General features: G+C 72.2%; 55 protein-coding genes and 4 pseudogenes (2 of these 59 running past the window's edge). 25 read left to right on the top strand and 34 right to left on the bottom strand.

Annotated elements, in window-relative coordinates; genetic code table 11:
- A protein-coding gene (locus RM609_RS24560) for a DUF6278 family protein (protein ID WP_311613709.1) crosses the window boundary here: on the bottom strand, positions 1–400 show its 5' portion. Its footprint begins 41 nt before the window's first position; only the first 400 of its 441 coding nucleotides appear in the window; its start codon is at positions 398–400; its stop codon lies beyond the left edge, outside the window.
- A 521-nt stretch (positions 401–921) separates the two neighbouring features.
- Here RM609_RS24560 and RM609_RS24555 point away from each other — a divergent pair.
- Entirely contained in the window at positions 922–2,661 is a 1,740-nt protein-coding gene (locus RM609_RS24555; RefSeq protein ID WP_311613752.1) for an SGNH/GDSL hydrolase family protein, read from the top strand.
- A gap of 67 nt (positions 2,662–2,728) precedes the next feature.
- Here the strand turns inward: RM609_RS24555 and RM609_RS24550 are convergent, their stop codons facing one another.
- From RM609_RS24550 to RM609_RS24485, 14 genes and pseudogenes are all read right to left on the bottom strand, one after another.
- Complete coding sequence (locus RM609_RS24550; RefSeq protein WP_311613708.1) at positions 2,729–3,508, bottom strand: exodeoxyribonuclease III; 780 nt, start codon at positions 3,506–3,508, stop codon at positions 2,729–2,731.
- A 56-nt stretch (positions 3,509–3,564) separates the two neighbouring features.
- A complete protein-coding gene (locus tag RM609_RS24545; protein WP_311613707.1) occupies positions 3,565–4,212 on the bottom strand; it encodes an MBL fold metallo-hydrolase in 648 nt (215 codons plus the stop codon).
- Between the two features lie 12 nt (positions 4,213–4,224).
- Positions 4,225–4,983: a carboxymuconolactone decarboxylase family protein gene (locus RM609_RS24540; protein WP_311613751.1), complete on the bottom strand. Its 759-nt coding sequence runs from the start codon at positions 4,981–4,983 to the stop codon at positions 4,225–4,227.
- 645 nt (positions 4,984–5,628) lie between these two features.
- A pseudogene (locus tag RM609_RS24535) lies at positions 5,629–6,579 on the bottom strand (alpha/beta fold hydrolase); the annotation flags it as partial.
- Positions 6,580–6,632: 53 nt separating this feature from the next.
- Entirely contained in the window at positions 6,633–7,193 is a 561-nt protein-coding gene (locus RM609_RS24530) for a hypothetical protein (protein ID WP_311613706.1), read from the bottom strand.
- 5 nt (positions 7,194–7,198) lie between these two features.
- Entirely contained in the window at positions 7,199–8,320 is a 1,122-nt protein-coding gene (locus RM609_RS24525) for an ROK family glucokinase (protein ID WP_311613705.1), read from the bottom strand.
- 194 nt (positions 8,321–8,514) lie between these two features.
- Complete coding sequence (locus RM609_RS24520) at positions 8,515–9,435, bottom strand: ATP-binding cassette domain-containing protein (protein WP_311613704.1); 921 nt, start codon at positions 9,433–9,435, stop codon at positions 8,515–8,517.
- Positions 9,402–10,442: an ABC transporter permease gene (locus tag RM609_RS24515; protein WP_311613703.1), complete on the bottom strand. Its 1,041-nt coding sequence runs from the start codon at positions 10,440–10,442 to the stop codon at positions 9,402–9,404. The genes RM609_RS24520 and RM609_RS24515 overlap by 34 nt, the downstream gene beginning before the upstream one ends.
- Positions 10,439–11,449, bottom strand: a complete 1,011-nt coding sequence (locus RM609_RS24510; RefSeq protein WP_498073172.1) for a sugar ABC transporter substrate-binding protein — start codon at positions 11,447–11,449, stop codon at positions 10,439–10,441. The genes RM609_RS24515 and RM609_RS24510 overlap by 4 nt, the downstream gene beginning before the upstream one ends.
- A 214-nt stretch (positions 11,450–11,663) precedes the next feature.
- Complete coding sequence (locus RM609_RS24505; RefSeq protein ID WP_311613701.1) at positions 11,664–12,410, bottom strand: GntR family transcriptional regulator; 747 nt, start codon at positions 12,408–12,410, stop codon at positions 11,664–11,666.
- A gap of 147 nt (positions 12,411–12,557) precedes the next feature.
- Positions 12,558–13,769 (bottom strand): cytochrome P450 family protein, encoded by a 1,212-nt coding sequence (locus RM609_RS24500; RefSeq protein WP_311613700.1) that lies wholly within the window; start codon positions 13,767–13,769, stop codon positions 12,558–12,560.
- Between the two features lie 153 nt (positions 13,770–13,922).
- Positions 13,923–14,519 (bottom strand): DUF4865 family protein, encoded by a 597-nt coding sequence (locus tag RM609_RS24495; protein ID WP_311613699.1) that lies wholly within the window; start codon positions 14,517–14,519, stop codon positions 13,923–13,925.
- 40 nt (positions 14,520–14,559) lie between these two features.
- Entirely contained in the window at positions 14,560–15,129 is a 570-nt protein-coding gene (locus RM609_RS24490) for a TetR/AcrR family transcriptional regulator (protein ID WP_311613698.1), read from the bottom strand.
- 113 nt (positions 15,130–15,242) lie between these two features.
- The gene (locus RM609_RS24485; protein WP_311613697.1) at positions 15,243–15,650 is read right to left on the bottom strand and encodes a guanyl-specific ribonuclease; all 408 of its coding nucleotides are present in this window, start codon (positions 15,648–15,650) and stop codon (positions 15,243–15,245) included.
- A gap of 194 nt (positions 15,651–15,844) precedes the next feature.
- On the opposite strand from RM609_RS24485, the gene RM609_RS24480 reads away from it, so the two are divergent.
- The 4 genes from RM609_RS24480 to RM609_RS24465 are packed head-to-tail and all read left to right on the top strand — an operon-like array spanning position 15,845 to position 17,880.
- Positions 15,845–16,492 carry a helix-turn-helix domain-containing protein gene (locus RM609_RS24480; RefSeq protein ID WP_311613696.1) on the top strand — a complete coding sequence of 216 codons (648 nt, stop codon included), beginning with the start codon at positions 15,845–15,847 and terminating at the stop codon, positions 16,490–16,492.
- Positions 16,489–16,662: a DUF6126 family protein gene (locus RM609_RS24475; protein ID WP_311613695.1), complete on the top strand. Its 174-nt coding sequence runs from the start codon at positions 16,489–16,491 to the stop codon at positions 16,660–16,662. The genes RM609_RS24480 and RM609_RS24475 overlap by 4 nt, the downstream gene beginning before the upstream one ends.
- A gap of 37 nt (positions 16,663–16,699) precedes the next feature.
- Positions 16,700–17,365, top strand: a complete 666-nt coding sequence (locus tag RM609_RS24470; protein ID WP_311613694.1) for a transcriptional regulator — start codon at positions 16,700–16,702, stop codon at positions 17,363–17,365.
- A complete protein-coding gene (locus RM609_RS24465; protein WP_311613693.1) occupies positions 17,359–17,880 on the top strand; it encodes a GNAT family N-acetyltransferase in 522 nt (173 codons plus the stop codon). The genes RM609_RS24470 and RM609_RS24465 overlap by 7 nt, the downstream gene beginning before the upstream one ends.
- Positions 17,881–17,926: 46 nt before the next feature.
- Here the strand turns inward: RM609_RS24465 and alc are convergent, their stop codons facing one another.
- The gene (alc, locus tag RM609_RS24460) at positions 17,927–19,045 is read right to left on the bottom strand and encodes an allantoicase (protein ID WP_311613692.1); all 1,119 of its coding nucleotides are present in this window, start codon (positions 19,043–19,045) and stop codon (positions 17,927–17,929) included.
- Positions 19,045–20,370 carry an allantoinase AllB gene (gene allB, locus RM609_RS24455; protein ID WP_311613691.1) on the bottom strand — a complete coding sequence of 442 codons (1,326 nt, stop codon included), beginning with the start codon at positions 20,368–20,370 and terminating at the stop codon, positions 19,045–19,047. The genes alc and allB overlap by 1 nt, the downstream gene beginning before the upstream one ends.
- A 183-nt stretch (positions 20,371–20,553) precedes the next feature.
- Here allB and RM609_RS24450 point away from each other — a divergent pair, with 183 nt between their 5' ends.
- Positions 20,554–21,342, top strand: a complete 789-nt coding sequence (locus RM609_RS24450; protein WP_311613690.1) for an IclR family transcriptional regulator — start codon at positions 20,554–20,556, stop codon at positions 21,340–21,342.
- A gap of 128 nt (positions 21,343–21,470) precedes the next feature.
- Here the strand turns inward: RM609_RS24450 and RM609_RS24445 are convergent, their stop codons facing one another.
- Positions 21,471–21,824: a DUF5955 family protein gene (locus tag RM609_RS24445; protein ID WP_311613689.1), complete on the bottom strand. Its 354-nt coding sequence runs from the start codon at positions 21,822–21,824 to the stop codon at positions 21,471–21,473.
- A 158-nt stretch (positions 21,825–21,982) separates the two neighbouring features.
- On the opposite strand from RM609_RS24445, the gene RM609_RS24440 reads away from it, so the two are divergent.
- Both RM609_RS24440 and aceB read left to right on the top strand, forming a co-directional pair.
- Positions 21,983–22,630, top strand: coding sequence for a nucleotidyltransferase family protein (locus RM609_RS24440; protein WP_311613688.1), 648 nt, complete (start codon positions 21,983–21,985; stop codon positions 22,628–22,630).
- Positions 22,631–22,742: 112 nt separating this feature from the next.
- A complete protein-coding gene (gene aceB / locus RM609_RS24435; RefSeq protein WP_311613687.1) occupies positions 22,743–24,344 on the top strand; it encodes a malate synthase A in 1,602 nt (533 codons plus the stop codon).
- Positions 24,345–24,372: 28 nt separating this feature from the next.
- On the opposite strand, the gene RM609_RS24430 is transcribed toward aceB, so the two are convergent.
- From RM609_RS24430 to RM609_RS24390, 9 genes are all read right to left on the bottom strand, one after another.
- Positions 24,373–25,899 carry a YfcC family protein gene (locus RM609_RS24430; protein WP_311613686.1) on the bottom strand — a complete coding sequence of 509 codons (1,527 nt, stop codon included), beginning with the start codon at positions 25,897–25,899 and terminating at the stop codon, positions 24,373–24,375.
- Positions 25,900–25,980: 81 nt separating this feature from the next.
- Positions 25,981–27,429, bottom strand: coding sequence for a nucleobase:cation symporter-2 family protein (locus RM609_RS24425; protein ID WP_438828520.1), 1,449 nt, complete (start codon positions 27,427–27,429; stop codon positions 25,981–25,983).
- A 136-nt stretch (positions 27,430–27,565) separates the two neighbouring features.
- On the bottom strand, positions 27,566–29,050 hold the full coding sequence (locus RM609_RS24420) for an 8-oxoguanine deaminase (RefSeq protein ID WP_311613685.1): 1,485 nt from the start codon (positions 29,048–29,050) through the stop codon (positions 27,566–27,568).
- Positions 29,051–29,088: 38 nt separating this feature from the next.
- Positions 29,089–29,964 (bottom strand): factor-independent urate hydroxylase, encoded by an 876-nt coding sequence (pucL, locus tag RM609_RS24415; RefSeq protein WP_311613684.1) that lies wholly within the window; start codon positions 29,962–29,964, stop codon positions 29,089–29,091.
- A 3-nt stretch (positions 29,965–29,967) separates the two neighbouring features.
- The gene (gene uraH, locus RM609_RS24410) at positions 29,968–30,324 is read right to left on the bottom strand and encodes a hydroxyisourate hydrolase (protein WP_311613683.1); all 357 of its coding nucleotides are present in this window, start codon (positions 30,322–30,324) and stop codon (positions 29,968–29,970) included.
- Positions 30,321–30,851, bottom strand: a complete 531-nt coding sequence (gene uraD / locus RM609_RS24405; protein ID WP_311613682.1) for a 2-oxo-4-hydroxy-4-carboxy-5-ureidoimidazoline decarboxylase — start codon at positions 30,849–30,851, stop codon at positions 30,321–30,323. Before uraD ends, uraH begins: the two co-directional genes overlap by 4 nt.
- 48 nt (positions 30,852–30,899) lie before the next feature.
- Positions 30,900–31,187 (bottom strand): hypothetical protein, encoded by a 288-nt coding sequence (locus tag RM609_RS24400; RefSeq protein ID WP_438828519.1) that lies wholly within the window; start codon positions 31,185–31,187, stop codon positions 30,900–30,902.
- 83 nt (positions 31,188–31,270) lie between these two features.
- Positions 31,271–31,627: a helix-turn-helix domain-containing protein gene (locus RM609_RS24395; protein ID WP_311613749.1), complete on the bottom strand. Its 357-nt coding sequence runs from the start codon at positions 31,625–31,627 to the stop codon at positions 31,271–31,273.
- A gap of 44 nt (positions 31,628–31,671) precedes the next feature.
- Complete coding sequence (locus RM609_RS24390) at positions 31,672–31,956, bottom strand: thiamine-binding protein (RefSeq protein WP_311613681.1); 285 nt, start codon at positions 31,954–31,956, stop codon at positions 31,672–31,674.
- Between the two features lie 96 nt (positions 31,957–32,052).
- Between RM609_RS24390 and RM609_RS24385 the strand changes: the two genes are divergently transcribed.
- The 4 genes from RM609_RS24385 to RM609_RS24370 all read left to right on the top strand — a co-directional run bounded on the left by RM609_RS24385 (position 32,053) and on the right by RM609_RS24370 (position 36,516).
- A complete protein-coding gene (locus RM609_RS24385) occupies positions 32,053–32,871 on the top strand; it encodes a TIM barrel protein (protein WP_311613680.1) in 819 nt (272 codons plus the stop codon).
- A gap of 82 nt (positions 32,872–32,953) precedes the next feature.
- A complete protein-coding gene (locus tag RM609_RS24380) occupies positions 32,954–33,844 on the top strand; it encodes a 2-hydroxy-3-oxopropionate reductase (RefSeq protein ID WP_311613679.1) in 891 nt (296 codons plus the stop codon).
- Positions 33,841–35,556: a glyoxylate carboligase gene (gene gcl / locus RM609_RS24375; RefSeq protein WP_311613678.1), complete on the top strand. Its 1,716-nt coding sequence runs from the start codon at positions 33,841–33,843 to the stop codon at positions 35,554–35,556. The genes RM609_RS24380 and gcl overlap by 4 nt, the downstream gene beginning before the upstream one ends.
- A gap of 171 nt (positions 35,557–35,727) precedes the next feature.
- Positions 35,728–36,516, top strand: coding sequence for a hypothetical protein (locus tag RM609_RS24370; RefSeq protein ID WP_311613677.1), 789 nt, complete (start codon positions 35,728–35,730; stop codon positions 36,514–36,516).
- A 211-nt stretch (positions 36,517–36,727) separates the two neighbouring features.
- Here the strand turns inward: RM609_RS24370 and RM609_RS24365 are convergent, their stop codons facing one another.
- Complete coding sequence (locus RM609_RS24365) at positions 36,728–38,374, bottom strand: AMP-binding protein (protein ID WP_311613676.1); 1,647 nt, start codon at positions 38,372–38,374, stop codon at positions 36,728–36,730.
- A complete protein-coding gene (locus RM609_RS24360; RefSeq protein WP_311613675.1) occupies positions 38,371–40,080 on the bottom strand; it encodes an AMP-binding protein in 1,710 nt (569 codons plus the stop codon). The genes RM609_RS24365 and RM609_RS24360 overlap by 4 nt, the downstream gene beginning before the upstream one ends.
- A gap of 469 nt (positions 40,081–40,549) precedes the next feature.
- Here RM609_RS24360 and RM609_RS24355 point away from each other — a divergent pair, with 469 nt between their 5' ends.
- Together RM609_RS24355 and lysA are read left to right on the top strand one after the other, a co-directional pair.
- On the top strand, positions 40,550–40,948 hold the full coding sequence (locus RM609_RS24355) for an SAV_915 family protein (RefSeq protein WP_438828518.1): 399 nt from the start codon (positions 40,550–40,552) through the stop codon (positions 40,946–40,948).
- A gap of 53 nt (positions 40,949–41,001) precedes the next feature.
- Complete coding sequence (lysA, locus tag RM609_RS24350) at positions 41,002–42,411, top strand: diaminopimelate decarboxylase (RefSeq protein WP_438828517.1); 1,410 nt, start codon at positions 41,002–41,004, stop codon at positions 42,409–42,411.
- A gap of 160 nt (positions 42,412–42,571) precedes the next feature.
- Here lysA and RM609_RS24345 read toward each other — a convergent pair whose 3' ends face one another.
- On the bottom strand, positions 42,572–43,063 hold the full coding sequence (locus RM609_RS24345; protein WP_311613674.1) for a DUF1453 domain-containing protein: 492 nt from the start codon (positions 43,061–43,063) through the stop codon (positions 42,572–42,574).
- Between the two features lie 79 nt (positions 43,064–43,142).
- On the opposite strand from RM609_RS24345, the gene RM609_RS24340 reads away from it, so the two are divergent.
- The 3 genes from RM609_RS24340 to RM609_RS24330 all read left to right on the top strand — a co-directional run bounded on the left by RM609_RS24340 (position 43,143) and on the right by RM609_RS24330 (position 45,685).
- On the top strand, positions 43,143–43,763 hold the full coding sequence (locus tag RM609_RS24340; protein ID WP_311613673.1) for a TetR/AcrR family transcriptional regulator: 621 nt from the start codon (positions 43,143–43,145) through the stop codon (positions 43,761–43,763).
- Positions 43,764–43,902: 139 nt separating this feature from the next.
- Positions 43,903–45,078 carry a magnesium and cobalt transport protein CorA gene (locus RM609_RS24335; protein ID WP_311613672.1) on the top strand — a complete coding sequence of 392 codons (1,176 nt, stop codon included), beginning with the start codon at positions 43,903–43,905 and terminating at the stop codon, positions 45,076–45,078.
- Between the two features lie 391 nt (positions 45,079–45,469).
- Positions 45,470–45,685, top strand: a complete 216-nt coding sequence (locus RM609_RS24330) for a DUF6243 family protein (RefSeq protein ID WP_311613671.1) — start codon at positions 45,470–45,472, stop codon at positions 45,683–45,685.
- Positions 45,686–46,083: 398 nt separating this feature from the next.
- Here RM609_RS24330 and RM609_RS24325 read toward each other — a convergent pair whose 3' ends face one another.
- Together RM609_RS24325 and RM609_RS24320 are read right to left on the bottom strand one after the other, a co-directional pair.
- A complete protein-coding gene (locus RM609_RS24325) occupies positions 46,084–46,479 on the bottom strand; it encodes a cupin (RefSeq protein WP_311613746.1) in 396 nt (131 codons plus the stop codon).
- Complete coding sequence (locus tag RM609_RS24320; RefSeq protein ID WP_311613670.1) at positions 46,479–47,927, bottom strand: MFS transporter; 1,449 nt, start codon at positions 47,925–47,927, stop codon at positions 46,479–46,481. The genes RM609_RS24325 and RM609_RS24320 overlap by 1 nt, the downstream gene beginning before the upstream one ends.
- A 58-nt stretch (positions 47,928–47,985) precedes the next feature.
- Between RM609_RS24320 and RM609_RS24315 the strand changes: the two genes are divergently transcribed.
- The 3 genes from RM609_RS24315 (at position 47,986) to RM609_RS24305 (ending at position 49,898) form a co-directional block, all read left to right on the top strand.
- A complete protein-coding gene (locus RM609_RS24315; RefSeq protein WP_311613669.1) occupies positions 47,986–48,654 on the top strand; it encodes a TetR/AcrR family transcriptional regulator in 669 nt (222 codons plus the stop codon).
- 331 nt (positions 48,655–48,985) lie between these two features.
- Positions 48,986–49,249, top strand: coding sequence for a hypothetical protein (locus RM609_RS24310; protein WP_311613668.1), 264 nt, complete (start codon positions 48,986–48,988; stop codon positions 49,247–49,249).
- A 304-nt stretch (positions 49,250–49,553) separates the two neighbouring features.
- A complete protein-coding gene (locus RM609_RS24305) occupies positions 49,554–49,898 on the top strand; it encodes a hypothetical protein (RefSeq protein WP_311613667.1) in 345 nt (114 codons plus the stop codon).
- A gap of 64 nt (positions 49,899–49,962) precedes the next feature.
- Here RM609_RS24305 and RM609_RS34625 read toward each other — a convergent pair.
- Positions 49,963–50,309, bottom strand: a pseudogene (locus RM609_RS34625) (IS1380 family transposase); the annotation flags it as partial.
- Between the two features lie 209 nt (positions 50,310–50,518).
- Between RM609_RS34625 and RM609_RS24300 the strand changes: the two are divergent.
- Positions 50,519–50,993: pseudogene (locus tag RM609_RS24300) on the top strand (SAM-dependent methyltransferase).
- Positions 50,994–51,054: 61 nt separating this feature from the next.
- Here the strand turns inward: RM609_RS24300 and RM609_RS24295 are convergent.
- Positions 51,055–51,365 (bottom strand): annotated as a pseudogene (locus tag RM609_RS24295) (IS630 family transposase); the annotation flags it as partial.
- Between the two features lie 626 nt (positions 51,366–51,991).
- On the opposite strand from RM609_RS24295, the gene RM609_RS24290 reads away from it, so the two are divergent.
- The 4 genes from RM609_RS24290 to RM609_RS24275 form a co-directional block, all read left to right on the top strand.
- On the top strand, positions 51,992–53,569 hold the full coding sequence (locus RM609_RS24290) for an AbfB domain-containing protein (RefSeq protein WP_311613666.1): 1,578 nt from the start codon (positions 51,992–51,994) through the stop codon (positions 53,567–53,569).
- 45 nt (positions 53,570–53,614) lie between these two features.
- Positions 53,615–54,166 (top strand): RICIN domain-containing protein, encoded by a 552-nt coding sequence (locus RM609_RS24285; protein WP_311613665.1) that lies wholly within the window; start codon positions 53,615–53,617, stop codon positions 54,164–54,166.
- Between the two features lie 38 nt (positions 54,167–54,204).
- Entirely contained in the window at positions 54,205–54,843 is a 639-nt protein-coding gene (locus RM609_RS24280) for an RICIN domain-containing protein (protein ID WP_311613664.1), read from the top strand.
- A 123-nt stretch (positions 54,844–54,966) separates the two neighbouring features.
- A protein-coding gene (locus RM609_RS24275) for a hypothetical protein (protein WP_311613663.1) crosses the window boundary here: on the top strand, positions 54,967–55,785 show its 5' portion. It continues 321 nt past the right edge of the window; 819 of the gene's 1,140 nt are visible here — the first part of the coding sequence; the start codon lies at positions 54,967–54,969; its stop codon lies off the right edge, out of view.

Here is a 55,785-nt window from a genome sequence, read left to right as displayed (position 1 = left end):
GCGCGCCGTCGGCCGCCCACGTCCGGCCCGCCTCCACCACGTCGATCTCCCGGCCGCTGGCCAGCCGCACCACCGGCTGACCGTCCTGCCGGAGCCACCAGCCGGCGCCCCGGACCGTACGGACGACGACCGTGCCCAGGTAGAGCCCCGCGTCGTTGCCGAGCCAGGGCAGCAGTTCGGGGTCGTCGCGCCAGCGCGGCTGGAGCTGGTCCAGCTCCTCCAGGGACGACGGCGCGTCGTCGAGCGCGACACCGGCCGACTCGGCGTGGGCGCGCAGCAGTTCGCACTCCGCCAGCAGCTCGGCCAGACCCTCCGGGTCCCTGTCCGCGACGTCGGGCGACACCGCACCGTGCGACAGACCGTGCCGCTTGCGCCAGCCGTCCAAGAAGGGAATGTTCATACCGCGCAGGATCTCACTCGCACGGATGGCCCCACCACAGGCACGCGGTGAACGACGTGGCCGGGTGGCCTCCTTGACGTTCCCCAGCCGTCTCCTTAGCTTCATCCCGCCACACTCAGAGCGGGGGAACGCTGGGAGGCATGACGCGCATGCTCCGGACATCGAAGCGCAGGGGGTCCGGCGGGACGCCCGGCGGGCCCCTTGACGGGACGCCCGGCGGGACGTTTAGCGGGACACGTCACAGACCGGTCGCCGCCGCCCGGCGGGCGGTCGCGACGGGGGTCGTCGCGGTGGCCACGGCCTGTGCCCTCGGGCTGGGCGCCCTCCCCGCGACGGCGGCCCCCGGCCCGGACCGCGCCGACACGGCGGCGGACGCCGACGGACCGGGCACCACCGGCCCCCACGCCACCCGGCCCGACGCCCTCACGCGGGACCCGGCATCAGACGCCACATCAGACGCCGCATCAGACCCCGCATCAGACCCCGCGCCGGACCCGGCACAGGACCCCGCCCCCGACCCCGTGCCCGACCGCTTCCTGACCGGCGAGGCCGCGCCGGACGGCGACCCGCTCCCCCTGGAGCGGCTCTTCGACAACCGGGGCGTCAGCGACGACACCCGCCCCGGCGCCGCGGACTTCGACGGCCGGGGCGACTCCTTCTCCGCCCAGGAACTCAGGGCTGCGGGCTGGACGCCCGGCCGGACGATCGCCGTCGACGGCGCCGCGCTGCGCTGGCCCGCCACGGCACCGGGCCGCCCCGACAACGTTCTGGCGGACGGTCAGTCCGTACGGCTGACCGGGCGCGGCGAGGCCCTGACGTTCCTGGTGGCGGGCGGTTCCCGCGCGGAATCGCGCGACGGCGCGGCCGGTACGGGCCTGGTCCGCTACCGCGACGGCTCCCGGAGCCCGTACCGGCTGCGTGCCCCGGACTGGCGCAACGGCCCGCTCCCCACCAAGCTCCTGGGCCTCCCCCACCGCAACACTCCCGATGGCCGGCGGGCCGGGACCATCCGGCTGTACGCGGTGGCCGTGCCCGTCGACCGGGGCCGCGAGGTCTCCTCCGTGGTCCTGCCGAGGGCCGGCCGCGAGGCCGGTCTGCACGTCTTCTCCCTCGCCCTGCGCAGTCCCTCGAACGGGTGGACCGGCAGCTGGGCGGCGTCCACGTCCGGGTACACGACGGTGGGCCCCTGGACGGACCGGACGCTCCGGCTGGTCGTGCACAGCAGCGCGGGCGGGCCGCGCACCCGGATCCGGCTGGAGAACACGTTCTCCCCCGCCCCGGTCCGGATCGGGCACGCCACGGTGGCGTTGCAGGGCAAGGGCGCGGCGGCGGCCGGGCGGCCGGTGCCGCTGACCTTCGGGGACCGGGCCGGGGCGGAGCTGCCCGCCGGGGCCCAGCAGTTCAGCGACCCGGTGGGCTTCCGGGTGCCGCCGGACACCAACCTCCTGGTGAGCATCCACCTGCCGGGGACCGTAAGGGCCCTGCCCGTGCACAGCTACACCAGCCAGACCTCCTACCTCAGCGCCGACGGCGCGGGCGACCGTACGGGCGAGCGGGGCGGGGAGGCGTACGGCACCGCGCTGTCGAACTGGCCCCTGCTGACCGGGGTGGACGTGGCCGGCGGCCCCGGCTCGGTGGTCGCCCTGGGCGACTCCATCACCGACGGCGAGCGCTCCACGCCGGGCGGGAACAGGCGCTGGCCGGACCTCCTGGCCCGGCGGCTGCGCGACCAGCGGGACGTGCCGCGCTTCGGTGTCCTGAACCACGGCATCTCCGGCAACCGCGTCGTGACCGACCGCTACCCGGGCACCGGGGCCAGCTCGGTGCTGAGCGGGGTGAGCGCGGAGCACCGGCTGGAGCGCGACGTGCTGGCGCAGACCGGCGCCCGTACCGTCGTGGTCTTCGAGGGCGTCAACGACATCCGGGCCGGGACCACGGCCGACGAGGTCATCGCCTCCCTGAAGAGGATCACGGCCACCGCCCACGAGCGGGGCATGCGCGTCGCGGTGGCCACCATCGCGCCGTGCGGCGGCTTCTTCGACTGCACGGCCGAGGCGGAGTCGTACCGCGTCGCCATCAACCGACACATCAGGGCCGGGCTGGGGCTCTACGACGCCGTCTTCGACTTCGACGCGGCGATCCGCGACCCCGACCGGCCCGACCGCATGCTGCCGCGCTTCGACGGCGGCGACCACCTCCACCCCAACGACGCGGGGATGAGGGCGTTCAGCGAGGCGATCGACCTACGGCGGCTGGTCTGACCCGAAGGCTGTCACCCGAACGGGTCGGGCCGGACCTCGGACGTCCGGACCTCGGACGTCCGGGACCTCAGACGTCCAGGTCGACGACGACCGGGGCGTGGTCCGAGGCGCCCTTGCCCTTGCGCTCCTCGCGGTCGACGTAGGCGTCCTTGACCGCGGCGGTGAAGGGCGCGTTGGCGTAGGCGAGGTCGATGCGCATGCCGCGGTTCTTCGGGAAGCAGAGCTGGCGGTAGTCCCAGTAGGTGTACGGGTGGTCGTACTTCAGGGGGCGGGGGACGACGTCCGACAGGCCCGCGTCGCGCAGGGCGGCGAGCGCGGCGCGCTCCGCGGGCGTCACGTGCGTGGCGCCCTCGAAGACGGCAGGGTCGTAGACGTCGTCGTCTGCCGGGGCGATGTTGAAGTCGCCGAGGACCGCGAACGGCCGCTCCCCCGTGGCGTCGGCCGCGACCGCGTCGCGCAGGGCCTCAAGCCAGCGGAGCTTGTACGCGTAGTGGTCGTGACCGACCTCTCGGCCGTTGGGCACGTAGACCGACCAGACGCGGACGCCGCCGCACGTCGCCGAGATCGCGCGGGGCTCCTGCGCGCCGTCGTACTCCGGCCCGCCGGGCAGGCCGGAGACCACTTCCTCCAGGCCGACGCGGGAGAGCAGGGCCACGCCGTTCCACCGGCCGTCGGCGTTGACCGCGGACTCGTAGCCCAGGGCGCGCAGCTCGTCGACGGGGAACTGCTCGGCGGAGCACTTGGTCTCCTGGATGCACAGCACGTCCGTGCCGCTGCTCTCCAGCCAGGCCAGGAGCCTCGGCAGTCGGGCGGTGATCGAGTTCACGTTCCAGGTGGCGATGCGCATGCCGCCACCCTAACGGCCGGGTGTGACAGCGGGGGTCCGCGCAGGTCAGAGGCGGGTCAGAGGCGGACGCTCTGGCCGGCGGCCAGCCGGGAGTGCTCCGCCCCGGCGACGCCGGGGCCGTCCGGGCCCAGCATCCGGTCGTACACCGGCCGGGCGAGGTCGGTGAGCAGCGCGTCGTGGATGTCGATGGCGCGGCGCGGCTTGACCTCGCGGATGTAGTCGATGACGTCGGCGACCCTGTTCCAGGGGGCCATGACGGGGACCATCAGCGTCTCGACGGGCTGCCCGGGGAGGGTCAGGGCGTCGCCGGGGTGGAAGAGCGCGCCGTCGACGAGGTAGCCGACGTTGGTGATCCTCGGGATGTCCGGGTGGATCACGGCGTGCAGCTGCCCGTGCACCTGGACGTCGAAGCCGGCGGCGCTGAACGTGTCGCCCTCCCCGACGGTGTGCACCCGGCCGGGGAAGGCCGCCGAGACCTGCTCCGCGACGCTGCGCAGCGTCCACAGCTCGGCGGCCGGGTCGGCGTCCAGGGCGGCGCGCAGCCGGCCCTCGTCGAAGTGGTCCGGGTGCTCGTGAGTGACGAGGATCGCGTCCGCCCCGACGGCGGCGTCCTCCTCGCTGAACCCTCCCGGGTCGATGACGAGGGTGCTGCCGTCGTCCTTCTCCAGCCGGATGGAGGCGTGGCCCTGCTTGGTCAGCTTCATGGCGCCATCTTGCTACGCGTCCGCTTCTTCGGCGACGACGCGGCGGGTGACCTCGAAGGCCTTGCCGACGGCGGGCAGGCCGCAGTAGAGGGATGCGTGCAGCAACGTTTCCTTTATCTCGTCGGGGCTCACGCCGCCGCGCAGGGCGGCGCGGGTGTGCGTGGCCAGCTCGTCGAGGTGCCCGCCGGCGGTCAGCGCGGTGAGCGTGACGAGGAACCGGGTCCGCCGGTCGAGCCCGGGCCGCGACCAGATGTCGCCCCAGGCGACGCGGGTGACGAGGTCCTCGTAGTCGGCGGAGAAGTCGCCCGGGTCGAGGTGCCGCGCGAGCGCGTCGCCCGCGCCGAGCACCTCGCGGCGCAGCCGCAGGCCGCGCACGTGCGGGTCGCCTCCGGCGGGGTCGTGGTGGGGGGCGGCGTCGGGGGCGGCGTCGCCGTGACCGTCGCCACGGCGGGACGCCTCCCACGCGCCGCTTCCGGCAGCGCGGCCCGCGCTCGACGCGGCGTCCGCGTACGGACTTCCGCTGTCGGGCGTAGGCCGGGCGCCGGCGGGGGTATCCCCCTCACCGGGGGCCCGACCGTCGGAGCGACCGACTCCGGCAGCGCGATCCACGTCCGGGCCGGCGGGCCGCTGCGGGTCGCCGCTACCGGCCGCGCGGGCCGCGTCACGGGCCGGACCACCGGCGCCACCGGAGCCACCGGCGCCGATGCGCACGGTGTCCGCGTACGGCGCGCCGCCGTCACCGGCCCGGCTGCCTCCGGCAGCGCGATCCATGATCCGGACGGTGTCGTTATACGGATTCCCGCTGTCGACCGCACGACCCACGCCACCCGGGGTATCCCCCTCACCGGGGGCCCCAACACCGGAGCGACCAACTCCGCCAGCGCGATCCGCACCGGGCCCACCGTCTGCGTACGGGCTTCCGCTGCCGCCCACGGCACCGATGCCACCCGAGGCGCCGATGCCGCCCGGGGCACCGGCGCCGGACCGGCCGCCTCCGACAGCACCGTCCCCGCCGGGCGCGCCGTCAGCGTACGGATTCACGCTGCCGAACGCGCCGGCTCCCGCCGGGACACCGGCGTCACCGGACCGGCCACCATCGGCAGCCCGGTCCACACCACGACCGCTGCCCGACACACCGACGTCGCCCGGGCCGCCCTCGCCGGAGCGATCGACTCCCGCAGCGCGATCCGCGCCAGGAACACCGTCCGCATACGGACTCCCGCTGCTCGACGCACCAACCGCCCCCGTCGGGGCACCGGCGTCACCGAACCGACCGCCTCCCACAGCGCGGTCCACACCGTGCCCGCTGCCCGACACACCGACGTCGCCCGGGCCGCCCTCGCCGGAGTGACCGCCTGCGACAGCATGATCCCCACTACGCCCGCCGTCCGCGTACGGATTCCCGCTGCCGGACGCGCCAGCCACCCCCGCAACGCCCTCCGCCCTGTACGGGTTCGCCCCCGGGGTCTCCGCCGGAGCGGGCTGGCCCGACACCGGCCCCGAGGCCGCCACCGGCACCGCCACCGGCCCCGGCACCGCCACCGGCCCCGAGGCCGGCCGGGCCCCCAGGCCCTGCGGGCCCTGAGCCCCCTGTGGTGTCGCGAGGTGACGAGCCAAAAGGTCCGTCACCGCCGTCGGCTGTTCGACCGGGGTGAGGTGGCGGGTCGTCGGGACGACGGCGAGGCGGGCGTCGCGGATGCCGGCTACGAGGACGCGGGCGTCGGCGGCCGGTGTCACCTGGTCCTCCGCGCCGACGATGACCAGCGCCGGCAGGTCGATCCGGCCCAGCTCGGCGCGGACGTCGAACGCGGCGAGCGCCTCGCAGGCCGCCTCGTAGCAGGCCAGGTCGGTCGTCCGGACCATCTGGACGGCCCAGTCGACGATCGCCGGCTGGGCGCTCGCGAACCCGGGGGTGAACCAGCGCTCGGGCGCCGTCCGGGCCACCGGTTCCAAGCCGCCCGCCCGGACGTCGGCGGCGCGCATCCCCCCGCGCGGCGCGGGCACGAAGTGCGCGGCGGAGCCGACGACGGCGAGCGAGAGGAGTCGTCGCGGGTGGCGCAGGGCGAGGTCGGTGCCGATGGCACCGGAGACACAGGCGCCCACGTACGCGAAGCGGTCGACGCCGAGCGTGTCGAGCGTCGCCAGCAGCCGGTCGGTGAGCTCGCCGACCGTCGCGGCGGGCTGGGCGGGGGCGCCGCCGTGTCCCGGCAGGTCGAAGCGGATGACGCGCCAGCGGCGGGTCAGTTCCGGTATCTGCCGGTCCCACATGTGCCAGGTCGTGCCCAGGGCCGGGCCGAGGACGAGTACCGGGCCGTCCTCGGGGCCGTCGGTCCGGTGCTGGAGGGAAAGGGTGTTCGTCTCGCTCACCCGGGCCACGCTATCCGCCGTTCCGGCCGATCAGGGCCCGGGGTGGCCGGTCGTCACGGAGTCGTCGTGGAGATCACATAAGCCCGGGGGCGGTTGGGGTTGTCCCAGTTGACGACGATCTCGAAGTTCGGCTTGGGCTTGTCGTGGGAGACGGACACGCCCCGCCAGTGGTGGTCGCCGGGGCCGAACTTCCAGCCGACGACGTCCGCCTCGTCCTTGTCGATGGTGATCCGGCCGGGCTGGAGCTCGGCGGAGGAGGTGCCGAGCTGCTCCAGCCAGTGGTCGAGCCGGTCGCCGGTGGTGGTGAACTGGAGGTACAGCGAGCTCGACTTCCACGAGTTGGTCTCGTAGTGGGCGACGTACGCGGCGCCCGGCGGCACCGTCATCCCGTAGATGCGGCGCTGCAGACGGGACGGCCAGCCGGACTCCAGGCCGGTCTGGGCCGCTTCCTCCCGCTTGGACTCGCTGCCGCCGCGGCTCTGCATCGCGGAGATGTAGAGGTATCCGGCGGGGATGGCGACGAGCAGGAAGACGATCAGGGGTTTGACCCAGCGGGGGGCGCGCCGGGGCGGGACCGGCGGCTCCTCGGGGCGGGTGAGCTGTTCGGGCTGCACTGCGGTCACCCCCGGCCGGCCCGTGCGTAGCGCTCGTAGCGCTCCACCCGGCGCCGGTTGGCGCGGCGGAAGCGGCGGGCGACGAGGCGGGCGAGGTCGGCGGCGCCGACCATGCCGGCCTCGGGGCCGAGCTGGGCCTTGACGATGCGGGCCTCGGGACGGTAGCCGCGGCCGGTGAGGTGGCGGCGGAAGGCGTCGCGGGCGGGGGCGATCAGCAGGTCGTCGGCGGCGCTGACGCCGCCGCCGATGACGAAGCAGGAGGGGTCGAGGGCGGCGGCGAGGTTGGCGATGCCGACGCCGAGCCACTGGCCGATGTCCTGGAGGAGCTCGACGCACATGGCGTCGCCGGAGCGGGCCAGCTCGGTGATCAGCGGGCCGGTGATCTCGCCGACGTTGCCGCCGACGCGGTCCATGATCCCGTACGCGACCGGGGACTCGGCGGCGGCGAGCTCGCGGGCCTCGCGGACGAGGGCGTTGCCGGAGCTGTACTGCTCCCAGCAGCCGCGGTTGCCGCAGGGGCAGCGGTGGCCGCCGGGGACGACCTGCATATGGCCGAATTCGCCGGCGACGCCGAACTTGCCTCGTTTGACCTGGCCGTCCTCGAGGATGGCGCCGCCGATGCCGGTACCGAGGGTGATCATGACGAGGTCGTCCTCGCCCCGGCCGGCGCCGAAGCGCCATTCGGCCCAGGCGGCGGTGTTGGCGTCGTTGTCGACCATGACGGGCACGGCGAGGCGGCCGGCGAGGCGGTCGCGCAGCGGTTCGTTGCGCCAGGACAGGTGGGGGGCGAAGAGGACGCGGTTGCGGTCGGCGTCGACCCAGCCGGCGGCGCCGATGCCCACGGCGTGGACGTCGTGGCGGTCGGAGAGGTCGAGCACGAGCTCGACGATGGTGTCCTCGACGACCTTGGGGCTCTTGGACTTGTCCGGGGTCTCGGTGCGGAGCTTCTCCAGGATGTTGCCGTCGGCGTCCACGACGCCCGCCATCACCTTGGTGCCGCCGATGTCGATGCCGACCGTGGGGACGCGGGGCGCGGTGAGGTGCGAGCGCCTCTCGCGCGTGCCGACCGTGCGGAGCACGGTCGCTGTGGCGGTGCCCCGGTGTACCCGCTCGCGGTACATGCTCATCGCGGTCGTAGCCCCTGCGGTGGTCTCGTGAGGCCGTGGGCCTCGTGGATGCGGTCGTGGCCGATTGTGCCTCACTGATGGGTGACGACGCACAACGGCGCTGGTCACCCTGTTGTGGGCAATCGTCCCGTAAGGACGGAGGGCGGGCGCGGACGGTTCCCGCCGTCCTCGCCCGCCCTGTGTTCCGTGGGTGGTCAGTCGCTCTTTTCCTGTTCGCCCTTTTCCTGCTCTTCCGGTTCCGGGGCAGTTCCCGATTCCGGCTCGGTCTCCGTTGCCGGCTCGATCCTCTTGCCGCCGATCACGTCCGGGCCCGGGGCCCGTTCCAGTTCGTGGCTGAGCTGCTCCAGCTCGCTGCCGCCCGCCATCTGCCGGGTGAGCTCGTCGAGGGCGATCTCCGACTTCAGGTGGCTGCCGGCCATGGCCCCTCGCTTGAGGAGGACGAAGCGGTCGCCGACCAGATAGGCGTGGTGGGGGTTGTGCGTGATCAAGACCACGCCGAGGCCGGCGTCCCGCGCTGCCGCGACGTACTTGAGGACGACGCCGGACTGCTTGACGCCGAGCGCCGCGGTGGGCTCGTCGAGGACGAGGACCTTCGCGCCGAAGTACACGGCGCGGGCGATGGCCACGCACTGGCGCTCGCCGCCGGAGAGAGTGCCGATCGGCTGGTCGACGTCGCGCAGGTCGATGCCCATGCGGAGCAGCTCCGCGCGGGTGGTCTCGCGCATGGTGGCGACGTCGAGGCGCTTGAAGGGTCCGGCGCCCTTGGTGGGCTCGGAGCCGAGGAAGAAGTTGCGCCAGACCGGCATCAGGGGGACGACGGCGAGGTCCTGGTAGACCGTGGCGATGCCCCGGTTCAGGGCCTCGCGGGGGGAGTCCAGCTTGGTCTCCTCGCCGTCGACCTCGAAGGTTCCGGCGTCGTGCTGGTGGAGACCGGCGATGATCTTGATGAGGGTCGACTTGCCGGCGCCGTTGTCGCCGAGGACGCAGGTGATCTCGCCGGGGTGGACCTCCAGGGAGACGCCCTCGAGCGCGCGGATGCTGCCGTAGAACTTGCTCACGTCCGTGAGCTTGACGAGTGCGGTCACTTGCTCGCCTCCGCGCGCTTGCGGACCCATGCGTTGAGCAGGGTCGCCAGGAGCAGCATCGCGCCGAGGAAGAACTTGAACCAGTCCGGGTTCCACTGCGCGTACACGATGCCCTTGCTGGTCATGCCGAAGATGAAGGCGCCGACCGCCGAGCCGATGGCGGAGCCGTAGCCGCCGGTCATCAGGCAGCCGCCGATGACGGCCGCGATGATGTAGAGGAACTCGTTGCCGACGCCCTCGCCGGACTGCACCACGTCGTAGGACATCAGGAGGTGCTGGCCGGAGATCCAGGCGCAGAAGGCGACGGCCATATAGAGGCCGATCTTGGTCTTGTTGACGGGGACGCCGACGGCGCGGGCGGCGTCGGAGTTGCCGCCGACGGCGAAGATCCAGTTGCCGACGCGGGTGCGCAGCAGGATCCAGGTGGCCAGGGCGACGAGGCCGAACCACCAGAGGATCGTCACCTGGAGGTCGACGCCACCGAGGGTGAGGTGGGAGGCGAAGACGGCGTGGGCGGAGCCGAAGCCTTCCATGTCGCCGATGGTCTTGGTGGAGACCGTGCCGCTGATGAGCTTGGTGAAGCCCAGGTTGAGGCCGGTGAGCATGAGGAACGTGCCGAGCGTGATGATGAAGCTCGGCAGTTTGGTGCGGGTGAGCATGAACCCGTTGAAGAAGCCGATGGCCAGGGTGGTCAGCAGGGAGACCCCGACGCCGACCCAGACGTTCGCCGTCATCTGGTAGCTGAACATCGACGAGACCAGGGCGGAGGTCGTGACCATCACACCGGTCGACAGGTCGAACTCGCCGCCGATCATCAGCAGGGCGACGGGGACCGCCATGATGCCGATCGTCGAGGACGCGTACAGCACGGTGGAGAGGCTGGACGCCTGCAGGAAGCTGTCGGCGACGAACGAGAAGAAGAGGAAGACCGCGGCCGCGCCCACGACCGCGCCGAGCTCGGGGCGGCCGAGCATCCGGCGGAGTATGCCGCGGTGGAGGAGGCGCTCGTCGGCCCGCGCGGTTGCCGCTGTACTCATCGGGTGCCCCGCTTCGTGTACTCGGCCAGGGTCTTCGCGTCGTCCTTGGTGACGATCTGCGGGCCGGTGAGGACCGGCCGGCCGCCGCCGAGCATGTCGCGGTTGTACTTGTAGAGCCAGAGCAGGTCGACGGCCTCGTAGCCCTGGAGGTACGGGTCCTGGTCGACAGCGAAGCCGAGGGAACCGCTCTGGAGGGCCTCGGCGACCTTGGCGTTGAGGTCGAAGGTGTCGACCTCGGCCTTGCTGCCGGCCTGCTGGGCGGCCTTGACGGCGGTGGGGGCGAAGGGGGCGCCGAGGGTGACGACCGCGTCGATGTCCTTGTCGGACTGGAGCTTCGCCTCGATGGAGGACTGCACGCCGGGCATGTTGGTGCCTTCGACGTAGAGGTTCTGCACCTCGCCCTTGAAGGCCTTCTTCACGCCTTCGCAGCGCTGCTCGTGTCCGACGTTGCCCTGCTCGTGGAGGACGCAGACGGCCTTCTTCCTGCCGCGCTGGTTGAGCTGCTCGCCGACGGCCTCGCCGGCGATGACCTCGTCCTGGCCGATGTGGGTGAGCGCGCCGAACTCCTTTGACTTGTCGGAGCCCGAGTTCACGGTGATCACCGGGATGCCGGCCTTCTCGGCCTTGGCGACGACGTCCTTCATGGCGTCGGGCTTGGCGAGGGTGACGATCAGGCCGTCGACCTTCTGGTCGATCATGGCCTGGACGTTCTGGGCCTGCTTGTTGCCCTCGACGTCGTGGGCGTAGAGGAATTTGATGTTGTCCTTGGCCGCCGCCTGCTTGGCACCGTTCTGCACGATGTCCCAGAAGGTGTCGCCATCGCCCGAGTGGGTGACCATCGCGAAGGTCCACCGGGGGGTGTCGACCGCGGCACGCCCCTGGGCGGCCTTGGCGGCCCGCTCCTCGGCGCGCTTGCCGCCCGTGCTGCTGCATCCAGCGAGTGTGGCGCCGAGCACCGCTGCCAGCACGGCACTCACCGCGCGTACGCCTGTCCGAACCCTTGCCACGTGGACTTGCCCTTCTCACTGTCTGTCACGGTGCGGCCGGACCCTCATCCCACGGGCCCAACCGCCCAAGTATCCGTCACCATCCGTCACCGCTGTCGGCGGGGGCGCCGGGGCTGGTCTGTGTGGGTGGAGTTCTAGTGGCGTACACCACACCACGTCAAGACTTTGTCAGAACATTCTTACGACATGACAGGTGGGCGGGGCCAGAGCCACGCTACGACCGCGCCAGGAGCTGGAAGTCGAACGCGTAGCGTGACGCCCGGTAGAGGTGGGAGGCGAACTCGACCGCGCGGCCGGTGTCGTCGAAGGTCGTCCGCTCCATCGTCAGCAGCGGCGCCCCCTCCGGCTCGGCCAGCAGCTCGCCCTCGGCGAGGGTGGCGGCGCGCGCCCCGATCGTCTGCCGGGCGCTGTGGAGGGTGATCCCGGCCATACGCATCAGCCGGTAGAGGCCGGTGCGCTCCAGCGCCTCGTCGTCGAGGTCGAGCAGCCCGGCGGGCAGGTGGTTGCGGAGGGCGGCCATGGGCTCGCCGTGCGCCAGGCGCAGCCGCTCCACCAGGACGACGTCGGCGCCCTCGGCGACACCGAGCGCGGCGGCGACCCGGGCGGTGGCGGGCTCGACGGTGCGGCGCAGCACCCGGGTGGCGGGCTTCTGGCCGGCCTCCTCCAGGTCGTCGTAGAGGCTGCTGAGCTCCAGCGGGCGCTTGACCTGGCTGTGCACGACCTGGGTGCCCACGCCCCGGCGGCGGACGAGCAGGCCCTTGTCGACGAGCGACTGGATGGCCTGGCGGACGGTGGGCCGGGACAGGCCCAGCCGTCCCGCGAGCTCGATCTCATTGCCGAGCAGGCTGCCGGGGGCGAGCTCGCCCCGCTCGATGGCGGCCTCCAGCTGCTGGGAGAGCTGGAAGTAGAGCGGGACCGGGCTGCCGCGGTCGAGGGTGAACTGGAGGGGTTGGTGCGCCACGGAGGGAGCGTAGCCCCGTGGCCGGTTTGACGGGAAGTCCGGAGGTCTTTATGTCCGGACATCCGGACCTCCCGCGGGGAGTGCGGTCTTGTCACCTGCGCGCCGGTGGGGGCTTGTCGCGCAGTTCCCCGCGCCCCTTTGGGGCGCTCAGAAACGCACCGGCAAGTGGTGCGGCCCCCGCATCAGTAGGCCCTCGCGCCAGGTGAGGGCGTCGGGGTGGCTGTCGAGGGCGAGGTCGGGGCAGCGCTCCAGGAGTGAGCGGATGGCGATCCTCGCCTCCAGCCGGGCCAGGGGCGCGCCGACGCAGTAGTGGATGCCATGGCCGAAGGCGACGTGGCCGCGGGCGTCGCGGTGGATGTCGAAGCGGCCGGCCTCCTCGAAGCGGGCCGGGTCGCGGTCGGCGTCGGACAGGGCGGCGAGGACGAGCTCGCCGCCGCCGGGGATGACGGTGCCGCCGATGTCCAGGGGCTCGGTGGTGAAGCGGAAGGTGGAGGTCTCGACGGGGCCGTCGTAGCGCAGCATCTCCTCGACGGCGCCGTCGAGGAGCCCGAAGTCGGCGCGCAGGTCGGCGAGCTGGTCGGGGTGGCGCAGCAGGGCGAGGACGCCGTTCGATATGAGATTGACCGTGGTCTCGTGGCCGGCCACCAGCAGGATCCAGGCCATGCCCAGGAGTTCCTCGGACGAGAGCCGGTCGCCGCCCTCGTCGGTGGTGCGGATCAGGGCGCTGAGCAGGTCGTCGCCGGGCTTCTCCCGTTTGGCGGCGACGAGGTCCGTCAGATAGACGCCGACCTCCTGGGCGGCCTTGAGCTTCGCCTGGGGCGGCTCGGCGCCGATGGTGGTGTTGGACCAGCGGCGGAAGGCCGCCCGGTCGAGGTCGGGCACGCCGAGCAGTTCGCAGATGACGCTCATGGGCAGCGGGAAGGACAGGGTCTCGACGAGGTCGGCGCGGCGGTCCGGGGCGGCCAGCATGGCGTCGAGGAGCTCGTCGGTGAGCTGCTGGACGCGGGGGGCCATGGCCTCGACGCGGCGTGGCGTGAACTCCTTGGCGACCAGTCTGCGCAGCCGGGTGTGGTTCGGCTGGTCGGCGATGAGCATGTGCCGGCCGGCGGCGACGGGCGGCAGGAGCATGTCGGGGGCGGCGTTCACCCAGTCCTTGGAGAGCGTGGGGTCGTTGAGGGTGGCGCGCACCTCGTCGTAGCCGACGACGAGCCAGCAGACCGCCCCTTCCGGCATCCGTACCCGGTGGACGGGGCCACGCTCGCGCAGGGCGGCGTAGACCCGGTAGGGGTCCCGGGCCAGTTCCGCGCCCATCGCCGCCAGATCGACTGTCCCGTCCCGCTCTTCGGCCACTGCGGTCATGGCTACCCCCGGTACGTCGGCGTGTTGTTCGACGCGCTCACCCTACGCGCGGGTAGGGCCGGCCGCCATCGGCCGTGCGGACGAGTCGGATACGCCGTCAGGCGGGCGCCGTACAGCGGCCGTTGGACCTCCGGGCGGGGCCGCGACGGTCCGTCACCAGTGGCGGCCCTCGGGGATCTCCGGCAGGTGCGGGTCCGACAGGCGCAGCACCTCGTAGCGCTCGGCGCGCTCGTCCTCGCCCGGGGGAACGGAGTGTTCCCACAGCGTGAAGCGCAACAGCTGCCAGTGGCGGGGGTCGAAGGCCAGCGCGGTGGTGTGCGCACCGGCCCGGCCGGCGAGCTCGTCCAGCTCCCCGAGGGCGTCCGCCACCACGGTCGCGGGGTCGGCCCCGGCGGGCATCGGGGTCAGCAGCCGGGAGGCCGCGCGCGGTATCGCGGAGCGGGCCGGGCCCGGCTGACAGGCGATGCCGGTCCAGTGGTGGACGGCCGGGCGGCCGAAGTCGGCGACGATGCCCTGGAATCCGCCGCCGCCGACCAGGAACTCGCTCATCGCGCCGACGCCGTCCCACAGGTAGAAGGGGGCGTACTGGTTGACGGGCGAGCCGTCGACTCCGCGTTCCCGGATGACGTAGGCCTTCAGCCCCAGCCCGGCGCGGTCGTCGAGGGCGTGGCCCCGGGTCGCCACCCGCTCCCGGATGACGGTCATGTCGTAGTCGGCGGGCAGGGTGATCTCGTACTGCATGGCGTACACGGTGTCTCTTCTCCTCCGTCGGGTCGGCGCCTTCGTCGGGTCAGCGCCCGGTGGTGTGCGCGGCGAGCAGTCCCAGGACTCCGTCGACGGCCCGCCGGAAGGGCTCCTCGGATCCGGCGGCGCGGGCGAGGACGTAGCCGCCCTGGAGCACGGCCACCACGGTCGACGCCGTGTCGGCGGGGTCGAGCGCGGCGTCGAGCTCACCGCGGTCCCGGCCCTCGGCCAGTACGTCCGCGATCCGGGCCCACAGCCAGGCGAAGGTCTCGTCGACCGGTGCGCGCAGCACAGGGTCGGCCATGACGTCGGGGTCCTGGGTGAGCCGGCCGATGGGGCAGCCCTTGAGGACCTCCCGCTCGCGCCGCAGATACGCCGTGACGCGCTCGACGGCCGTACCGGGCGCGGCGAACCGTTCCTCGGCGGCGGCCCGGAGCTCGTCGGCGGTACGCCGGATGGCGGCGAGGGCGAGGTCCGGCTTGCCGGAGAAGTGGTGGTACATACTGCCCTGCCCGGCGCCTGCGCGCTGCTGGATCGCCTTGGGGCTCGTACCGACGTAGCCGCGCTCCCAGAGGAGTTCACGGGTGCTCTCGATGAGGCGTTCCGGGGTGCTCATGACCCCAGTGTACATACCAGTAGGTACAGAAGATCTTGCCGTATGCGCACCGGCCCGGACATGCCGAAGCCCCGTCACCGCGCATCGGTGACGGGGCCCCTCAGTGAAAGGTTTCAGCAGGAGAAGTCGACGAGGCTGAAGGTCCGGTAGTGGTCGGCCGTGTAGTAGTCCTCGTGCGCACCCTTGCCGGCGATGACGCGGCGGGCGCCGCGGTCCGGGGAGCCCGGGGTGATGACGGTGTACTCGTGGTAGTAGCCGCTCGCCTGCTGGGGGAGGACGCCCTCACGGTTGGAGAAGACGATCCCGTCCCGCGGGTAGGGGAAGGGGCCGCCCTGGTCGATCAGCCGGATGGTGTCGTGGGCCTGGGAGGGCAGCTCCGAGTAGCAGACGTCGCCGACGGACTGCACGGACACCACCGAGGGGGCGACCGACGGGGCGGCGACGGCGGGGGCGCCGAAGAGGAGGGTGGCGGCGACGGCGGCGAGGGCGCCGAGGCGTACAAGGCGAGGGGGGTTTGTCATGGACATTAGGATGGCCGACTGGCTGCATGGCATGTCAATGCCCATTCCCTGATGTTCCCTTGACGTTCATCACGTTGACCGAAGAGATCGTCTGTGTCCACGCCGACACGCACGCGAGGGGACCGGGAAGATCGGACTTTGCCTCACAGGCAAAAGTTTTGCCCCTCGGGCAATGACGGGTCTATACCGGAACCATGAGCCCGCTGCCCGAACCGCACCCCTCCCCCGCCCCGGACGAGGGGGCCGAGCTGCCCTCCGTGGCCCCGCGACTGCGCGCGCTGCGCAGACGGAGCGGGCTGACCCTGGAGGCCGCCGCGGCCCGGGTGGGCCTGTCGCCCGCGCATCTGTCCCGGCTGGAGACCGGACGGCGGACGCCGTCCCTCCCCATGCTGCTGGCGCTGGCACGAACCTACGGTACGACCGTATCCGACCTGCTGGGCGAGGTGCCCGCCGAGCTCGACCCGATCGTCCGCGCGGACCGCATGGAGCCGCAGGAGGCGGGCGGCTGGACCTACTGGCGGGCCGGCGGCTCCGGCCGCGCCATGCAGGCGCTGCGGCTGCACGTGCCGCAGGGCCGGGACAGCCAGGAGGAGCTGGTACGCGTGCACCCGGGCGAGGAGTGGCTCTACGTCACCCGGGGACGGCTCCGGCTGATGCTGGGCGACGCCACGCATCTGCTCGAACCCGGCGACGCCGCCCACTTCGACTCCCTCACCCCGCACCGCATCGCCGCCGCGTCGCGCGGCGGGGTGGACCTGCTGTTCCTCCACACACTGCTCCAGAGCGGCGCCGCCGAGCTCTGCCTCGGCGACACGCCACCGACCCAGAGGGGAATCCGATGAGCGACAACGCGACGGACGTGAAGACGAACGGGAACACGAACGCGAAGAAGTTCCACGAGGAGGACCGGGCCCCGATGGGCATGACGTTCCGGGTCTTCATCTACCTCGTCGCCGTCCACTTCATCGTGGCGTTCTTCTTCCTCCTCTTCTACCTCGGCGGGGCGAAGTAGCCCGGCGGAGAAGTACGGCGATGGCTACCCTGGGGCCATGGCCCGAACAGCCCGGGAAGTCCTCGACGAGGCGACGCGCGAGCTGGCACCGGAGGCGGGGGCGAACCGCCTGGTCCCGCTGATCGCGGCGGGCGACGCCCCCGTCACCGCCGTCGCCGCCTTCGCCCTGGAGCAGCACCACGTCATCGCCTCCGACGCCCGCAGCTTCCTGCACCTGGCCGAACGGGCCGCCCTGCTGCGGCAGCCCGCCGTCGCCGCCTTCTTCGACCACCTCGCCCAGGACGAGTCCCGGGCGCTCGCCCGCCTCGGCCCGCTCGCGGCCGCCTGCCGTCTGGACGGGGCGGCCGTGGCGGAGCACGAGCCACGGGCCGGCTGCCAGGCGTATCCGGCGTACGCGGCCTGGCTGGCGCTGGGGGCCGAGCCGGTCGACGTGGTCGTGGCCCTGTGCGCCAACTTCGCGGCGTGGGGCGGCTACTGCGCCACGGTGGGCCGCGCCCTGCGCGAGCACTACGGCTTCGACGACGAGGCGTGCGGCTTCTTCGACCTGTTCGCCACGCCCGACCCCGAGGGCGCGGAGCGCGCGCTGGCAGCCGTGGGCACCGGTCTGGTGGACGGCCGGCTCACGGAACGGCTGGCGCACCGTTATGGTCGTCTGCTCCAGGACTATGAACTGATGTTCTGGGCTACGCTCGCCGCATGCTGAACTACCGTTCGGCGCAAGCCGACGAGCTGGCCCGTGTCGACGCGCTCGACAACTCCTTCACCACGGACTCCATCATCGTGGTCACCGCCTCGGACGACGGCTTCCGCCTGCGCACGGTGCGGGTGAGCCCCCCGCTGCGCAAGGTCTACCCGGACGACGAGGACGAGGACGACCGTCCCCGCGAGACCGTCGTCGCCCAGGACGGCGCCGAGCTGTGCGGCGCGATCACCTTCGCGTACGAGGCCTGGAACCGCAGGCTGTTCGTCGCCGACGTCCGGGTCGCCCCCGATCGCCGGGGGCAGGGCATAGGCCGCGGCCTGATGGACCGTGCCCTCGCGCGCGGCCGCGAACTGGGCGCCCGTACCGCCTGGCTGGAGGTGACGAGCGTCAACGCGCCCGCGATTCAGGCGTATCGCGGCATGGGGTTCGCGGTGTGCGGACTGGACACCACCCTGTACCGGGGGACGGCCGCGGAGGGCGAGACGGCGTTGTTCATGAGCCGCGCGCTGTCCTAGGGATTGGGAAGTCTCAGCTCCCGGTCAGCTCCCGGTCAGTTCCCGGTCAGCTCCCGGTCAGCCCCCGCGCGCCCTCCTCCGTCAGCGAGCCGTGGACGCGCAGCCGGGCGATGCCCCCGTCGGGGAAGATGTCCACCCGGACGTGGGTGGCGACGGCGGGGCGGTCCAGGACGAACCGGTGCACGCTGTCCGGCTCCAGCCGGGTCCGGGGCAGCAGCTCCCGCCACCCGGCGGTGTGGTCGGCCGGGTCGGCGCCGGTGGTGGCGTCGAGGACGGACAGCGCGGCCCACCCGGCCGCGTTGCCCTTGTAGCAGCCGGTGTCTATCTCGACGGCGCGGAGCGTCGCCTGGCCGGTCAGCCGGTAGCGCGCCCAGTCGTGGCCTCGGTCGCGGCGGCGGCGGGTCTCCCAGCCCTCGTTCATCCGCTGGGAGCGGCCCGGGCGGATCGCGTTCAGCGCGGACGAGAAGAAGCGGTCGGAGGTGTCCTCGGCGTACCCGCCGTTCTCCAGCGCGGCGAGGTCGAAGGTGCCCAGTGCCGCGAGCCAGGCGGGGTCGGGGGCGGCCTCGCCGTGGACTCTCAGCCGGGCTATGCCCCCGTCGGGGAACTGACTGAGTCTCAGGTGGGTGAAGCGCTCCCCGCCCCCGACGGCGAAGCCGTTGGCGGCGTGCCCGCCGACGGGGGTGCGGGGGACGAGAACCGTCCACTTCACGTCGTCGGCGAGCAGCTCGGCGGGGGACGGCGAGCCGGGCAGCGAGGCGCCCTCCACACTGACGGCGTGCGGGTGGTTGCCGCGGAAGTGGGCGGTGTCGACGACCACGCCCCGGACGACGCCGGGCACGCCGAGGCGGACGATCGCCCAGTCGTGGTCCTCGTCCGAGGGGTGGGGCTCACCGGCCGTGCGACCACGCCGGCGGCGGGTCTCCCAGCCGTCCATAACCTTGCCCTTGTGGCCGAAGAGCGCGGGGTCGAAGTGCGCGGGCTCCGGTTCGATCAGGTTCTCGCGCTCGGCGAAGAACTCGTCGTTGGCGGCGATCACCGAGCCGCCCAGCCGGCGGTCGGCGAGGTCGGGGAGGCGGGTGAAAGGGAAGTCGGCGGTCCGGTAGTCGGCGTAGGGGTCGCCGCCGCCGTACGGGGCGGCGCCGCCGGTGAACGTAGCGGTGCTCATCAGCGCTCCAGGAGTCGGCCGGTGGGTCCGGTCAGGGGGGTGCCGTGGTCGGCCGTCTTGCGGCCGCGCAGCCAGGTGGACCGGACGACGCCGTGCAGGGTCCGGCCCGCGTAGGCGGTGACGGGGTTGCGGTGGTGGAGTGCGGCCGGGTCGACGGTGAAGGTCTCGTCGGGGGCGAGGACCGCGAAGTCGGCGTCCCGCCCCGCCTCGATCGCGCCCTTGGCGGACAGGCCCGCGAGGGCGGCGGGGGCGGTGGACATCCAGCGGGCCACGTCGGCCGGGGTGCGGCCGCGCCGCCGGGCCTCGGTCCAGACGGCGGACAGGCCCAGCTGGAGGGAGGAGATCCCGCCCCAGGCCTCTTTGAAGTCGGGGACCTTGAGGTCGGCCGTGCAGGGCGAGTGGTCGGAGACGACGCAGTCGATGACGCCGTCGGCCAGACCCGCCCACAGGGCGTCCTGGTTGGCGGCCTCGCGGATCGGGGGGCAGCACTTGAACTCGGTGGCCCCGTCGGGCACTTCCTCGGCGGTGAGGGTCAGGAAGTGCGGACAGGTCTCGGCGGTGATCCGTACGCCCTCGGCACGGGCGGCGGCGATCAGGGGCAGCGCGCCGGCGGAGGAGAGGTGCAGCACGTGGACGCGCGTGCCCCGGCGGCGCGCGACGTCGACGAGCGCGGCGATCGCCTCGTGCTCGGCGGCGCGCGGGCGGGAGGCCAGGAAGTCGGCGTAGCGCGGGCCGGCGTGCCGCGGGGCGCCGGCCAGCCGGTCCGGGTCCTCGGCGTGGACGATCAGCAGCGCGTCCAGCTCGGCGATCCGGGCCGCGACGGCGTCGAGGTCGTGTCGGCCCAGGTGGGGGAACTCGTCGACGCCGGACGGGGAGAGGAAGGCCTTGAAACCGAGGACGCCGGCGTCGTGCAAGGGGCGCAGGTCGGCGAGGTTGGTGGGCAGCGCACCGCCCCAGAAGCCCACGTCGATGTGTGCCCGGTCGCGGGCCACGGCCTGTTTGGTACGTAAATGGGCCACGGTGGTGGTGGGCGGGAGGCTGTTGAGCGGCATGTCGACGAGCGTGGTGACCCCGCCGGCGGCGGCCGCCCGGGTGGCGGTGGCGAAGCCTTCCCATTCGGCCCGGCCCGGGTCGTTCACATGCACATGGGTGTCGACGAGACCGGGCAGGATGACGTCGTCGCCCAGTTCCTCGACGGGGGTTCCGGCGGGCGGCTCGGTCCCGTGGGGCAGGACCGCGGCGATCCGGCCACCGGTCACGGCGACGGCGGCGGCGCGCACGCCCTCCGGGGTCACCACTCGTGTCGAACGCAGCAGCAGTTCCACCGTCCGCCCCTCGACGAATCGTCAACGATTTGTTGAACAGCGCTGCCCGCAGTCTTCAGCCGCCCCGCGACCCCGTCAAGACCCTTTTCGCTGTACGGAAGCCTGGTTTCACCTGATAGAAACCGGCATGTAACAGGTGAGGTGGCCGGTAGGCTGCTGCCACCCATTCCCGGAAGGAGCGCCGTGCCCCCGTCCGCCGAGCCCCGAACCGCCTCCGCCAGCGGCGGCGTCCAGTCCCTCGAGCGCGCATTCGACCTGCTGGAGCGGATGGCCGACGCCGGCGGCGAGGTCGGGCTGAGCGAGCTGTCCACGAGCAGCGGACTGCCGCTGCCCACCATCCACCGGCTGATGCGCACGCTGGTGGCCTGTGGATACGTCCGGCAGCAGCCCAACCGGCGCTACGCCCTCGGCCCCCGGCTGATCCGCCTCGGCGAGAGCTCCTCACGCCTCCTCGGCACCTGGGCCCGTCCGCACCTGGCGCGGCTGGTGGACGAGACCGGCGAGACCGCCAACATGGCGCTGCTCGACGGCGACGAGGTCGTCTACGTGGCCCAGGTGCCCTCACGGCACTCGATGCGGATGTTCACGGAGGTCGGCCGGCGGGTGCTGCCCCACTCCACGGGCGTGGGCAAGGCGCTGCTGGCCCAGGCCCAGGACGACGAGGTCCGCGCGCTGCTGGCCCGTACGGGCATGCCGGCCGCGACGGAGAAGACGATCACGTCGCCGGAGGACTTCCTCAAGGAGCTCGCCCGGGTGCGCGAGTCGGGCTTCGCCATGGACGACAACGAGCAGGAGATCGGCGTCCGCTGCCTCGCGGTGCCGGTGCCGGACTCCCCCACGTCCGCGGCCATCTCCATCTCGGGCCCGGCGGGCCGCGTCACCGAGGCCGCCACGGAACGGATCGTGCCGCTGCTGCGGGAGGTCGCGGCGGAGCTGTCGGCGACGCTGGCGGGGGCGACGGCGTCGGTGTGACGGGGTGCGGCCGCGCCGTGCCCTCCCAAGGGCCGGACGGGCCGGCGTCAGCCTGTCCGGCGCTTTTCAGCCCGTACGGCGCTTGAGGACGACGCGCGCCCGGCGCGGATCAGACACCCTCCCGCGGATCAGACGCCCTCCCGGGGGCCCGGCACGCCGGGAGCCGTCTCCCCGAACCGGTCGACCGCCGCCCGTACTTCACCGAGCGCCGACCCCAGCGCGCTCACCGACCCCACGGCCCCCGCCACCAGCAGCAGCGAGCTCCGCAACCGCGAGACGTCCAGGTGCCCCGTGCGTGCCATCGCGTCCAGCGCGGCCAGCTCGTCCTCCGCGGCGTCCCTGTCGGGTAAGGGCGCGGGATGCCCGGCCAGCGCCCGGCGCAGCCGGGCCACGGCGGCGCTCAGCTCACCGGCCCTCGGGTCCGGTTCCTCACCGGACCCTCCCGTTCGCTCCTCTTCCACCACCACGGCGCCTTCCGCCACGACTGTCCCCCTCCCGCACGCCCGCCCGCGCGGATCAGTTAACGCCACTTCACGTGTGACGCGCCACACTCACAGCGAAATTCAGGCCGCGCGTTCCCGTACGAGTGACGAACTCCCGTACGGCGCACATGCGGACGCCCATACGGTATGCAGGGAACATGACGCGGATGACGGGCACGGGCGCGGTCGCGGGGCTGCTGCTGGCGGCCGGCGGCGGGCGACGGCTCGGCGGGCGGCCCAAGGCGCTGCTGGAGTTCCGGGGCGGCCCGCTGGTGGAGCACGCGGCGCGGGTGCTGCGCGAGGGCGGCTGCGCCCCGGTGCACGTGGTCGTGGGCGCCGGGGCGACGGAGGTACGGGCGCGGCTCGGCGCCACGGACGTCGCCCTCGCGGATGTCACCCTCGCGGACATCACCCTCGTGGAGAACCCCGACTGGCCACAGGGCATGGGCACATCCCTGCGCGCCGGGCTGGCGTCACTGGCCGCGTCGACGGACCCGGCGGAGGTGTCGGCGGTGCTGGTGACGCTGGTCGACCAGCCTCGTATCGGCGCCGGGGCGGTGGTGCGGGTGCTGGCCGCGCACCGGGCGGGGGCCCGGCTCGCGGCGGCGGCGTACGGGGGCGGGCGGGGGCACCCGGTGCTGCTCGCCCGGGAGCACTGGGCGGGCGCGGCCCGGGCTGCCGACGGGGACATGGGCGCGCGAACGTATCTCCGGCGGCACGCCGCCGCCGTACGCCTCGTGGAGTGCGGCGACGTCGCGGCGCCGGACGACGTCGACACCCCGGACGATCTCGGACTTCTGAACTGAGCCGCCCCGACACCCCATTGAACTTCCACGATGAGAAAACTATTCTCCACTTGCAGCTGTGACACCGCGTGCCACGACCACCGCGAACCGCCCGCTGAAGGAGTGACAGCCCATGTCCGCGCCTGCTCCGTCCTCACCGGCAGCCGTCGAAGCCCCGTATGTGGAACGGCAGGAGGAGGTGCTCACGGAGGCGGCCCTCGCGTTCGTCGCGGCGCTGCACCGCCGGTTCACCCCACGCCGTGACGAGCTGCTGGCCCGTCGCGCCGAGCGGCGCGCGGAGCTCGCCCGGACCGGCAGCCTGGACTTCCTGCCGGAGACCGCGGCCGTCCGCGAGGACCCCGACTGGCGGGTGGCGCCCGCGCCCGCCGCGCTGGAGGACCGGCGCGTGGAGATCACCGGGCCCGCCGACGACCGCAAGATGACGATCAACGCCCTCAACTCCGGCGCCCGCGTCTGGCTCGCCGACATGGAGGACGCCTCCTCCCCCACCTGGCACAACGTCGTCCACGGCCAGCTCAACCTCATGGACGCCTACGCGCGCCGCGTCGACTTCACCAGCCCCGAGGGCAAGACCTACGCCCTCCAGCCCGCCGAGCGGCTCGCCACCGTCGTGATGCGCCCCCGCGGCTGGCACCTCGACGAGCGCCACCTCACCGTCGACGGCCGGCCCGTACCCGGTGCCCTGGCCGACTTCGGCCTCTACTTCTTCCACAACGCCCGGCGGCTGCTCGACCTCGGCAAGGGACCGTACTTCTACCTCCCCAAGACCGAGTCGCACCTTGAGGCCCGGCTGTGGAACGACGTCTTCGTCTTCGCCCAGGAGCGGCTGGGCATCCCCCGGGGCACGATCCGCGCGACCGTCCTCATCGAGACCATCACGGCGGCCCACGAGATGGAGGAGATCCTCTACGAGCTGCGCGAGCACGCCTCGGGCCTCAACGCCGGCCGCTGGGACTACCTCTTCTCCATCATCAAGAACTTCCGTGACGCGGGCGAGGCGTTCGTCCTCCCCGACCGCAACGCCATCACCATGACGGCCCCGTTCATGCGCGCCTACACGGAACTGCTGGTGCGCACCTGCCACAAGCGCGGCGCGCACGCCATCGGGGGCATGGCCGCCTTCATCCCGTCCCGCCGGGACCCCGGGATCAACGAGGTCGCGCTGGAGAAGGTCCGGGCCGACAAGGACCGCGAGGCGGGCGACGGCTTCGACGGCTCCTGGGTCGCCCACCCCGACCTGGTCCCGGTCGCCCGCGCCTCCTTCGACGCCGTCCTCGGCGACCGCCCCCACCAGAAGCACCGCCTGCGCGAGGACGTAAGGGTCACCGCCGGCCAGCTCGTCGCCGTCGGCGCCCTGGAGGCGAAGCCGACGATCGACGGGCTGCGCAACGCGGTGCAGGTGGGCATCCGTTACATCGAGGCGTGGCTGCGGGGGCTGGGCGCGGTGGCCATCTTCAACCTCATGGAGGACGCGGCCACGGCGGAGATCTCCCGCTCCCAGATCTGGCAGTGGGTCGACGCGGGGGTCGTGCTCGACAACGGGGAGAAGGTGACGGCGGCGCTCGTCAGGGAGGTGGCGGCGGAGGAACTGACCACGTCCCGCGCCGAGCCGGGGAAGTGGGAGGAGGCCCACGACCTGTTCCTGCGGGTCGCGCTCAGCGAGGAGTACGTGGACTTCCTGACGCTGCCGGCGTACGAGCTGCTGGACCGATAAGGGTGTTTCCGGGGGGCGGGGGCGGGGGCTACGAAACCACCGCCCCCGCCGCCACGAACGCACAGATCAGCACCGCCAGAATCACCAGCAACGGCCACACGAACCGCAGGTACCGGTCGTAGCCGACCTTCGCCAGCGACACCCCGCCCACCACCACGGCCGTGGTCGGCACCCACAGGTTCATCCACCCGCTCGCCGACTGCCAGGCCGTCACGACCACCGCCCGCGTGACCCCCGCGAACTGCGCCAGCGGCGCGAGGATCGGCATCGCGAGCGTCGCGTGCCCGGACGTGGAGGGGATCAGGAACGCCAGCGGCAGGTTGACGAGGAAGACCATGACGCCGAAGAGCGCCTCCGGGGTGCCCCGGACCGTGCCCTCGATGGCGTGGAGCACCGTGTCGATGATCTTCGCGTTCGTCATGATGACGGTGATGCCCCGCGCGAGCACGATCACCAGCGCCGGGGAGATGAAGTCCGCCGCGCCCTGGACGATCGTGGCGCTCAGCTTCTGCTCGCCCAGCCGGGCGACGAGCCCGACGAGCACCGCGGCGGTGATGAAGAGGGCGGCCAGCTGGGCGAAGGACCAGCCCAGCTCCCAGCCGTAGGGCGTCGCGTCGGCCTTGCCGCTGAGGGCGCTCGCCCAGGGGATCACCGAGAAGATCATGAAGGCGAAGACCAGGGCGACGAGCACCAGCACGCCCTTCTGAAGTCCCGTCAGCTCCGGAGGGTGGACCGCCTGCTCGGCGAGCTCGCGATCGCCCTCCCGGAAGCCGACCAGGGAGCGGGCCGGGTCCGCCCGTACCCGGCGCGCGTAGCGGACGACGTAGGCGATGGTGACGGCTGTGAGCACCAGCCACATCGCGAATCTCAAGACGATGCCGTCGCCGAGTGAGATTCCCGCTGCCGAAGAGGCGACACCGGTGGCGAAGGGATTGACCGTCGAGGTCAGCACTCCGATGCCCGCGCCGAGGATGATCGTGCCGGTCGCGACCATGCGGTCGTAGCCGAGCGCCAGCATCAGCGGCACCAGGAGCCCGTAGAACCCCAGCGTCTCCTCGGCGAACCCCTCGACCGTGCCCAGCAGGGAAAAAACCGTCATGACCCCGGCGATGAGCAGCGCCCCGCGCTCCCTCAGCCGGTGGGCGAGGCGTTCGATGCCGCGGTCCAGGGCGCCGGTGGCGAAGACGACGGTGATGAACGCGCCGATGGCGAGGACGAAGAGGAACACCCCGGCGCTGCCGTAGAGGGTGCCGACCGCGTCCGGCGCGACTTCACCGGTCTTGAGGTCGCGGACGCCGTAGAGGCCGTTGACGGGTGACAGGAAGAGCTGGCCCAGGCGGTGGACGAAGCCGCCCCGGGCGGGTTCGTGGTGGTAGGTGCCCTGGAGGGGGTTGCCGTCGGGGCCGCGGTCGTAGGTGCCGGAGGGGATGAAGAAGGCGACGATCCAGACGGCCACCGTCACCGCCGCGAGGACGGTCAGCGCGCTGGGGAAGACGAAGCGGTGCCGTGTCCCCGCCGTTTCCCCCCGGTCCGCCCCCTGCGGTTGCTCCTCCACGACGGCACACCAATCAGTCTTTGGGGTCTTTGTCGGGATTCTGGCGTACGGCCGGGTCCGGGTGGCTGAGGCGCGCAGGTCTCATGGGGTTCGCCGGGCCCGTCCCACGTGGTTGAACGCGAGGTTCAGCAGCACCGCCGTCAGACAGCCGGCACTGACCCCCGAGTTCAGGATGATCTTCAGGGTCTCGGGGATGGCGGTGTTGTCGTAGAAGGCCCGGGAGACGACCGGGATCAGGCCCACGCCGAGGGAGGCGGCCGCGATCAGCAGGTTGTCTCCCTGGTCCAGGCCCGCCGTGCGGAGCACGTCGATGCCGCTGGCGGCGACCGTGCCGAAGAGCACGATGCCCGCGCCGCCGAGGACGGGCTGGGGCACGAGGGCGATGAGGGAGGCGAAGACGGGGCTCAGCCCGAGCAGGACGAAGAACAGCCCGCAGGTGGCCACCGTGTAGCGGCTGCGGACGCGGGTGATGGCGACCAGGCCGATGTTCTGGGCGAAGGCGCTGTTGGCGAAGCCGTTGAAGAGCGGGCTGACGGCGCTGCCCAGGGTGTCGGCGCGCAGGCCCGCCGCGATCACCTTCTCGTCGGCCCGGCGGCCGACGATCTCGCCGAGCGCGAGCATGTCGGCGGTGCTCTCGGTCATGCAGACCAGCATCACGACGCACATGGAGACGATCGCCGGCACCTCGAAGACGGGGTGGCCGAAGTGGAACGGGGTGGGGAAGCCTACGAGGGCGGCATGGCGGGTGGCCGTGGTGTCGACGGCACCGGTGGGGATGGCGATCAGCGTGCCCGCGACGATCCCCAGCAGGATGGCGATCTGCCGCAGGAAACCGCTGAGAAGCCGGCGCAGGACGAGCACGGTCACAAGCGTCGCCCCGGCCAGCGCCAGATTGGTCAGCGAGGCGGGCCGGTCGGGGTGACCGCCCTGGATCCAGCCGAAGGAGACGGGCAGCAGGGTGATCCCGATGAGGGTGATGACCGTGCCGCTGACGACGGGCGGGAAGAAGCGGACGAGCCGGCAGAAGGAGGGCGCCAGCAGAAAGCCGAGGACTCCGGCCACGATGACGGCGCCGTGGATGACGGGCAGCGCGTCCCCGTGGGAGGGGCGGGCGTCGGCGATGGCGAGCATGGGGGCGACGCCCGCGAACGAGACGCCGTTGACGAACGGCATCCTGGCCCCGACCTTCCAGAAGCCGATCGTCTGGAGGAGCGTCGCGATGCCCGCCGTGAAGAGGGCCGCCCCCACCAGGAAGGTGATCTCCTTCGGCGGGAGGCGGAGGGCCGCGCCGAGGACGAGCGGCGGGGCGACCACTCCGGCGTAGCTGGCGGCCACGTGCTGGAAGCCGCCGGCCAGCAGCCGGCCGGGGCCGGGGACCCGGTCCACGGGGTGAGTCCCCGCGCCCGCGCCCGCCTCATCCCGCTCGGGCCTATCGGGCCGCTCGGGCCGCTCGGGCCGCTCGGGCCGCTCGGGCCGCTCGGGCCGCTCGGGCCGCTCGGGCCGCTCGATGGCACCGGGCTCTGCGGTCACGGCTGTTCCTCCGGTGTGGTGGGGGGATGGAGAAGGACCGGGGCGCGGGGCGGTGCCCCGCGCCCCGGTCCGGCCCGCCGAGGGCCGTCCCCCTCGGCGGGCGGCTCGCGCGGACGGAACCCGTGGGCGTCAGCCGTCAGGCGTCGGCCGCGATCCGGGCCAGGCGCCGGGCCTCGTCGCGGGCCTCGCGGGCGATGGTGTCCTCGTCGGCGGTGACCAGACGGCCGTCCTCGACGACCGGTCTGCCGCCCACGAGCGAGAGGGTGACGGGCGCGGGCGCCCCGAGGACGAGAGCGGCGACCGGGTCGGCGATGGTGGAGTGGCCGAGGCCGTCGAGCTTCCACAGGACGAGGTCGGCGAGCTTGCCCGGCTCCAGCGAGCCGATCTCCGCCGCGCGGCCCAGCACCCGGGCGCCGCCGTAGGTGCCCAGCCGCAGCGCCTGCCGGACGTCGAGGGCGTCCTCGCCGCCCGCGAGCCGGTGGACGAGGAGGGCGTTGCGCAGCTCGGTGTGGAGTTCCCCGGTCTCGTTGGAGGCCGTGCCGTCCACGCCGAGGCCGACGGGGACGCCGGCCTTGAGCAGGGCGGGGACGGGGGCGGTGCCGGCGGCGATCCGGGCGTTGGAGGAGGGGCAGTGCGCCACGCCGGTGCCGGTGCGGGCGAAGGCGGCGATGTCGGCGTCGTTCATGTGGATGCAGTGGGCCATCCACACGTCCTCGCCGAGCCAGCCCGTGGACGCGAGGTAGTCCGTGGGCCCCATGCCGAACTTCTCCTTGCAGAACCGCTCCTCCTCCACGGTCTCCGAGCCGTGGGTGTGGAGGCGCACCCCCTTGCGGCGGGCGAGTTCCGCGGCCTGGCGGAGGAGTTCGGTGGAGACGGAGAAGGGTGAGCAGGGGGCGACGCCGACGCGGAGCATCGAGCCGAACGACGGGTCGTGGTGGGTGTCGATGGCCTCCTCGGTGGCGAGGAGCGCGGCCTCGGTGGTCTCGACGGCGAAGTCGGGCGGCAGTCCGCCCGCCGACTCGCCGAGGTCCATGGAGCCGCGGGTGGGGCTGAACCGTACGCCCATCTCGCGGGCGGCGCGGATCTCCGCGCCGAGCAGGTCGCCCGCGCCCCGGGGGAAGACGTAGTGGTGGTCCATGGCGGTGGTGACGCCGCCGCGGACCATCATGGCCAGCGAGCCGCGCGCGGCGGCGTGGACCATCGGCTCGTCGATGCGCGCCCAGATGGGGTAGAGGGTGACGAGCCAGTCGAAGAGGCTGGAGTTCTGGGCGAGTCCCCGGGTGAGCCACTGGTAGAAGTGGTGGTGGGTGTTGACCAGGCCGGGGGTGGCGAGGTGGCCGGTGCCGTCGACGCGGCGGACGACCCCGGTCAGACCGTCGGGGGCGGGTCCGGGGCCGACGGTCTCTATGAGGTCGCCGGCGACGACGATGTGGCCGGAGGCGTATTCGGTGTCGTCGGCGTCGACGGTCGCGACGGCGCAGTTCTCGATGACGACCCGTGCCTCGGGTACGGGGGGTGCCTCGGGTACGGGGGGTGCCTCGGGTACGGGGGGTGCCTCGGGTACGGGGGGTGCCTCGGGTACGGGGGGTGCCTCGGGTACGGGGGGTGAGGGTTCCGCCATGGTTGCGTGTCCTTAAGGTCCAGGAAGTGCTGGAGGTCCTAGAGGTTCGTCATGTCCACCGGTATCCGGGCCTCGGCGCCGTCACGCAGGATCGTCGCCTCGATGAGTCCGTACGGACGGTCGGCCGCGTAGTAGACCTCGTTGTCGTTCTTCAGGCCGAAGGGTTCGAGGTCGACGAGGAAGTGGTGGCGGTTGGGGAGGGACAGCCGGATCTCCTCGATGCCGGGGCCGTTCTCGAGGACGCGGGAGCCCATGCGGTGGAGGGTCTGCTGGAGGGAGAGCGAGTACGTGTCGGCGAAGGCCGCGAGGAGGTGCTCGCGGGCCTGCCGGTACGAGCTGTCCCAGTCCGCCTCGTGGGTGGAGTGGCGCCAGCGGGCGTGCACCTGGGTGGCGAGGACGCGGTCGCGGGTCTCGGGGAGGGTGGTGTAGCGGTCCTTGACGTAGCCGGTGAACTCGGAGTCGGTGGAGTTCAGCACGGTCAGGTCCTTGAGCCCGGAGACGATCTCCCAGTCGGTGCCGTCGAAGCGGATCTGGGCGGTACGGGTCTCCCGGCCCTCACGGACAAAGGAATGCCGCTTGGGGCCGGGGGTCTCGATCCGTTCCCACGCGTATTCCTCGATGCGGATCCGGGCGCTGTGGATCGTGGGCTGGCCGGTGACGAAGTGACGGGCGAGGAGGATGCCGAACTCCTCGGCCGAAGCTATGCCGTGCTCCTTGGCGAAGGCGAAGACGGTGTTCTTGGTGGTGTCGGTGGTCAGGACGTTGGCGTTGGAGCCGGAGAGGTGGACGTCCGTCATATCGCCGGTGAGCGCGACCGAGACGTTGAGGTCCTTGATGTGGTGGGTGCTTCCCTCGCGGGTGATCCGTACGATGCGGTTCTCGGCCTTGCCGTACTGGTTCTGACCCAGGATCACGGGCTAACTCCCTCGGTATACGGAGTATCCGAACGGGCTGAGCAGCAGCGGTACATGATGGTGCTCGCCGGGCGACACCGCGAAGGCGACCGTCACCTCGGGGAAGAACGCCGTGCCGCCGGAGGACTGAGCGGACTGGTACTGCCCGACGTCGAAGCGCAGGCGTACGTGCGTGACGGCCGGCGGCAGCGCGGGGAAGGCGGCGCAGCGCCCGTCCGTGTCGGTGCGCGCCGTGCCGAGCATGGACCATCGCTCCCCGTCCGGGCCGTCGCCGCGTACGGCCAGCTCCACGCCGACGCCGGCGGCGGGGCGGCCGGAGGCGGTGTCGAGGGCGTGGGTCGAGACGGTTGCGTCGTTCACCGCCGGGACGCTCCTTCGCTCGTGGGACGGACGGCGAGCCGGGCCAGCCGGATGCGGTTGATCCGGCCGAGCTCTCCACGGACGATCTCGCGCTCGCGTTCCGGGGGGTTGTCGATCCGGTTACGGACGGAGTCCCGCATCTGCTCGGCGGTGAGGCCGGTGGCGCAGATCAGGAAGACGTGCCCGAACTTCTCCTGGTAGGCGAGGCCGAGTTCGAGCATCTCGGCCTTGAGCCGGTCGGAGGCACCCGTCATGCCACGCTGTTCCCGGGCGGAGACCGGGTCGCCCGGCCGGGGACGGCCGATGGGCGGGTGCGCCGCCATGGCCTCGGCCAGGTCGTCCGGCGAGAGCCGGGCGACGGCCGTGTCGCTGGCGGCCAGCAGTTCCTCGGCGTCACGGTAGGGGCGCCGGGCGAGGATCTCCTCGCGCCACGTGGTACTGGCGCAGATCTCGTGCAGCGCGGCCCGAGCGGTGTCGTCCTCGGCCGCGTTGAACCGGGTGAGCCCCGGTGTCGAACTCGAAGTCACGGGAACCTCCGTGGCGCTTCTCGCTGCGCTCGGATGAGCTGCGCATAGCTAACGCCTCCGGCGAACGCGCGTCAACAGTTTGTTGAAGAACCGTTCGCGTGGCTCGCGGCGCCGGTCAGGCCGTGCGTCGGCGACGCCGGGACGTGCCGGCCGCCCAGGAGCGGGATCCAGCGCGGCGTCCGCTCGCCCCATGGCCGGACCAGGCCAATCGTCCCGCCACAGCCCCGACGGCAGCACGGCCAGCGGCACGGCGCGCGCCGTCCGGTCCAGCCAGCGCGGCACGGGAGGGAAGGCGGGGGCGTTGGTGTCGTTGAGCAGCGGTGTCGCGAGGGTCATGTCCGCCTCCTGGGCGGCGTGGGCGTCACCTCAAGACTCGCCGTACGCCCCACGACCGGCATCCGCCTCGGGGACCTTCATGGTCACCGTCCGGCTGAGCCACCGTCCGACCGGGGGCGGGCGCGATCGTCCGCGTCCCGTTGGCGGTTGAGGTAGTTGTAGACAGTGAACCGGCTGACGCCGAGCGCGGCGGCGACCGTCTCCACGCCGTGCCGCAGCGCGAACGCGCCGCGTGCCTCCAGATTCCGTACGACCGACTGCTTGGCCCTGCGGTCCAGTTGGGCGAGCGGCATGCCGTACCTGCGCTCCAGGTCGGCGAGTATGCCCTCCAGCGACTCCGCCAGGTGCGGGAGGCGTACGGCCACGACCGGGCGGCCCTCCCAGCGGAGGACGACGTCGTCGCCCTCGGCCTGCTCGGGGTCGAGCAGCCGGCCGCCCATGGCGTCCACGAGCGGCCGGACGGCGGCGCGGAAGGCGTCCTCGCTCACGTGCCGTCCCCTCTCGCGTCGCGCTCTTTCGTCGCGCCGTCCGCGTCGACCACGTTGACCTGGAGCGACACCCGCGTGGCGCCCGCCTCCAGGGAGGCGCGCAGCAGGGTGTCCAGCGCCGCGAGCACGGTGTCGGCCCGGCCTTCGACGGTGTTGCCGAACGGGCCGACGTCGACGGCGTCCAGCTCCGCCGCCTGGACGACGTCCCGGGCCGCGACGGCGTGGGGCGGGGGCTCGTCGAGATCGAACGGTTCGGTCGTGAACTCCACTCTCAATCGCACACGGTCAACGTACCGGGCCCTTGACAGGGCCGTCCGAACGGGAGCAGCCTTCCTCTAGATGGAATTTAGTTTCCGTAATACGGAAGAGAGGGGCGGGTGTTGGGATTGCGCCGCTTCGATGTGAACCTCTCGATCCTCTTCACCGACCTGCCGCTGACGGCCCGGCCCGCCGCCGCGGCGGCCGCCGGGTTCACGGAGGTGGAGCTGTGGTGGCCCTGGCCGGAGGACCCGGAACCGCCCGAGGCGGAACTCGCCGCGTTGCGGGACGCGTTGAGCGCCGCCGGCACCCGGCTGATCGCCCTCAACTTCTACGCGGGCCGGCTGCCCGGTCCGGACCGGGGCGCGCTCTCCGTACCGGGCGAGGAGTCCGCGCGCTTCCGCGCGAACGTCGACGTCGCGGCCGGCTTCGCCGAGTCGGTGGGCTGCCGGGCGCTCAACGCGCTGTACGGCAACCGCGTCGACGGGGTGGCCCCGGGAGCCCAGGACGCGCTGGCGCTGGAGAACCTCGCGTACGCGGCACGGGCGGCGGACCGGGTGGGGGCGATCCTGCTGATCGAGGCGCTCAACGCCGTGGAATCGCCGAGGTATCCGCTGACGGACGTGGCCTCGGCTGTTGAGGTCGTCGACAGAGTCGACGCGGCGACGGGGCTGGGGAACGCGCGGCTGTTGCTGGATCTGTACCACGTGGCCATGGGCGGGTCGGACCCGCGCGACGCCGTCGACCGCTACGCGCGGCGGGCGGGGCACGTCCAGATCGCGGACGTGCCGGGGCGGGGGGCGCCGGGGACGGGGGGCCTGGACTTCGCGGACCTGTTCTCCCGCCTGGACGGGGCCGGGTACGGCGGGCCGGTCGGCCTGGAGTACCGGGCGGACGGGCCCGGCGCGGACGCCTTCGGCTGGCTCGCCGAGTTCTGACGCCCCGGTCCCGCCCTTTCTCCCCCAGCTACCGCTGGGAGGTGCCCCCGGGAAACCAACCACCCCGAAGGGAAACGACCCCATGAAACTCCCCCGCATCGCCTGGATAGGCCTCGGCGTCATGGGCTCCCCCATGGCCGAGAACCTCCTCAAGGCCGGCTACCCCGTCACCGGCCACACCCTCGAGCCCCACAAGCTCGACCGCCTCGCCGCCGCCGGCGGCACCCCCGCCGGCTCCGTCCGCGAGGCCGTCGCCCGCGCCGACGTCGTCGTCACCATGCTGCCCGCCGACCCCGAGGTCACCGCCGTAGCCCACGGCGACGACGGCATCCTGGCCAACGCCCGCCCCGGCGCCCTGTTCGTCGACATGTCCTCGATCAGCCCCCGGACCTCGACCGCACTCGCCACCGCCGGGGCGCCCCGCGGCGTCCGCGTGCTCGACGCGCCCGTCTCCGGCGGGGAGGCCGGGGCGATCGAGGGCACGCTGTCCGTCATGTGCGGCGGCGAGCGGGCCGACTTCGAAGAAGTCGCGCCCGTGCTGCGCACGCTCGGCACGACGGTCGTGCACTGCGGCCCCCACGGCTCCGGGCAAACCGTGAAGGCCGCCAACCAGCTGATCGTCGCCGCCAACATCCAGGCGTGCGCCGAGGCCGTCGTCTTTCTGACGAAGTCCGGTGTGGACCTCGCCGCCGCACTGGACGTCCTCGGCGGCGGGCTCGCCGCCTCCGCCGTGCTCGACCGGAAGCGGGAGAACTTCCTGGGCCGCGAGTACCCGCCGGGGTTCCGGATCGACCTCCACCACAAGGACATGGGCATCGTCACCTCCGCCGCCCGCGAGGTCGGCGCCGTCCTGCCGCTGGGGGCCGTCGTGGCCACGCTCGTGGCCGCCGCCCGGGCCCAGGGCGACGGCGCGCTCGACCACTCGGCCCTGCTCCGGGGCGTCGAACGGCTGTCAGGAGGAAGCGCCTCATGACCACCGTCCCCGCCATGCACGCCGTCGTCCACATCCTCAAGGACGAGGGCGTCGACACCGTCTTCGGCTGCCCCGGCGCCGCGATCCTGCCGCTGTACAAGGCGCTGGAGACCGTCGGCGGCATCGAGCACCTGATCGTCCGTCATGAGGCGGGCGCCGCGCACATGGCCGACGGGTGGGCCCGTACCAACGGCCGGGTCGGGGTGGCGCTGGCCACCTCCGGGCCCGGGGGCACCAATCTCGTCACCGGGCTGTACACCGCCTTCGCCGACTCGATCCCCATGGTCTGCGTCACCGGCCAGGCGGTCTCCACCAAGCTCCACCAAGAGGCGTTCCAGGCGGTCGACATCGTGGGGATCGTCCGGCCCGTCACGAAGTGGGCGGTACAGGTCACGGAGGCGGCGCAGATCCCCTGGGTGTTCCGGGAGGCGTTCCGGATCGCGCGCGAGGGGCGGCCGGGGCCGGTGCTGATCGACATCCCGGTCGACATCGCCCGGCGCGAGATCCGCTACGCCGCCGCCACCGACACCCGGCTGCCCGTCCGCGTCCCGGTCCCGCACCCGCCGAGCGTCGAGGCCGCCCTGGATCTGCTGCTGGCGGCCGAGCGTCCGCTGCTGCTCGCGGGCGGCGGGGTGATCCTGGCCGGGGCGGCGGACGAACTGCGGGCGCTGGTGGAGTTGCTGGGTGTGCCGTTCCAGGTGACGCTGATGGGCAAGGGGGCCGTCGAGGACGGCCACGAGCTCCACATGGGAACCACCGGCATCCAGACCTCGCAGCGGTACGCCAACGCCTCGTTCCTGGAGGCGGATTTCGTGCTCGCCGTGGGCGCGCGCTTCGGCGACCGGCACACGGGGGCGGACACGGACGTCTACCGGGGCGGGCGGACGTTCGTCCAGGTGGACGTCGAGCCCACCCAGCTGGGCAAGGTCGTCGCGCCGGACCTGGGCATCGTCTCGGACGCGAAGGAGTTCCTCGCGGCCCTGCTGGCCGCCGCCCGGCGGCGCGGGGCCCGGGCGGACGCGGGGTCGTGGCGGGAGCGCTGCCGGCTGCTCAAGCGGACCCTCGTCCGGCGGGAGGACTTCGACACCGTCCCGGTGAAGGCCCCCCGCGTCTACAAGGAGATCAACGAGATCTTCGGCGAGGACACCCACTTCCTCACCGCCATCGGCCTGTACCAGATCTGGGGCGGCCAGCATCAGAAGGCCCACCGGCCCCGCCACTACCAGGTGTGCGGTCAGGCGGGCCCGCTGGGCTGGGAGGTCCCGGCGGCGATCGGGGCGAAGAAGGCGCTGGAGGGCATGGGCCGGGGCGCCACGGAGGTGGTGGGAATCGTCGGGGACTACGGCTTCCAGTACACGGCGGAGGAGCTGGCCGTCGCGGCGCAGTACGACATCCCGTTCGTCCTGATCATGCTCAACAACGAGTATCTGGGCCTCATCCGGCAGGCTTCCATCGGCTACGGGATGAACTACCAGGTCGACGTCCACTACGACGAGACGGGCACCGACAACGTCAAGCTGATGGAGGCCTACGGCTGTTCGGGGCGGCGGGTCGTGGAGCCGGCGGATATCCGTCCGGCCATCGAGTGGGCCCGCAAGGAGGCGGTCGCCACCTCCCGGCCCGTCCTCGTCGAGATCATGATCGAACGGGAGGCGAACACGCCGCACGGCGTGAACATCGACGCCGTGGAGGAGTTCGAGCCGATCCCCTGACCTCCGGGCGGTGGCGCCGGCCTCCATCCCGTTCGCGCCCCGGCGGCGCCGCCCGGAGCACTCTCCCGCGCCCGCCTTGCCGATTCGCTCCCCCGCCATGCCCGCATCGTGGACGATGGGGTCCCATATCCCCTACGGATATCCCCTACGGACCCTACGCTGGAGCCGAAGATGGCCAAGAGCGTGCCGGTGAACTGCCCCACGTGTCACCGGGAGCACTCCTTCACCCCGCCGACCTTTCCCTGCGCCTGCGGCAACCCGCTGACCCTGCCGGTACCGCCCGACGCCACCCCCGAGTTACTCGCCCACCGCACCTGGCGCGATTCCTGGGTGGCGGTGCGCTGCCCCTCCTGCGACCGGCAGGGCCAGTGGCCCCGGCCCGAACTGGGCTGTTCCTGCGGGACGGTCGTCCGGCTGCCCGTCCTGCCGCCGCGCGACGCAGTGGAAACCCCTCACCAGGAAGTCCAGAAAGCCCAGGAAGTTCAGGAAGTCAAGGGCGCGAAGAGCCCGGAGGAGCCGGCGCCCGGGGCGCCCTCCGACGCCGCCCCGCGCCCCCGCGCCATCTCGAAGCCGCCGTTCCGGCCGGTGGCCATCCGTACCGAGCGCGACGCGGTGATGTCCGCCGAACGCTATCTGCGCTGGCTGGGCTTCCCGGACGTACGCCGCCCCGGCAACTGCCCGGCGCCCGCCGCGAGCGGCGTGGACCTGCGCGCCACCGGCGTCGTCGCCCGTGTCGACCCCACGACCCTCCCGACCACCTTGCGCGACATCGAGTGCCTGTGGCTGTACGGCCTGCTGGACTCCGCGACGAGCGTCTGCTTCTCCCTGGCGGGTTACGCCCGCGACGCCCGCTGCCGGGCGGACGACCTGCGGCTGCCGCTGTTCGTCATGGACCTCACCGGCACTCCGCAGGCCCTCAACGAGTGGGCCGACGAGCTCGTGCGGCGTGGCAGGAGGTGAACCGAAGCTCAATTCTTCCTCTGAACTGACGCTCCATCATGGCCACTTGGGTGTGATGAGGCGGAGACTGAGCACAGGGCCCGCGAGACACGGGGGACTGCGGGCCCTGCCACGGGGGATACGGGGGCACGGGGGAGAAAGAGACCGTTCACGGGGGAACGGGGGGGGGCGACGGGGCGGGCCGCACACGGCCCGCCCCGTCCGTACGCCATCAGCCCCGTACGCCGACGCTCACCCCCGCGAGCAGCGCGGCGGCCTCCTCCCGCAGCTCCACCTTCCGCACCTTGCCGCTGACGGTCATGGGGAAGGCGTCCATCAGCCGCAGATGGCGCGGCACCTTGTAGTGCGCGAGCCGGCCCCGGCAGTAGCGGGCGAGCTCGTCGCGCGTGAGGGTGTCGGCGGGGTCGCGCAGGATGACGCAGGCCATGACCTCCTCGCCGAACTTCTCGTCGGGGACGCCGATGACCTGGACGTCGGAGATCTTGGGGTGGGTGTAGAGGAACTCCTCGATCTCGCGGGGGTAGACGTTCTCCCCGCCCCTGATGATCATGTCCTTGATGCGGCCGACGATCCGGACGTAGCCGTCCTCGTCCATCACCGCGAGATCGCCGGTGTGCATCCACCGTTCGGCGTCGACGACCTCCGCGGTGCGCTCGGGGTCGTCCCAGTAGCCGAGCATCACCGAATAGCCGCGGGTGCACAGTTCGCCGGGCTCGCCGCGCGGGACGGTGGAGCCGTCGGCCGGGTCGGTGATCTTCACTTCGATGTGCGGCAGCGCCCGCCCGACCGTGCCGGTGCGGCGCTCGAGGTCGTCGTCGCGCCGGGTCTGGGTGGAGACCGGGGAGGTCTCCGTCATCCCGTAGCAGATGGCGACCCCGGACATGTTCATCTCCGTGACGACGCGCCTCATCACCTCCTCCGGGCAGGGCGAGCCCGCCATGATGCCGGTGCGCAGCGAGCCGAGGTCGTAGGTGGCGAAGTCGGGCAGGCCGAGCTCGGCGATGAACATGGTGGGGACGCCGTAGAGCGAGGTGCAGCGTTCGCGTTCGACGGCATGGAGGGTGGCGGTGGCGTCGAAGGTGGGGGCCGGGATGACGACGCAGGCGCCGTGGGTGGTGGCGGCGAGGTTGCCCATGACCATGCCGAAGCAGTGGTAGAAGGGCACGGGCAGGGCGATGCGGTCCTCCTCGGTGTAGCCGAGGCCCTCGCCCACGAAATAGCCGTTGTTGAGGATGTTGCGGTGGGAGAGGGTGGCGCCCTTGGCGAAGCCGGTGGTGCCCGAGGTGTACTGGATGTTGACGGGGTCGTCGGGGCTCAGCCGGTCCTCGCGGACGGTGAGACGGTCGGGGTCGACGCTCCGGCCGAGGCTGACGAGGCCGGTCCAGGTGGGGTCGTCGATGTAGACGACGTCGCGCAGCGCCGGGCAGCGGCCGCGGACCTGTTCGACCATGCGGCGGTAGTCGCTCGCCTTGTACTCGACGGAGGAGACGAGGATGCCGATCCCCGCCTGACGCAGGACGTAGGCCAGTTCGTGGACGCGATAGGCCGGGTTGATATTGACCATGATCGCGCCGATCCGGGCGGTGGCGTACTGGATCATCACCCACTCGGGACAGTTGACGGCCCAGATGCCCACGCGGTCGCCCTTGGCCACGCCCTTGGCGAGCAGCCCCAGGGCGACCTCCTCCACCGCCCGGCCGAACTCCTCGTAGGTCCAGCGGCGCCCGCCCTGGACGTCGACGAGCGCCTCGCGGTCGCCGAAGAGCGCGACGGTACGGGCCAGGTTCGCGCCGATGGTGTCGTCGAGCAACGGGGTGTCGATGGGGCCTGCCGTGTGGGAGGGGGAGGGTGTGGTCACCGGTGGTCTTCCTCTCGGTACTCGGTCCCGCCGCCCCGCGCGGTGCGTTCGCGCAGCTCGATGCGGCGGATCTTGCCGGACACGGTCTTGGGCAGCTCGGCGAACTCCAGTCGGCGGACGCGCTTGTAGGGGGCCAGCACGGCGCGCGAGTGGGCGAAGAGGGCCTTGGCGGTGTCCGGTCCGGGCTCCCAGCCGGCGGCGAGGACGACATAGGCCTTGGGCACGGACAGCCGCAGCGGGTCGGGGGCGGGGACGACGGCCGCCTCGACGACGGCCTCGTGCTCCAGGAGGGCGCTCTCCAGCTCAAAGGGGCTGATCTTGTAGTCGCTGGACTTGAAGACGTCGTCGGCGCGCCCGATATAGGTCAGATACCCCTCTTCGTCCCGTGCGGCGATGTCGCCGGTGCGGTAGTAGCCGTCCGCCATCGCCTCGGCGGTGCGTTCGGGGTCGCCCGCGTAGCCGGTCATCAGGCCGACGGGGCGGTCGCGCAGATCGAGGGCGATCTCGCCCTCGTCGGCGGGCTCCCCGGTCCGCGGGTCGAGGAGGACGACGGTGAAGCCGGGGCTGGGGCGGCCCATGGAGCCGGGCTTCAGCATCTGGCCGGGCGGGTTGGCGATCTGGACGGAGGTCTCGGTCTGCCCGAAGCCGTCCCGGATGGTACGGCCCCAGGAGCGCCGGACGGCCTCGATGACCTCGGGGTTGAGGGGCTCGCCCGCGGCCACGACCTCGCGCGGGGGGTTGCGCAGCGCGCCCAGGTCGGCCTGGATGAGCATCCGCCACACCGTGGGCGGGGCGCAGAAGCTGGTGACGCCGCAGCGGTCCATCTCGGCCAGGAGGCGGTCCGCGTCGAAGCGGGTGTAGTTGTGGACGAAGACGGTGGCCTCGGCGTTCCAGGGGGCGAAGAGGTTGGACCAGGCGTGCTTGGCCCAGCCGGGCGAGGAGATGTTGAGGTGGACGTCGCCGGGACGCAGTCCGATCCAGTACATGGTGGTCAAGTGACCGATGGGGTACGAGATGTGGCTGTGCTCGACGAGTTTGGGGCGGGCGGTGGTGCCCGAAGTGAAGTAGAGGAGCAGGGTGTCGTCGGCGTGGGTGGGCCCGTCGGGGGTGAACGTCTCCTCGGCGTGGTCGGCGTCCTCGTAAGCGAGCCAGCCCTCTGCGGGACGACCCCCTGCGGGCCCTCCGCCGACGGCGATTCGGGTGTAGTCGCCGGGGACGTCCACGAACTTGCCGGTGTCCTCGGCCCGTACGAGCACGTGGCGGGCCCGGCCGCGTTCGATGCGGTCGGCGAGGTCGGCCGGGCCCAGCAGCGGGGTGGCGGGGATGACGACGGCGCGCAGCTTCATGGCCGCCAGGGCGGTCTCCCACAGCTCGCGCTGGTTGCCGAGCATGACCACGATCCGGTCGCCGGCCCGTACGCCTTGTGCGCGCAGCCAGTTGGCGACGCGGTCGGAGCGGCGGCGCATCGTGTCGAAGGAGAGCTTCTCCTCGCGGCCGTCCTCCTCCACGATCCACAGGGCGGTGCGGTCGTTGCCGCGGGCGATCGTGTCGAACCAGTCCAGCGCCCAGTTGAAGGCGGTGGGCCGGGGCCAGGAGAAGCCGTCGCGGGCCGCCGCCCAGTCCTCGCGGTGGTCGAGCAGGAAGTCCCGGGCCGCCCGGAAGCCGTCCGCCGGGCCGGGTTTCGCGGTCACGTTCGTCGCCGTCACTTCGTCCTCCGCCGTCACTTCGTCCTCCAGGGTGCCCGGGGCTCCGCCCCCCGCCGGTAAGCATCGTGCGGCAATGATCCACGTCTGACCAGCCCCGGAGGGGTCCGGTGCGCGCGGGGCGGGACGCGGGGCCGGTGGCAGTGTGCGCGGGGCGGATTGTTCCAAAGATTTCCGGCTGCCGGAGCCGGTGGTTCCGGGGCGGACGGCGGGGTGGACGGGGCGGGTAGGGCGGGTGAGGCCTCCGGTATGACGGCGCGTCCACGGGCCGGACCGGCGCAAGGGCGCGTGGGGGCGCGAGGGCGGTTCCCGGCGCGTAAACGAGCCGTCAAGGGACTCCCGGGTGGGGTCAATGTGCTGTCAAGGAGGCGGTCGCGCGGGCGTGGGCCGGGCATAGCGTGACCGACGCACCTCACCTCGCCTCACCTCGCTTCGCCTCATCTCACCTCGTCGACACCTCCCAAGGACCGTCATGCATCTGAGCCGTACTCCCGCCGAGGCCGCGGCCGTCGCCGCGGCGATGTGCCCCGACACCGCCGGGAGCCGCCCCGCCGACGACGGCGAGCCCTCCCATCCGGGCCCGGCGCGGCCGCTGTACGTCCCCGTACGGCCCTGCCCCGTGGGCTTCGCCCTCCGCGTCTTCCGCACCCCTCTCGGCACCCGGACGGCCGTCGCCTTCACCAGTAGGCGGCGGCTTTCCGACTGTCTGGGGCCGGGTGTCCCCTCGGTCCGGCTCGCCCTGCCCGCCGTACGGGCCCTGGCCGCGCCGCTGGGCGTCGGGCTGGTCTCGGTCGACCCGCAGCTGACGGCCCGCCCCGTGCTGCCGGCGGCCGAGGAGGCCACTCCGGTGTTTCCCACCTTCCCCGGCTGACCCTTCCGGCTGACTCCTCGCGCCCCACCGATTTCCCCCGAAGGAGATCATCCGTGTCCCTCCCCCTCTCCCCCGCCGCCCTGTCCCCGCGGCCCGGGGAGCCCGCGCCGGCCCCCGGCCCGTCGGCGTCCGCGCCGTCCGGGTCCGCCCACCCGGACCCGGCGTGGCCGGGCCCCGTGTGGCCCGCCTCCGCCCGTGTCCTGCCCTCGGGCGGGCTGGCCGTCGGCGGGGTGCCCCTCGCCGAGCTCGCCGACCGTTTCGGCACGCCCTCCTACATCGTCGACGAGGACGAGATCCGGGCGCGTGCCCGTGCCTGGCGCGCCGCGCTCCCGGACGCCGACGTGGCCTACGCAGGCAAGGCGTTCCTCACCCGGGCGATGATCCGGTGGGTCGAGGAGGAGGGACTCCACCTCGACGTCTGCTCGGCCGGCGAGCTCGAACTCGCCGCGCACGCGGGCTTCCCCGGCGAGCGCGTCATCCTCCACGGCAATGCCAAGAGCCCCGACGACCTGCGGACCGCGCTGCGCCTGGGCGTGGGGCGCGTGGTCCTCGACAACACCGGCGAGATCGCCCGGCTCGCGGCGCTGGTGCCGCCCGGCGCCCGGCAGAAGGTGCTGGTGCGCGTGGTGCCCGGGATCGAGGCCGGCGCCCACGCGGCGGTGCGGACGGGGGTCGAGGGGCAGAAGTTCGGTCTGTCCGTCGACGGCGGCGAGGCGGCGGACGCCGTGGCGCGCGTCCTGGGCCAGCCCCGGCTGGAACTCGTGGGCCTGCACTGTCACCTCGGCTCCCAGATCACCTCGGTCGACCCCTATCGCGCGGCCGTCCGCAAGCTGGTGCCCTTCCTGTCCGGCCTGCGCGACGTCCACGGCGTGACGTTCCCCGAGCTCGACCTGGGCGGCGGCTTCGGCATCGCCTACCGTGACGGCGAACCGGCCTTCGACCCGGCCGAGTACGCGGCGCGCGTCCCCGCCGAACTGGCGCTGCGCTGCGCCCACGCGGACCTCCCGGTGCCCCGGCTGGCCGTCGAGCCGGGCCGCTGGATAGCGGGCCCGGCGGGCGTGGCGCTGTACCGGGTGCTGGCGGTGAAGGTCTCGGGCGGACGGACGTTCGTGGCCGTGGACGGCGGGATGAGCGACAACCCCCGCCCGGCGCTGTACGGGGTGCGCTACACGGTCCGCCTGGCGGGCCGCGCCTCGGCGGCGCCGGCCCGGCCGATGACGGTGGTGGGCCGGCACTGCGAGGCGGGCGACGTGCTGGCGGAGGACGTCCCGCTGCCGTCCGACGTCCGCCCCGGGGACGTCCTCGCGGTCCCGGCGTCGGGGGCGTACCACTTGTCGATGGCCTCGGCGTACAACCTCGTCGGCCGCCCCCCGGTGGCCGCCGTCACGGACGGCCGCGCACGGCTGCTGGTCCGCCGCGAGACACCGGCGGACCTGTGGAGCCGGGAACTGCCGGACGACTGAGCGCCCGGCCCCGCGCTCGCCTGGGGCGGGCGCGGTGGCGGCGCGGTGGCGGCGCGGTGGCGGGGGGGGCGGCACGGTGGCGGCGTGGACCGCCGGAGCACCGACGGGCGACGGGCGACCAGCGACCAGCGACAATCGGAGTCGACGCGGGCACCGTCGTTCAGCGGCGGCGGCGCCCGTCCCGCGTCTCCGGCGCGAAGGGGACCCCGGTCATCACGCCGCGCGCTCCCACCGCCAGGGCCTCGCCCAGGAAGCCGACGCCGATCGAGAGCTGGACGGGTCGCGCCTGCGGGTGCATGCCCATCCGGCTCGCGAGGAACCCGAAGCCGAACGAGATCAGCGCCGACACCGCCATCACCGCGAACGTCCGGCCGGTGTAACGCTGCCAGAGCACCCCCTCCCTCTCGAAGACCTGGATGGTCAGCCCGCGCACCGCCCCCAGAGAGACGCCCAGCAGGACACCGGCCACCACCCATACGGTGTCCGCGATGCCGATTCCCTCGGCCTTCCACAGGGTCCACGCGCCGAGACCGGTGAGGATCAGCGGGGCCGCGAACAAGTCGCGGGCGTTGAGGGGTTCCCCTCGCAGCCGTTTGACCACGACGGCCACGGCGACCGCGGCGATGAGGGCGGTCGACAGCCAGGCGTTCACTCCGACTCCTTGCGTAGCTCATTTTTATAGCTCAGTCGTGCTACATAAGAATTTAGCCCGCCCGTGCTATAACGGCAACATGCCTAAGATCGTCGACCCCGAGGCCCGCCGCCGGGCGGTCGCCGACGCCGTGTTCCGGGTGGCACGGCGCGACGGCCTGGAGAACGCGTCGCTGCGCAACGTCGCCCAGGAGGCGGGGCTCGCCGTCGGTTCCGTGCGGCACTACTTCGCCGACCACTCCGACCTGATGCTCTTCGCCATGCGGGAGCTCGCCCGCCGCGTCGAGGTCCGCGTGCGCGGGCACGCCGAGCGGCTGCTGGCCACGCCGCCCGTCCCGGAGCGCGGCGCGCTCGTCGAGGAGCTCCTCGCGGAGTTCCTCCCCCTCGACCAGGCCCGCCACGACGAGGCCGTCCTGTGGCTGGCCTTCGGCACGGCGGCCCGCGTCCGCCCCGAACTGCGGCCCAGCGCCGACAGGCTCCACACGGGCATGCGCGAGCTGATCGAGCGCGTCCTGCGCGAGGGGCGGAGCGCCGGCGGCTTCCCCGAGGACCTCGACGTCCCCACGGAGACGCTGCGGACGCTCGCGCTCATCGACGGCCTGACCCTGACGGCCGTGCTCCACCCGGACCGGGTCCCCGTCGACGACATGCGGCGGGTACTGCGGCTGCACCTGCGGTCGTTGCGGGGCGACGGCGACTGACCCGGCGCCGGCGCAAACCCCTGCCAGACCCCTGCCAGACCCCCGGCGGGACATCCCCTCAGGGGCTGCAAATGGGGATGTATATCCTGTTCCGCGTACCCCGTTCCGCGGCCCGAGACGAGCGAGAGGGAGACGAACGATGCCCGAGCGCCCTCCGCGCCACCGGTCCGCCCCCAGAAAGCACTCGTGGCTGCGCCCCACGAACGGCCGCACGGCCGCTTCCCCGACGCCCGGCCCGGCCCCCGCCGCCGACCCGCCGGCCGACCGTTCCGCCGACGGCAAGGCCGTCGACGGGACGAGCGTCGTCCACGCCGCCGTCTACCGCGACGGCCACCGCGCGGCCACCCCGACGTCGCTCGCCGACACCTACCGGCGGCTGCGCGAGCAGCCCGACGGCATGGCCTGGATCGACCTGTACCGCCCCTCCGAGGAGGAACTCCTCTCGCTCGCCGGGGAGTTCGACCTCCACCAGCTCGCTATCGAGGACGCCCTGGAGGCCCACCAGCGACCCAAGCTGGAACGTTACGGCGACACCCTCTTCGTGGTCCTGCGCGCCGCCCGCTACCTGGACGCCCCCGAGGAGGTCGACTTCGGCGAGCTCCACGTCTTCGTCGGCCCCGACTTCGTCATCACCGTCCGGCACGGCGCCGCCCCGGACCTCCCGGCCGTCCGCCGCCGCATGGAGGCCACCCCGGAGCTCCTCGCCCTCGGCCCGGAGGCCGTGCTCTACGCGATCCTCGACGCCGTCGTCGACGGCTACGCCCCGGTCGTGGCGGGCGTCCAGAACGACCTCGACGAAATCGAGACCGAGGTCTTCGGCGGCGACCCGGCCGTCTCCCGCCGCATCTACGAACTCGCCCGCGAAATGGTGGAGTTCCAGCGCGCCACCCGCCCCCTGGTCGGCATGCTGCACGGCCTGATGGCAGGCTTCGCCAAGTACGGCACCGACGACGAACTCCAGCGCTACCTACGCGACGTGGCCGACCACGTCACCCACACCAGCGAGCGCGTCGACGGCTTCCGCTCCGCCCTCACCGACATCCTCCAGGTCAACGCCACACTCGTCACCCAGCAGCAGAACGCGGAAATGCGCGCCCTGGCGGAGGCGGGTTTCGAGCAGAACGAAGAGATCAAGAAGATCTCGTCGTGGGCGGCGATTCTGTTCGCTCCCACGCTGGTGGGAACGATCTACGGCATGAACTTCGACGCCATGCCCGAGCTGCACTGGGCGTTCGGCTACCCCTTCGCGATCCTGCTGATGGGGATGGTCTGCGTCAGCCTGTACTTCGTCTTCAAGCGGCGGGACTGGCTGTAGACAGCGCATCAAACAGTCGACCGACTTCACTCTTGCGAACGCCTGAGAGCAGCCCGCAGGGCTCCTGGGGAGAATGCGCAGCACGCGGCTACGGGGGGTAGCGAAAAAGGGTGGCACAGCATCTGTGCGCCAGATCACCCACCGCGCAGGCCCCGGTCGTAGCCGAGCCGAGCCGGCCCCGGGCGCTCGCCGGAAGCCCGGCCGACGCCGGGGCGGCGAAAACCATGGCGCGCGGGGCCGACGGAACCGGGTAACGTCTTTGTCATGTTCTTCCAGACACCGATTTACGAGTGAGAGCGTGACGGGCCCCTGCTGACGTTCCTCGACGTCGCCGCGCCCGTCCCCCACCGATGAATCCGTAGATCACTTCACATCATCACCGGGAGAACCCGTGACCGACAGCAAGAACATCAACAACCCCGTGGGCCAGGGCGGCGGCCAGCGCAAGAAGCTGTCCCGTGCCGAACGGCAGAACAACGGTCCGCACCGCAACCGCGACCGCCAGAGTGCCGCCGCCCAGAAGGCCGAGCTGGTGCGCAAGATGCGCGAGAAGGCACGCGCAGCCGAGGCCGCCGGGCAGGCGAGCGACGACACCGCACAGAGCTGACGCACCTCCGCCACAGGGCGGCACCGCACGGGGCAGGGCCCGGACCGCAACACGCGGTCCGGGCCCTGCCCCGTATCGGGGGTTTTGCCGAGGTGAGCCCAAAAGCCGCCAATAGTTGATCTTGGCGTTCCGATCGGTTCGGCCGTCGCCCGTTCGACCCGGTGTCGTCGGTGGTGATGTTGACCATCGTCTGGGCCCGGGGCGGGATTGTGCCCTCGATCGAACGGACCGCGTATCCGCGGTTCAAGCGGCTGATCACCGCGCATGAGCTGCATCTGTTCTTCTCGCCAACCCGGGAGGAGGCGGCAGGACGGCAGCCGGACGCCGCACTGGCGTGCAGCCTGCGTGCTCCGGACTTTGTGGTGGCCCGGCAGCACGTCTGCCGGACCACCGTATGGTCAGTGGGTGTCGGTGCGCTTTTCGAGGCGGGTGCCGTGGCGAAGGGTGATCGACATCAGGTCGCTGGGCGCCTCCAGCTCCAGGCGGTGCCAGCGACCGCGGGGGACGATCACGGCGGTGCCTGCCTGCAACTGCACCATGTCCTCGGCGCCGCCGGGCCTGTCGGGACGGAAGTAGAGGCGGATACCGCCGGTCAGGCAGCACACCGCTTCTTCTGCTTCCGGGTGCATCTCCCAGTAATCGGCGTGCACGTCGGCGTCGGTCTCGACGTGGAACGTGGCGATCTGCCAGGCGCCGGAGCCGCTGCTCGTCATCTGCCGTTCGACGGCTCGGACGTCGCCGTCGGGGTGGAAATGCAGCGCCGAGGCGAACAGGTCGACGGCAGTGGTCGTCATCATGACGGTGTTCCTTCCAACTGGTTCTCTGTGGGGGCGGTGGGTTGCGGGAGAGGTGTGACGGCCCGGCGGCGCGGCAGCACGCCGATCGCCACGACCGCCGCGAGCACGAAAATGGCGGCGGCGATGGCCAGGCCCAGGGCGTAGCCGTCGTTGAGCGCGGCGGGGTCGGTGGTCGTGCCGGTGTGGTGCGCGGCGATGGTGGCCAGCGCTGCTAGGCCGATGGAGCCGCCGAGTTGGCGGGAGCTGTTCATGAGCCCGGAGGCCATGCCGGCCTCGTGCGGGGTGACGCCGGTGGTCGCGGCGGCGGCGACCGGGGCCAGAACCAGTCCGGCTCCGATGCTGGTGACGAGGGACGGGCCGAGCACGTCGGTGAGGAAGCTGCCGTCGGGGCTGATGAGAGCGAACCAGGCCAGGCCCGCGGTGGCCAGCAGGGCGCCGGGCACCAGGGACGCACGGGGGGTGCGTGCTGCGGTGATCCGGGTCGCCACGATGGTTCCCGCGACCAGGCCGGCGGAGAAGGGCAGAAACGCGATCCCGGTCGCTGCGGCGCCCATGCCCAGGACCTGCTGCATGTACAGGGACACGAAGTAGAACGCCGTGAACTGCCCGGCCGCGGCCAGGAACACCAGCACGTTCGCACCGGCGACCCAGCGGCTGCGCAGCAGGCCGAGGCGCAGCAGCGGTGCGGCGACCCGTGACTCGGTGAAGACGAAGGCGATCAGCAGCACGGCCGCGGCAGCCAGGGTCGTCCACGTGACCGGGGAGCCCCAGCCCAGGGCGTCGGTGCGGACGACACCGAGCACCAGCAGCCCGACTCCGCCGGTCGCCAGGACGGCGCCCAGCGCGTCCAGCCTCTCGCGCCGGGCCGGTGATGCCCCGGCAGGCACCCCTGCGGGGATCAGCGCGAGAGCCGCTACGACGATGGGCAGGTTGATCAGCATGACCCAGCGCCAGCCCGCGTACTGGGTCAGCAGTCCGCCTGCCAGCACGCCCAGCGCGCCGCCTGCGGCGTTCACCGCGCTCCACACCCCGAGCGCGCGGACGCGCTGGGGGCCTTCGGTGAAGGTGGTGGTGAGCATCGCCAGCGCGGCCGGCGCGGCTGCGGCGGCGCCCAGGCCCTGCCCGGCGCGGGCGGCGATCAGTTGCCAGGGAGCCTGGGCCAGCCCACCCGCCAGCGAGCACAGCCCGAAGACGGCCAGCCCCAGCGCGAACATCCGACGGCGGCCGTACAGGTCGCACGCGCGTCCTCCCAGCAGCAGGAACCCGCCGAACGTGAGCGCGTACACGTGGACAACCCACGACAGGTCGAGCGGCGCGAATCCCAGGTCGGAGCGGATCGCGGGCAATGCGACGTTGACCACGGACATGTCCAGGGCGACGACGAACTGGGCGACGGCGGCTGCCGCCAGCACCACTCCGGGCCTACCACGAGAGTTTCTGTACATGTAAGAAAAGTTAGCGCCCAGGGGTCACCGTTGTCGACACCTGGGGGATGATGGGGGCATGCCGCAACCGTCCGCACCGCGCAAAGCCCTGGGCCGACCTCCCCGTATCTCCCGCGAGGAGATCATCGAGACAGCCCGCCGGATCGTGGCCGAGCAAGGAGTGGACCGGCTGACCATGCGGCGGCTGGCCGCGGAGATCGGCAGTACGCCCATGGCGCTCTACCACCACGTCCGCGACAAGGAAGAACTGCTCGTCCTGCTGCTGGACGACTACGCGACACGGACCCTGCGCCGACCCGAACTGCCCGCCCACCCCCGCGAGCGGGTCATCGCCGCCACCACCGCCATCCACGATGCACTCGCCGCCTGCCCCTGGATCGTGGAAGTACTCACCGCCGACGACCTGATGTCCACCACCGCGCTGTGGTTCGTCGAGCAGATCGTCGACGGCCTGGTCGAATGCGGCCTCTCCCCCGACCGGGCCGTGCACGGCTACCGCGCGATCTGGTACTACACCGCCGGAGAGATCGTGGTCAGGACGACAGCGGCCCGAAGGCGCGCAGACGACGACAGTGCGACCTACCGGGAACAAGTCTTCGCCGATCTCGACCCGAGCGAGCTGCCCCGCTTGGCGCAGGTCGCGGACCGCTGGGCGCCACTGACCGCCGAGGACACCTACCAGGACGGACTCCGGGCCCTGCTGGACGGCCTTCTCGCCGGCCGCTGACGACTCGCCGCCGGACCATCGAATGACGACAGGGGGCGCGCGGGTTCGATGAGCGCCGTGGCCATCCCGGCACAGCGCAAGGCTCGCCGCGAGTACGAGAACCGCGTCAACGCGCTCATGACTGACACCCGGCGCTGAGCGGAAGTCGGCCGGCACACCAAGATCAACTATTGGCGGCTTTCGGGCTTACCTCGGCGATACCCCTATCTGGGCTCTGCTGCCGCACCGCGCGCGGCCGGTCCGCTCAGCTCTCGGCCGACCCACCCACGTCTCAGCCGACCACTCGGGGCAGCCGCAGATTCAGCAGCCCCGTCACCGCCACCACCCCGAGTTGCACCAGCAGCCTCACCACCAGCGCGCCCCCGCACCCAGCCCCGGCGACACCGCCAGGAAGGGCATGCCGAGCATCGCCACCCCTACGGCCGGCGAGGACTGCTGCGCGGTCACCATCACCTCGCTGCCCGCCCATGCCCGGTCCGCCGGAGCGCACGATCCGCAGCAGCACCGGGAGCTGGAAGCCCTGGCCCAGCCCGGCGGCAGCAGACTGGAGGAGGTGCCCGAACCCCAGGTCCGGCCAGTCGCACCGGGCGGTTGACTGTGGATCTCAGATACGGCCGCGAGACCGTCCCCGCCTTACGTCCATCCCGCGCATCCCGCGTGCGCATGGCCGCCCGCCGCTGCCAGACATGCGATGAAGCAGCCTGACTGCTGTCACAGGCCCGGCGGCACAACTAGTCAAGTGGACAGGCGCGCGGAGAACACCGCAACCCGACATGCGTCCTTGCGCGCCCCCTCCCACCGCCTGGCCGAAAACCATCCACAGCGAGACACTCCCATCGCCGGGAACCCAACAGGCAACGCACCGAATTCCCGGCACCTCAGTCAAGGAGGGAACGGGAATGCGCCACATACGACCTCGTCTCGCCGGTCTCGCCGCCGCCGTCCTGGCCATCGGCAGCACACTGACCTTCGCGGGCCCCGCCCACGCCGCCACGTGTCCCACCAGCAATGCGGTCTGCGACTACTCGGGGCTCAATTTCGTCGATGCGCTGGAGGTCGATCACCCCCAGGTCGGGGTCTGCAAGAACATCCGGTTCCAGGGGCACTCCACGAGGAACCACACCACGCACACGTTGATCCTCTTCCAGGGCGCGAACTGCACCCTGCCGACCGGCGTCGACGTGCCGCCCCTCACCGAACTCCCGGCGGACAGCTACCACTCCTACCTGGCCGACGTGACCTGACGTCGGTCGGGCAGCAACACGCACGACTGCCGGTGGCCCCATCCGTATGCCGACGCCTGGGTGGGGCCACCGGCTCTCCGAACCCGCCCGGTCCGTGGTCGACGAACCCCCATCAGCGGATGATGGCCGAAGGGCCTTCTTCCACGTCGCAGCCGCATTCTGTTTGTCGGAGTGCGCGATCACGAGCGCCGTGTCCAAGCCCACGATCACGTGTCCGCCCACGTCGGGGAATGTACCCGGCCAACGCTTATACCCTCGCACGGACTTGCGCCCTGACCTGCCGGAGCGCGGTCAGCGCACTCCCCGCCGCCCGAACACGACCGCCGCGGCCCGCAGTAAGGCGATGTCGGCCAGGCAGTTCCCGGCGAGTGCCATCATGAACACCAGATCGTGCACTGCACGGGACTGTCGACGCTTGCGGCGCGACACCACCATCCACGACGCGTTCGGCGACGAGCAAGAGGTGGCCTATCCCGACTGGGCCGCCATCGTTCCAGTGCTCTGACCGGAAACGATCACCGGAGTGGTGTGATGGCCGAGTGTCTACGGCGGTGGATGTCGCGCAGGCTAACTCAAGGTCGTGACACGGCCTGTCAGTTCTCCGGTCTAGGGTCGCCCGCATGGTTGAGCCCTCCTTTCTGACCGCCGTCCGGGAGTCGTACGACACGGTCGCGGCTGATTACGTCGAACGCGTCCCGCCTCCAGCCGAGATGGACCCGCTGTCTCGCGCGATGCTGGCAGGGTTTGCCGAGCTCGTGCGGACGGCCGGTCTGGGGCCGGGCGTGGACCTGGGGTGCGGCCCCGGCCGTGTGACGGCGGCAGTGGCTGCCGGCGGTGTTCGCCGAGTTCCACCGCACGCTCGCGCCCGGCGGCTACCTGCTCTGGGGAGACTATGTCGGCGATGAACGGCTGCAGCCGACCCACGGCTATGGCCATCCGGTGTCCTACGAGTCATACCTCCTGCCACTGGACCGGATGGTCGGCCTGCTGGAGCAGGCCGGACTCGTCGTCACCGCGAGGCTGGAGCAGGAGCCTGGCGGACGGGTGAACAGACCGCACGCCTGCCTGCTGGCCCGCAAGCCCGAAAAGCCCTGACGGGGCTTGTTCCCGCGGCGAGGCCGCTCGTGCCAGATCGCCGACGGTCACGGCGCGGCGGTCAGGCCGCGGGGTTGAGAGGGCGGCCGCCCCAGCGGCTGCCTTTCTCGCCGCGGATACGGGCGCGTTCGCGCCGCTGGGCGGCCAGGACGTCGGGGTGGCGGCGGGCGTTCTGGTTGCGCCAGTGCAAGTAGAGGTGCAGCGCCCCTTGCGACGCCGGTTGACACCCCAGAGCGTGTCGTCGCCGACCGAGTAGCAGCCATGGAAATAGCGCAGTCCGTGGGTGCGGTGGAAAGTGGCCGGGAGCCGGTCGGGCTTGCCCTGCCTGGACCAGCAAGCCCCGGCGGTCGGGCGGATGCCGAGTGGGCCGAAGCGTACGCGACGACACCCGCGCCCTCAGCGCTCTGCTCATCACCCCGCCGGATCCGCCCGCCATCCGGGATGGCTTGCGCGAACACCCCAGAGGGGGCCTTCACAATACGGGTCGGCCCCGCTGGGGAGGATCTGGGGAGAACGGAGCCCCGTTGAGGAGCGGCTGGGGAGGATCGACCACCCAAACCGGCAGCCCGGCGAATGAGCCGGAAACGCCCATCGCTGCAGGTCAGAGTGGCTTGCCAGGCAATCTCCGCAAGTCGGCGCTCCGAGGGCGACAACTTCAAGAAGACCCCCTCCTGCGCGTTCGGCCACCCCTTCGCGATCCTGCTGATGGGGATGGTCTGCGTCAGAGCCTGTACTTCGTCTTCAAGAAGCGCGACTGGCTCTGAGCGAGGGCAGAGCCCCCGGGTGCCGCAAGGCGCGTAAACACATCACCCAACGCAAAGTCAAGCCCTCATTCCCCCAAAATGCCCCCAAGGGCAGGCCAATCGCGTCCGGATCATATCAGTGCATAGCCGGTTTGACTCTTATTCGGGGATCTTCAACACTGCGCCCAGAGACCGCTTTCGTTCGCCCGTTCGCCCGGGCCACTCGAACGAAGCGCTACTGGGGGTTACAACAAAATGCACAAGAGTCAGACCAGCTCTGCGCGCACACGGAACATCGTCAAGCGGGGGATCGTGGCGACCACCGCGCTGGCCGCCGTCGCCGGCGCGGTCGCGCCGGGTATCGCCGTGGCCGCGCCCGCCGGCGCGGTCGCCGCGGCCGTGGGCATCGGCACCACCGACACGCAGCGCGTCGACGCCGCGGCCGTGGTCCGTCTGGACCCGACGCCGGACGTCCTCCTCCTCAGCGACGACGACTTCGTCCACGCGCTGTGGCAGAAGGCGCGGGACGGCGGGGAGACGCTCCAGAACGTGCGCCTGGCCGCCGAGGACGCCATGGTCGGCGAATCCGCCGAGGACCGCGTGCGGTTCATCACCACCGGCATCCACGAGGCGTACAAGCTCGACAAGCAGCGGGAGAAGGACAAGGCCGACGCCGACCGCGCGGCCCGCGACGCCAAGTCCCAGGCGCTGATCGCGGTGGGCATCCCGAACAGCCCCGATCTGCTGGGCCTCAGCGACGACAATTTCATCCGCGCCGTGCTGAAGCACGAGGCCTCCGGGCCGGAGGTCCGTGACGCGGCGGCCAAGGCCCTGGCGGGCGACGCCGGCGACTGGGCGAAGTTCATCGCCAACGGCGCCCGTGAGGCCCACCAGCGCGATGTGGCCAACGAGCTCAAGGAGCTCGAGCAGAAGAACCGCGAGGAGGCCGAGCGCCGCAAGGAGCTGGCCGCGCGCAAGAACGCGGCCGCCCTGTTCGGCATCACGCCGTCCGAGGCCGTGCTGGCCCTCGGTGACGACAACTTCATCCGCGAACTGCTGCGCGCCGCGTCCGGCGACCAGGGCACCGAGCTCTACGCCGCGGCCCAGAAGGCGGTGCTCAGCTCCAGCCCCGCGGACTGGAAGCAGTTCATCCACACCGGCGCCGAGGAAGCGTACAAGCGCGACGACGAGGCCCGCCGCAAGAAGATCGCGGAGGCCAGCCGCAGGCAGGCGCTCCAGATCCAGGCCGCGGCAGAGAAGACCGGGATGAATCCGAACCTGGTCGCCGTCGCGAAGAAGGCGCTGGCCGGTACCGACGAGGACGTCGCCCGGTTCCTCAAGGAGGACAGCCAGTACCGCGCGAAGCGGCAGTCCTTCCAGCCCGTCAACGCCAAGCTGGCCGGCTTCCACATCCGTCAGTCCGACGTGGACGGCGGCGAGGCGTTCATCGCTCCCGTCGACGCCAAGGACAAGCAGACCGACCGCGAGGACGCCACCTGGGTGATCATCCCCGCGCTGGCCAACCAGCCCGGCTGCTACTCCTTCGAGTCCGCCCGCAAGCCCGGCTACTACCTGGCGCAGAAGGACCGCCGGGTGCGGATGTCCGCGGACGACAACAGCACCGCCTTCCGCAAGGACGCCACGTGGTGCGCACGCAAGGGCCTCGCCGGTTCCGGCATGTCCTTCGAGTCCGCGGGCCAGCCGGGGCGTTGGCTGCGGCAGTTCTGGGGCGACCTCTACACGGCCGACAAGAGCGGCAAGAACCGCTACGACGCCGAGAAGGACTTCGCCCAGGACGCCACCTGGAAGATCTCCGCCCCGCTCGCCCGCTGACCCCGCTCGATACCGAGCCCACTCCTGAGAAGAACGGAATCCCCCATGTCTCGGATCACCCGGGCCACGATCGCCATCGGCGCCGGTGTCGCCGCGCTGGCCGGCAGCGCGGGCAACGCCTCCGCGGACGAGACCGCCGCGCGCGCCGCCGCGCCGACGGCCGTACAGCTCCAGGTCGAGCACAGCGGCAAGTGCCTCACCATCGCGAAGGGCAGCCTCCGCAACGGCGCCCAGGCCACACAGGCCACGTGCGCCGACGGCCTGGACAACCAGCTCTTCGACGTGATTCCCACCGGCAGCGCCACCTTCGAGCTGCGCCCCAAGCACAGCGGCAAGTGCCTCGAAGTGGACAACGGAGGCACCGACATCCGCGCGAACGTCCAGCAGTGGTGGTGCGCCGAGCTCCCCCACCAGCGCTGGCGGATGGTCATGGTCGACGTGGCCAAGGAACTGTACGAGCTGCGCCCCGCCCACGCCCTGAACCGCTGCCTGGACGTCCAGGGCGGCAACCTCGAGGACGGCGCGAACATCATGCTGTGGTACTGCAACAGCACCGCCGGCCAGCGCTGGAAGCTCCTGCCCGCCAAGTCCGCCTGAGCGGCACCCACATCCTTCGAGAAGAAACGGATCCCACCATGGCACGGACCACCCGAGCCGCGCTGGCCATCGGTGCCGGCCTCATCCTCCTGACCGGCGGCGCCGGCACCGCGTACGCGGACGGGGACGACAGCACCACCGCCGCCCAGCGCGCGGCGGAGGCCGCCGCACGAGCGGCCGCCGACGCCGCACGAGCGGCCGCCGAGGCGGCGCGCGCCGCCAACGAACGCGCGAACGCGCCCCAGACGGTCGTCACCCTCCAGGTCGCGGCCAGCGGCAAGTGCCTGGAAATCAACAACGGCGCCAAGGACAACGGCGTCAAGGCCCAGCAGTACACCTGCAACGGCACCGCCCCCCAGCAGTGGCGCATGGTCCCCGCCGCCGACTCCTCCTATGAGCTGCGGTCCGTGCCCAGCGGCAAGTGCCTCGAGGTGGAGAACAGCGGCACCAAGGCCGGCGACGACGCCCAGCAGTGGACCTGCCACGGCGGCGCGAACACCCACTGGCAGGCCGTCCTGGTCGACCACGACAAGAAGCTCTTCCAGCTGCGTCCCCAGCACGTCCAGGACCGTTGCCTGGATATCCCCGGGGCCAGCAAGGAGAACAACGTGAAGGCCCAGCAGTGGTACTGCAACCAGAGCGACGCCCAGCTGTGGAAGATCACGCCGGTCAAGTGACCTCGCGGTCGGTGCCGCGCGTGCGCGGCAGGTAGACCGCGCGGAGGGACAGCGTCTTGACCAAGGCGCTGTCCCTCTCCGTATGGACGACTGCAATGAGCTACACGTTCTTGAGGGGGAAGAGTGAGTCGTCAGTGGTGGATCGCGCAGGCGCTGGCCGTCGGCATGCTGACCGGTGGGGTCGCTGTGGCAGGGGTGGCACCGGCTTGGGCCGACGCCCCGGCCGTGGTGGCGCCCCCGGCCGTGGTGGCGGCCCCGGCCATGGTGGCGGCCCCGGCCGACCAGCCGGCCGACGAGGCCGCGCTCGCGCAGGCCGCGGCGGCCCAGGCGGCGCGTGACTACGTGCTCAAGGTGGCGAAGACGAACCCGTCGGCCGATGTACGGACCTCGGCGTGGAACGCCCTGCGCAGCACCCGGGGGGACGAGGCGATCGCGGAGTGGCTGGCGCCTGGCGGCGGCTTCGACGCCGCCAGGCAGCGGGCGCGGGACGTACGGGCCCGCAACAGGGCCTTCTGCGAGCGGGTGGTGCGTACGCACACGGCGGAGTTCTCCCCCGAGACGCGGGCGGCGGCCGAGCGCGCGCTGAAGGGCACAGCCACCGACCAGGCGGCGTTCGTGAAGACCGGGTACGCCGAGGCGCAGAAGCGCGACCGGGCCGCCCGGGAGGCGGACACCCGGCACAAGCTGGAAGTCGCCGCCAAGGACCGTGACTTCGTGTCCTCGGTCGCCGAGCACGACCCGGGCGAGCAGGTGCGGGTGGCGGCCCAGTGGGCGCTGCGCCCGGGCGCCACGGACGCGGACGTGGCGGAGTTCTTCGGCTACGGCTGGGCGACCGGCGCGACCTTGGACTTCGAGGCCTTCGCGACACGGATCACGGATGCGGAAACGATCCGGCGCGCCACCCTGGCGCGTCTGGTCAAGGAAGCCGACGCGGCGGAGAAG

The sequence above is a fragment of the Streptomyces hesseae genome, from assembly GCF_031845785.1.
GTDB lineage: Bacteria > Actinomycetota > Actinomycetes > Streptomycetales > Streptomycetaceae > Streptomyces > Streptomyces hesseae.
Note: the sequence above shows the minus strand (reverse complement) of the source record. Positions and strands in the feature narration are given on the sequence as shown.

Excerpts from the sequence above, each read along its gene's own strand:
- RM609_RS24550 (WP_311613708.1), bottom strand. The coding sequence starts at position 3,508 with ATGCGCATCGCCACCTGGAACGTGAACTCGATCACCGCCCGACTGCCG.
- RM609_RS24545 (WP_311613707.1), bottom strand. The coding sequence starts at position 4,212 with ATGAAGCTGACCAAGCAGGGCCACGCCTCCATCCGGCTGGAGAAGGAC.
- RM609_RS24540 (WP_311613751.1), bottom strand. The coding sequence starts at position 4,983 with ATGGATCGCGCTGCCGGAGGCAGCCGGGCCGGTGACGGCGGCGCGCCG.
- RM609_RS24525 (WP_311613705.1), bottom strand. The coding sequence starts at position 8,320 with ATGAGCATGTACCGCGAGCGGGTACACCGGGGCACCGCCACAGCGACC.
- RM609_RS24520 (WP_311613704.1), bottom strand. The coding sequence starts at position 9,435 with ATGGGTCCGCAAGCGCGCGGAGGCGAGCAAGTGACCGCACTCGTCAAG.
- RM609_RS24515 (WP_311613703.1), bottom strand. The coding sequence starts at position 10,442 with ATGAGTACAGCGGCAACCGCGCGGGCCGACGAGCGCCTCCTCCACCGC.
- RM609_RS24500 (WP_311613700.1), bottom strand. The coding sequence starts at position 13,769 with ATGACCGCAGTGGCCGAAGAGCGGGACGGGACAGTCGATCTGGCGGCG.
- RM609_RS24490 (WP_311613698.1), bottom strand. The coding sequence starts at position 15,129 with ATGAGCACCCCGGAACGCCTCATCGAGAGCACCCGTGAACTCCTCTGG.
- RM609_RS24485 (WP_311613697.1), bottom strand. The coding sequence starts at position 15,650 with ATGACAAACCCCCCTCGCCTTGTACGCCTCGGCGCCCTCGCCGCCGTC.
- RM609_RS24480 (WP_311613696.1), top strand. The coding sequence starts at position 15,845 with ATGAGCCCGCTGCCCGAACCGCACCCCTCCCCCGCCCCGGACGAGGGG.
- RM609_RS24475 (WP_311613695.1), top strand. The coding sequence starts at position 16,489 with ATGAGCGACAACGCGACGGACGTGAAGACGAACGGGAACACGAACGCG.
- RM609_RS24470 (WP_311613694.1), top strand. The coding sequence starts at position 16,700 with ATGGCCCGAACAGCCCGGGAAGTCCTCGACGAGGCGACGCGCGAGCTG.
- RM609_RS24465 (WP_311613693.1), top strand. The coding sequence starts at position 17,359 with ATGCTGAACTACCGTTCGGCGCAAGCCGACGAGCTGGCCCGTGTCGAC.
- alc (WP_311613692.1), bottom strand. The coding sequence starts at position 19,045 with ATGAGCACCGCTACGTTCACCGGCGGCGCCGCCCCGTACGGCGGCGGC.
- RM609_RS24440 (WP_311613688.1), top strand. The coding sequence starts at position 21,983 with ATGACGCGGATGACGGGCACGGGCGCGGTCGCGGGGCTGCTGCTGGCG.
- aceB (WP_311613687.1), top strand. The coding sequence starts at position 22,743 with ATGTCCGCGCCTGCTCCGTCCTCACCGGCAGCCGTCGAAGCCCCGTAT.
- RM609_RS24420 (WP_311613685.1), bottom strand. The coding sequence starts at position 29,050 with ATGGCGGAACCCTCACCCCCCGTACCCGAGGCACCCCCCGTACCCGAG.
- RM609_RS24400 (WP_438828519.1), bottom strand. The coding sequence starts at position 31,187 with ATGACCCTCGCGACACCGCTGCTCAACGACACCAACGCCCCCGCCTTC.
- RM609_RS24395 (WP_311613749.1), bottom strand. The coding sequence starts at position 31,627 with ATGGGCGGCCGGCTGCTCGACCCCGAGCAGGCCGAGGGCGACGACGTC.
- RM609_RS24380 (WP_311613679.1), top strand. The coding sequence starts at position 32,954 with ATGAAACTCCCCCGCATCGCCTGGATAGGCCTCGGCGTCATGGGCTCC.
- gcl (WP_311613678.1), top strand. The coding sequence starts at position 33,841 with ATGACCACCGTCCCCGCCATGCACGCCGTCGTCCACATCCTCAAGGAC.
- RM609_RS24370 (WP_311613677.1), top strand. The coding sequence starts at position 35,728 with ATGGCCAAGAGCGTGCCGGTGAACTGCCCCACGTGTCACCGGGAGCAC.
- RM609_RS24355 (WP_438828518.1), top strand. The coding sequence starts at position 40,550 with ATGCATCTGAGCCGTACTCCCGCCGAGGCCGCGGCCGTCGCCGCGGCG.
- RM609_RS24340 (WP_311613673.1), top strand. The coding sequence starts at position 43,143 with ATGCCTAAGATCGTCGACCCCGAGGCCCGCCGCCGGGCGGTCGCCGAC.
- RM609_RS24335 (WP_311613672.1), top strand. The coding sequence starts at position 43,903 with ATGCCCGAGCGCCCTCCGCGCCACCGGTCCGCCCCCAGAAAGCACTCG.
- RM609_RS24325 (WP_311613746.1), bottom strand. The coding sequence starts at position 46,479 with ATGACGACCACTGCCGTCGACCTGTTCGCCTCGGCGCTGCATTTCCAC.
- RM609_RS24320 (WP_311613670.1), bottom strand. The coding sequence starts at position 47,927 with ATGTACAGAAACTCTCGTGGTAGGCCCGGAGTGGTGCTGGCGGCAGCC.
- RM609_RS24315 (WP_311613669.1), top strand. The coding sequence starts at position 47,986 with ATGCCGCAACCGTCCGCACCGCGCAAAGCCCTGGGCCGACCTCCCCGT.
- RM609_RS24305 (WP_311613667.1), top strand. The coding sequence starts at position 49,554 with ATGCGCCACATACGACCTCGTCTCGCCGGTCTCGCCGCCGCCGTCCTG.
- RM609_RS24290 (WP_311613666.1), top strand. The coding sequence starts at position 51,992 with ATGCACAAGAGTCAGACCAGCTCTGCGCGCACACGGAACATCGTCAAG.
- RM609_RS24285 (WP_311613665.1), top strand. The coding sequence starts at position 53,615 with ATGTCTCGGATCACCCGGGCCACGATCGCCATCGGCGCCGGTGTCGCC.
- RM609_RS24280 (WP_311613664.1), top strand. The coding sequence starts at position 54,205 with ATGGCACGGACCACCCGAGCCGCGCTGGCCATCGGTGCCGGCCTCATC.